Consider the following 57,331-nt stretch of genomic DNA (forward strand, 5'->3'; position numbering starts at 1 on the left):
ACTGGTCCTCCCAGCCGACAGAGAACTGTTACCAATCCATCAGGTCTACTTTGTTACCAATCTATCCGGGCTGAACAGCAAATCGACCTCTCCCCGCTGGGGAGAGGTGAAGCGAGGCCCGCGGACAAACGATTCAACCAAGCGCCATCGTGCTTTAGCGGACCTTCACAAGGTCTCTTGCTTGTGTCCGCATTGCTTGCAGGCGAACTTGACGCGCGTCTGGCCCTTGGGGGCCTGCACCCGGTTCGGCGCTCCGCACTTGCCGCAGACGGCCTCGATGCGGGTATCACCCTGCTTGACGACGATGGTCTTCTTTTCCATGGACTCGCGGATCAGGCGCTCGGCCTCCTCACGCATGGATTGTTTCGACAAGGCTGTTCTCCGCTGCAAAGGCGGGAGAGCCTTATCGCGCCTGCGTCCAAATCACAATCGGCAAAGTCGCCTCATCACACCTCGACAATCACGTCGCTGTCCTCGACAGGCACGGTTGTTCCAGCGCCATCAGATTTGATATACGCCCCTCGCTGCATCTGGCATTTGCGGGGACAGACAATGGAGCGAGGCGCGATATCCGTGGCCAAGGACAATCGCCTTCTTGAAGCGGCGTTCTTCCTCTGCGCGATCGGCGCCATCGCCGGCAGCCTTCTTGCGAGCGATCGTCAGGGAGCCTGGCAGTGGCTGCACTATCTGACCAAGCCGACCGCGACAGCGCTGCTGTTCGTTATGGTCTATCGAAACGCCGCAACTGATATCTACGGGCGGGCGATCGCCGTTGGCCTGGTGTTCGCACTTGCCGGGGACTTCTTCCTCATGCTCCCGGGCGATTATTTTCTCTGGGGGCTCGTCTGCTTTCTGCTGACGCATTGCGCCTACATCTATGCGCTGACCCGCGATGCGCGTCCTGCCGGCAGATGGCCGATCTTCGCCGGCTTTGCCGCCGTGGCGCTGTTGATGGTCGCCGGCCTGTGGAATGCAGTGCCTGTCGGCATGAGACTGCCGGTGACGCTCTACGCTGCGGCTCTTGCCTTCATGACGGCTCAAGCTGTGTCGCGGGCAAGCCAGATGCCGCAGGGAACGCCGGCCGCGGCAACGGCGCGTCTGGCGGCAATCGGCGGCGTCCTCTTCCTGATCAGCGATACGATCCTTGCTTATGGACGCTTCCGCCGGACCATTCCCGGTCAATCGCTTTGGGTGCTCGGCTCCTACTACATCGCGCAATTGCTGTTCGCGCGGTCGACCTGTGCGATCAGCGGCACTGAGACGAATTCAGAGGATCGCGTCGCCAACCGTCAACCCATCTGACGCCGGCAACCGCACGGTGATCAGTGCGTGGCTTCCCGTATCAGGGTCACGGGATAGACCGGCTTCGGGAGGAACGTGACACCGTCGGGCAGGACAGCTGCCGGATTCTGACCCGAGATGACGACGACGCGCATCACGGGATCATTCGTCCGCGCGAGATGGGCGAGCTCGACGCCGTTCATCTTGCCGGTCAGGTTGACGTCGGTGATCAGCAGCGCTGGATGACAAGCCTTGAGAGCCAGGGATGCCGTTTCGGCATCCTCGCATTGGATGACGCGGAAATTGCTCTCCTCGAGCAGCATCGCGATCATCTCGCGCTGAATATCATCATCCTCAACGACAACAGCGGTGCGGCGGAAAGGCTTTGATTGACCCATGGCGAACCTCCCTCGCTCTTAACGTATGTTAATGTTCTGGAACGGCGGTGGTTCGCTGCGCGCGGAAAAAATGCCCAGGGGTTCCTGACCGGGAACTGCACGCCGGCAAGGCTGATTCGGCTTCTAGACGCCCGCGCTCGTATCGTCCGTCATGATCAGGATCCGCTGCACCAGCGCGGTGGCGGGATCGTAGTCGGCGAGATCGGCCTCACGATAGCGCCGCGCGCTCTCGAACAGGGGATGGCGGATCAACTCGGCAACGAGCTGATCGCGCGTCCCCGCCGGCGAGATCGCGAGCGAGCTCAAAACACCCGGCGCGCGCTTCGAGGTAGGCACGGAGCGTATCGGTCATCAGCCCGATCGTCAGCACGCCCGAAACGGCGATGACGCAGAGGCGCGCGATCTGGGCCGCATCCGAGCGCGCGGCCTCTGACCCCACCTTGTTTCGGAGCAATTGATAGCTATTCGATTAGCCTATCTGAGCGAGCAACCAGGCCAGCGGGAAGTTCTAATCCCAGCTCCTTGGCTGCTTTGAGGTTGATCAACAACTCGAAATGGATTTCCTGGAAGAAGGGCATCTCTGCTGGATTGCCGCCGCTGAGGATTTCGACGATTTGAGCCGCGATACGTCGACACCCTGCCTTAAAATCATTTGCGTATGACATGAGTGCACCGGCTTCGACCGTTTCGCTATAGATGCCAATGGTTGGTAACCGGTACTCGCGCGCCAGCCTTCCCAGCAAAACGCGATTTGTATAGTTCTCAACCTCTGCGGAGATGATCACGCCGTCAACTTGATCATGCTGCATCGCATCGAACGCTCGGCGATATTCGGCCTCGTTGATGGGCGAATGCAATAGCTCCAACCGATAGGGTATTTTGAAGCGTTCGAAGGCTTCAATAATCATCCTTTTGGCGGGAGACCCGTCGACGCTTCCGGCACTCAGCAAGAGGCGCGCATTGGACAACTTGCCGACAGCTTGAGCAAGAAGCTCCACCTCCTTGCCGTATACTTCGGAACCTGCATCCGAACTAACCCCGGTTACGTTGCCGCCAGGACGAGCAAGCGTCTTCACAATCCCTATTGCGACAGGGTCGCCCGTATAGGCGACGATGGGAATTGTTTTTGTTTCGGCGCATAGTGCGAGAACGAGTTGGTTTGTTACTGCAAAAATAACGTCGGGATTTGTCGCAATGGCTTGACGGGAGATCTCGCCGAAGCGCTCGTATCGCCCTTCGGCGGAATATCGGTCAATGACGAGGTTGACGCCTTCGATGTAGCCGCGTCGGCGGATTTCTTGAAGAATGATCGAATACAGCGGATCGGCGCCGATCTTGAGGTCGTCGGGCTTGGACGCCGGATGAAGCATAGCGAGTCGCTTCATCCGCGTTGGCTGTTGCGCCCATGCAGCGAGAGGCCATGCCGCCGCAGCACCAACAAGACCGATGAAGTCTCGCCGCCTCATTCTGACTTCCCCAAGCTCCGGAACGAGTACTGTAACCGCACCTTTCAATGGTTGGAACCGGTGGACGTGTCCGTTGCGGGTCCAAAACCTGCAATATTTGGATTTCTGCCCGAGCTCCAAAAGCGGACAGCCACGCCCTTGAGACTAGCCACGCCAGAGCGGATCCACGCCGACCCCATCCGTCATGATCAGGATCCGCTGCACCAGCGCAATCGCGGTCTCTGTCGCGGGATCAGCCGAGATCACGGGCACTGCGAGCACGAGGAGGTCGATGGGGTCGTCGGAGAGAACGACGACATGGGTCGCGCTGTTGGCCGTCATCAGCGAGACCAGGCGCTCGATCGCCGGATCGGTCGGCGGATGCCCCCAGGGCGCATCCGACCGGCGCAGCACGCGATGCGTCGCCAGGCGATTGCGCAGCACGGCGGGATCATAATCGGCGAGATCGGCTTCGCGGTAGCGTCGCGCGCTCTCGAACAGGGGATGGCGCACCAACTCGGCGATGAGCTGATCGCGCGTGGCGGCCGGCGAGATCGCGAGCGAGCTCAGGACGCCAGGCGCGCGAGACTCCAGATAGGCACGGAGCGTATCGGTCATCAGGCCGATCGTCAGCACGCCGGAGACGGCGATGACGCAGAAGCGCGCGATCTGGGCCGCATTGGCATCGGGGGCAACGAAGGCCGCGGCCAGGCCGAGCAGCGCGGAGCTCGCCAGCCGCAACACGGTCAGCAGCACGCCGTGCCAGCGCGCCTCGCTGCTGGAGCCGGCGATCAGCACGGCGGTGACGACAAGCAATGCGCCGAGCGCTCCGAGACGCACCGGCAGATCCGGCATCAAGGCCTGGTAATCGGTGACGATGAAGGGCAGCACAATGACGGCGCCGACGATCATGCGATCGATGCTGCGGTTTTCCGATGCCATCAGCGCATGGCGGTCGCGACTGGCGAGCAACCAGGCACAGGCGATGAAGCCACCGAGCTGAAACAGCGCCAGCGCGACGGCGTAAGGCGTATCGAAATGGCCGAGACCCAGCGTGCCGCCAAGGCCAAGCACGATGGCGCCGCCGACCGCCGCCAGCTTGAGCACGCGCGGCGCGTGCCGCCGCAGCAGCCCTTCGGTCACGATCAACGCGCCAAAGGGAATCGCGGCCGCGGGAATGTCCGAGAGATCGTCGAGCACGGCATTTTGGGTCAGCCACGCCGTGGCGCGCACGAGAAACAGCAGCGCGACGATGCCGAGCGCGACCAGGAGGCGGCGGGTGAGCGGACTGCGCGCGTCGCGGCGGTAGAGCGCAAACATAGCGACCGCGAGCCCGATCGCGCCGCAAAGGTTGACGATCGCATCGGCAATGACGGCGGAGGTCATCGGCTATCCCCTTGCCGGGCACGCAAGGTGCCGAAGCTGCGGGTATCGTCCAGCCAATGCACCACCGGCAGCACCAGCCGTTGCAGCGTCAGAAGCACGGACGCCGCGAACAGGCCGGGCAAGGAGCGATGCGGCACCTGCTCCATCAGGTAGCTGCGCGCAGCCGCGAGATCTATGCGGCCGATCTGAAGGACATCGTCGCCCCTGTCATAGTCGAGCTCGCGCGCACAGAATTCAGCATATTGCGGATCGCGATGCTTTGGTGCCTCGTCAAAAGTCTTCTTCAGCGCGTCGGATCCCCCGGTATAGGCGTCGGTGATCACGAAGCGGGCTTCGTCAAAACCGGCGTCGTCACCGACGCCGAACACGGCGCGATGCTGCCGCATGATGCCGCGGGCGAGCTGGAGATGCGCAAAACTCTGCCGCGCGTCCGCGCGCGGCGACGGGTAGACGTCGGAAAAGGTCTCGCTGACCATGCCGACCACGGCCGGCACCTGCGTGACGTTGGAGATCCAGCGCGGGCGCAAGCCGTCGCGCGCGAACAGCACCAGCGTGGTCAGGCCGTAAAGCACCCAGGACAACCCCTGCCCCCGCGCATCGGGATCGACCATCACCAGGCCGAGATGGGTGACGTCGGTGGGCGCGCCGTCGAGCTTGACCTGCATCACCGACAGCGCGTTGAAGGCAATCGGGCGGCCGCTCTCCTCCTCCGAGATCAGCGTGACGATGGCGCGCGACAACCGCTCGCGCGCGCCTGAAAAGATGCCGTAGGTCAGTTGATCGGCCGGCAGGGTTTTGGCCGCGACCACACGAAGCTGCGCGATCAGCCGTTCGAGTTCTTGTTCGGATAGCGACAGCCCCGGGCTTTCGACGATTCGGGTGATGTGGCCCGCATGGGTGCGCAGGCTGAGATCGATGCTCGGCTGCGTAAACGCCTTCAGCCAGAACGCCGCGTAGCCGCGCAGCTTTCCGGCCGCCGATCTGGTCTGTATCCCGACAGATGCCATGCAACTTGCCCGTGATCCCAAGGGAAGTGAAGGGACGTGTGCATGGTCTATCTTAAGGAGCCCTGATTGGAACGGAATGGGTTGGTGCAGGGTAAACGATCGGTTGCCCCAGGATGCAGGTCCGGCCGCTCGGCCTCGCGGTCAGTTTCGAAGCAGGTCTTTCGCACCCGCCGCCGTTTCCCGCGATCCGTAGTCGTTCGCGAGCAGGGAGCATGTGCCCGCGCAGACCGCGCCGCCGATCGCGAAGCAAGACAGGAAAGCCGACGGCAGCCAGAAGCTACCGAACTGCATCCAGGCGAAGCCCGATGCGAGGCTTGGGGCAAGGACAGCCCCGGCGGCTGCGATCAGCGGCGCGCGCAACGGGATCGCGAAGCTGCGCGCAAGATAGGCATCGAGCCAGCAGGCAGGCGCGGCAACCAAAGCCGTGAAGAGGAACAGGAGAACCGCGACGAGTCTTTCGAAATCGTACGGCGGCGGGCTAATCGCCTGCGCGAGAGCCAACGCAACGGTCGCGATCAGCATGGGACCCAGCACCAGGAATACGAGAGCTCTCATCATCGAAGCACCTTTCATCATATCGCGGTTTCGCGGGGGCTCGCCTGCCGCAAGCGGCGGGCATTGCCGCCCGCCGCTTGCTGCTGCTCACCTCCCTTCGTTCTCACGCCGCGCGGGTGCCACGCTCGACTTCCATCAAGAGGCGCTCGGCCTTGGCATCCTCGATGCGGTTCACCAGGCGGCCGCTTTCGTGGTTGTCGCGCATCGTCTTGGTCATGGTGATGCAGGACTGCACCAGCATCAGAAAGCCCATGGCGAGGTAGCCCTTGATCGAGAGATCGAGCGGCAGGAAGAAGATGCCCATGCCCACCATGAAGGCGGATGCGGCGAACGAGGCGTAGGTGAAGGTGACCCAGGCGGGGCTGTGGGACGGGGTGGTCGGGTTCATGACAGTCTCCTGTTGCTTGACGTTGAGGTGGATGATCATCAGTTAGGTTCAGGCAGTCGGCGTGCGCTTGGCCTTCAACCGCGCGAGCACGTCATCGGCGGTCGTCTTGAGCCGAGGACCAAAGCCCTGTTCGGCGAGTTTCTCGGCGGTGGCGAGCGGACCGCTGGCCGCATCGAGCTCGACCAGCGCGTCATCGGCGGCTTGCGCTTCGATCTGCCGGTCGCGCAGGCGCTTCAGGGTCCTCTCGGCCTCGGGCAGCGTCGACTCGTAGGGACGGGCTGCTTCGATGCCGCCGCGACGCAGGCCACGGACGGCCTCCGCTGCACGCGCCACGCGCCGGCCACGGTCGAGCTCGGTGATGCCCGCCTCGGCATTCGCAACCTGCCGCTTAAGGCGGGCAATCTCGGTCGCGAAAAGCGTACGCGCGGTCATCGCGGCATCGCGATCGGCTTCCAGCCCGGCGATGGCCTGGGCTGCTTCCGTCGCGAGATCCTCACGGCCGCCATCGAGCGCCGCGGTCGCGCGCGTTTCGAGATCGGCGATGCGGGCATTGGTGGCTTCGAGACGGCGACCCTCCTGCTGGTCCTGGGCAATCGCCAGTGCCAGCGTCCGCTTGCTGCGCTCGACGGCTGTGGCCGCATCGCGCATCTGCTGATCGAGGATCAGAAGCGCCGTCCTGTCTTCCAGCTCTTCCCCGGCGGCGGCCACGCTGCCGCGGAAAAGGGTCACTACGGTCTTGAACATTTGCTGCTCCCTGCTATGAGCGTTGCTCACGGATGCTTTGTAGCACATCTTGAGCATTGCTCAAGATGTTTTTGAGCAACGCTCAAGATTGTGATTAAAAATGTCTAAAGCCTTGGAACGACGAGAGAAATTAAGGTCTGACCTGATTCTGGCGGCGGAGCGGATGATCGCCGAGCGGGGTCTCCCCGGCCTGAAAACCCGGGATCTGGCCCGAGAGATCGGCTGCGCCAATGGCGCGGTCTACAATCTGGTGGCCGACGTGGATGAGCTGATTCTGCGCGTCGGATCGCGCACGCTGGCGCGGCTGGACCAGGCCCTTACCGCGGCCGAGGCGGCTGATGATCCCTCCCCGCAAGCGACGCTGATCCGCATCGCGATCGCCTATTGCGACTTTGCCGCCAGCAATCTCGAACTCTGGCGCGCGCTGTTCGAGCATCGCATGGAGCGCGGCAAGGAGGTGCCGGATTGGGCGATCAGCGAGCAGATGGAGCTGTTCCGTCACATCTATCGCCCGCTCGCCGCACTGTTTCCAAAGCGCTCGGTGGAGGACCTGAGCATCACGGCGCGCAGCCTGTTCTCCGCCGTGCACGGCATGGTGGCGCTCGGGCTGGAGCAGAAGCTGGTCGCGGTGCCGCTGCCGGCATTGCGCAGGGAGATATCAGCGCTGGTGCGCGCGACGCTGGACGGGCTGGTGGCGGGCGCGCGTTGAAAATGGCGCCGTTCCGCCGATTTGCCTCGACATGTGAAATGGTTTGGCGCGATCGGCGTGGCATCACGCCGGATGACGCCTTCTACTGTGCATGGGGTTGTTTTCGATGTTTTGGTGTCGGGTCGCGAAAACCTCCGGCACCGGCTGACTAAATTTTCGCCTGTCGAAGCCGGCACGGCGACTCTAAGGTTTGCACGGCGGCGTCCGACCGCCGTCCTCGCAACCTCTCCCCGGAGCGTCCCATGCCCCTCCTCATCCGCGGCGGCACCGTCGTCAATCACGATCACTCGCGCCGCGCTGACGTGCTGGTCGATGGCGAGAGCATCGTCGCGGTGGGAACATCGATCGACGCGCCGACGGGCGTGGACATCATCGACGCCGGCGGCTGCTTCGTGATTCCGGGCGGCATCGATCCGCACACCCATCTCGAAATGCCGTTCATGGGCACCGTCACTGCGGATGATTTCGAATCCGGCACCAAGGCGGCGCTATCAGGCGGCACCACCATGGTGGTGGATTTCTGCCTGCCCGATCCCGGCCAGTCGATGCTCGCGGCCTATCAGGACTGGCGGCACAAGTCGGAGAAGGCGGCCTCCGACTACGGCTTCCACATGGCGGTGACCTCGTGGTCGAAGCAGATCTATGACGAGATGGAGACCGTGGTCAAAACCTACGGCATCAACACCTTCAAGCACTTCATGGCCTACAAGGGCGCGTTGATGGTTGATGATGACGAGCTCTACAACTCGTTCGCGCGCTGCGCCCATCTCGGCGCCATGCCGGTGGTGCATGCAGAAAATGGCGACGTCGTCGCCCTAATGCAGGAGGCGCTGATCGCGCGTGGCGTCACCGGTCCGGAAGGCCACGCCTATTCGCGGCCGCCGGAGGTCGAGGGCGAGGCCACCAACCGCGCCATCATGATCGCCGACATGACGGGCACGCCGGTCTATATCGTGCACACCAGCTGCCGCGAGGCGCATGAGGCGATCGCGCGGGCGCGCGCGGCGGGCAAGCGCGTCTATGGCGAGCCGCTGATCCAGCATCTGCTGCTCGATGCGCGAGAGTATGAGAGCAAGGATTGGGATCATTCCGCGCAGCGGGTGATGTCGCCGCCGTTCCGCGACAAGTCGCATCAGGACAGCCTGTGGGCCGGACTGCAGGCCGGCTCGCTCCAGGTGGTCGCGACCGACCATTGCGCCTTCACGACTGCGCAGAAGCGGTTCGGCCGCGACGACTTCCGAAAAATCCCGAACGGCACCGGCGGGCTCGAGGACCGCCTCGCGCTGCTATGGACCGCTGGTGTCGCCACCGGACGGCTGACGAAGGAGGAATTCGTCGCCGTCACCTCGGCGAACATCGCGCGCATCCTCAACATTTTTCCGCGCAAGGGCGCGGTCGCGGTGGGCTCGGATGCCGACCTCGTGGTGTGGGATCCCAAGGCAAGCAAAACCATCAGCGCCAAGCGCCAGATGAGCAAGATTGATTACAACGTGTTCGAAGGCTTCTCCTGCACCGGCGGACCGGCGGTCACGCTCTCGCGCGGCCGGATCGTGTGGAAAGACGGAAACTTGCGCGCCGAAGCCGGCGACGGCCGCTATGTCGAGCGACCGGCTTTTTCACCGGTGCATGTCGCGAACTCGACCTGGAAAGAGCTGACCGCCCCGCGCGCGGTCGCACGCGGGGCGGTGACGCCGTAGCTCGTTCGATAGCCACCGCTCGGGTTCACCTCTCCCGCAAGCGGGAGAGGAAGCTCACCGCCGGCCGGCGCTCATGATTCAATCCCCCGGAAACGTTCGCCCGGATGATGTGTCGTTCATCACGCGTCACCCTGATATCGCAGACCGAGACCGTCTTAGCGCTTCCACGAGGCCCCGCCCACATTGGGCCACTCGGCGCGCACGGCCTTGTCGCAGGTCTGCGACCGCCTGAATTCCTCCTCGGAGATCTTCAACATCCCGTAGCCGGCACGCCTGACATCTTTGATCGAAACCAGGTAGTATCCATACTGGTCTCTGATCGTAACGACGTCCTCGTTGCGCACCGAACTGATTCTTAGCGTAGGCTTTTGCGAATGGCTGAGTGCGGCGAAGCAGTGACCAGAGATTAACACGCTTCCCTCCGAGCCCTCACTCCATCGAACCAAAAACTCCGTCACCACCTCGTAGTCGGGAGGACCACCCTGCACAGTGCCCACGATCCCAAGCACCGGCCGATCCGGCGCGACCGCGGGCGAACACCAGGAATTCTCGCCACATCTTCGGGAGAGCCGGACGAAGCCGTTCGAAGATATGACAACCACGGCGTCAGGCAGTCTGACCTGGAACCGCTTGACTCCGAGGAACTTGCTCCAGAACAAGTTTCCAGCTTCGCCGGTCAGGTCTTCCCAATAATGAACCTCGGGCTTGAAGGAGGGATAATCAACTCCGAGAGCTCCGATGCCCGAATAGACATCCGGGTACTTGTAGCGGATTGCGACATCGATGAGCTCATCGTCGGACAAACGGCGCAGGCGCGTCCATGAAAACCCAGTCATGTTGGCGGCCTCGAAGCAGATGAACACGACAAGCAGCAGATACCGAACTTTCAAACTAAACCCTTCTCATCGCTGATCCGCGGATCGAGCAGACATGGCCAAGGCTGAATTGAAGGTGTGCCGGCCCAGCCGCATCTCACTTGCCCGCAACATCTCCGCATCGAGCCGGCCCTGCCGTGCCCCATCGAGCGCACATTTGAAGATGCGGTAGAACTGCGCGCCGTCATAGGCCACCAGCAGCAGGTCGACGCCGGCATTCATTGCCTCGACCACGGCCTTGCAGACGTCGTGCTGGTAAATCGCGCCCATCACGAGGTCGTCGGTCATTACGAGCCCCTGGTAATTCCATTTGTCGCGGAGGATGCCGTCGACGACGCGTTTCGAGTGTGACGCCGCGCGATCGGGATCGACCGCGGTCAGCGTCACATGCCCGACCATGAGCGCTGCGCGCGAATGCGTCAGCAGCTCGCGGAAGGGCTGCCAGTCGGATGCCTCGAGCTCCGCAACCGATGTATCGAGATTGGCGCTGAAATGATGGGTGTCGGTGCGCACGCGGCCGATGCCCGGAAAATGTTTGAGCGTGGCGCCGACACCCGAAGCCTCGAGGCCGCGCACATAGGCGCGCGCGATCGTGCTGACGACGACCGGATCGGTGGCAATCGCGCGCTGGCCGATCAGGGTGTGGAAGTCGAGGCTGTTGCGCCGGGCCGGCGGCTTGAGATCGAGCACCGGCGCCAGGTTGAGATTGACGCCGAGTTCGGCAAGCTCGCGCCCGTGGATGCGGCCGAACTCTTCCGCCTTGACTTGTTGTACGTCGGAGGCGAGCCCGACAAGCGTCGCCAGCGCCGGCACCTTCGTCAGCGGCGGTGAGAGATGGCCGACGATGCCGCCCTCCTGGTCAGCGGCAACGATCAGCGGCGGCAGGCCCGCGGTGCGACGCTTGTCCTGAAGCAACGCGATCTCGGCCCGCAACTCGTCGATCGTCTTGCGGCGGAGGTTGTGCCGGGTGACGTAGACGCCGCCGATCAGACCCTGCTCGGCAAGCCGCGCGACGTCGGCGAAGGACGAATAGCCGACCATGAAATGGGATCCGAGCTGCCGCGCCTCCTCGGAGCTGGCGTTGAGGACATCGCGCTTGCGCAGCTCGAAGGTGAGATGGGCCGCCGACATCAGCAGCGGCGGCAGGCACCACAGCACGATCAGCAGCTTTCCCATCCAGCGGCGCCAATGCCCGCGGCGGAGTAGGAGGACAACGATCCCGACGCACGCCAGCATCAGCGCGATGTTTCCCACCCCGCGCAGCGCAAGCAGATAGGGATCGTTCTTGTTTGCCGCGATGAACGCAGCAAGTGGAGCGGCAAGCCAGAGCAGGATCAGCGTGAGACGACGCGCGAATGTCATTGACATCAACATGTGCAAGTGACGAATGCTTCGCACCTATCAAAGCGCTTTGCGCCGCGCGAGTGGCGAAACAGCCTCTGCACGGAAACTGCACAAGACTCCTGAGATCGTGCAGAGGTCGATCCCGCCTTCTGCACGCGAGCCGTCCAAGCTCGGTTATGTCCCCATCCACGAAAGGCCCTTTGGACATGACAAGCCTGGCACCGGCGGAAGCGACCGAGATCCAGCCTGCGACGACATCGACCCTGCCGTTCAAGCTCGCGATCGTCCTGGCGCTCGCAGCGCTCGCCGACTTCCTGTTCTACGACGCACGGATCGGGCTGTCGCTCGCCGTATTCGCCATTGCGGTTGCCGGCGGATCGTGGCTCGTCAACCGCACGATACCTGACCGGCGGCGCGCATTGATCGGCGCCGTCGTTCTGTTCGTCGGCCTCGTGCCCGTCATCGAGGAGGTCAGCACCGTCTCGGTTCTGTTCGTCATCATGGCGCTTGCGCTCGGGCTGCTGCTCGCGACCAATCCGGATACGACGACTCTCGGCGACGGGGCGCGCGCGCTGCGCAACCTGTTCCTGTTCGGACCGTTCAGGTTCTTCCTCGAGGTGCTTCAGGTCTTCAACATGTCGTCGTTCACGCGGGGCATCGCCGCCTGGTTCTTGCCCGCCGTGCTCGGCATCGTCTTCATCGCGCTGTTCGCCGCCGCCAATCCCTTGATCGAGCAATGGGTCACGCTGCTCAATCCAAAGCTCATCCTCGACTATGTCAGCGTGGGACGGATCCTGTTCTGGGCGATGATGCTGGCAGTGATCTGGCCGTTCATCCATGTCCGCTGGCGCAAGCGCCGCGCCAAGGTGGCAGCTGAAGTCGCCGAACGGGAGCCCGCGCTCTCCGCCCGCGCCGAGTTCCTGGGCGCGCCGACCATCCTGCGCTCGCTGATCCTGTTCAATGTCCTGTTCGCCGCGCAGTCGGGGCTTGATGCGCTCTATCTCTGGGGTCACGCGGCGCTGCCCGCCGGCGTCACCTATGCGGCTTACGCCCATCGCGGCGCCTATCCGCTAATCGTGACCGCGCTGCTCGCCGCCGCCTTCGTGCTGGTGGCGATGCGCCCGGGCGGGCCAGCCGAGAAATCGCCGGTGATCCGCCTCCTGGTCTATATCTGGGTCGGACAGAACGTGCTGCTGGTCGCGTCCTCCATCCTGCGCCTCGATATCTATGTGGCGATCTATCTGCTGACCTATTGGCGGATCGCGGCCTTCATCTGGATGGGACTGGTGGCGCTCGGGCTGGTCCTGATCGTCGCGCGCATCATGCTCGACCGCTCGAACCAGTGGCTGATCGGCGCCAATCTGATCGCGCTGACGAGTGTGCTTTACATTGTTTCGCTGGTGAACTTCGATGCCATCATTGCCGACTACAATGTGACTCACAGCCGCGAAGTGTCGGGCAAAGGCGTGCAAATCGACGTTAACTATCTCTCGCAACTCGGGCCGCAGGCCTTGCCGGCGATCGAGAAAGTGATGCAGCTTCGCCCCGGCGAAACCTGCCTTGTCGGGCGCCGCGATCGGCTAGTAGAACTCCAGCGGCTGGACATGGCGTCCTGGCGGACCTGGGGTTTTCGGAGCTGGCGCCTGCAACGCAGGCTCGACGCCCAGGCCAAGAATCCGGCCAAGAGCCAGGGGGCCGGCTGAACGCGGAGAGAGTATTGGCGCATCGCATTCTCATCGTCGACGACGAAGGCCATATCCGCGAAGTCATCCGCGTCGCGCTCAGGAAGGCCGGGATGGACGTGATCGAGGCACGCGACGGCAAGGAGGCGCTCGCCCGCTTTGCTGCCGACAAGCCCGACCTGATCGTGCTCGACATCGGCATGCCGGAATTCGACGGGCTCGACGTCTGCCGCGAGATCCGCAAGAGCTCCGACGTGCCGATCCTGTTCCTCTCCGCGCGCGACGAGGAGATCGACCGCGTGCTCGGGCTAGAGATCGGCGGCGACGACTACGTGACAAAACCCTTCAGCCCGCGCGAGCTGGTGGCGCGGGTCAACGTTATCCTGCGCCGCCTCGGCCCGCGCAACGGCGAGGCCAAGCCTGCTTCCGTGCTGGCGCAGGGCGGCCTTTCGATCGATCCGGAGCAGCATGTGGCGTCCTTCGCGGGCACGGCACTGAAGCTCACCGCGATCGAGTTCGGCATCCTGCGCGCGTTCCTGACACGGCCGACATCCGTCTTCAATCGTGAGCAATTGATGCGCGCGGCGTATCAGCTCAACATCCAGGTCTCCGACCGCACCATCGACAGCCACATCCGCAATATCCGCGCCAAGCTTGCGGCGCAGAACTGCGACAATGTGATCGAGACCATTCACGGCGTAGGGTTCAAGCTCGGCCGCTGCGAGAAAGAGGCATGAGCCGCGCGCCCGACAAATGGCGGCCGTCGCTCGGGCTCGTTATCTTCGCGGTGCTGACGACGGTGGCCGTGCTGCCGCTGGTCGGGCTGTTCTTCTTCCGCCTCTATGACAACCAGTTGATCCGCCAGACCCAGGCCGAGCTGATCGCGCAGAGCCGCGTCGTCGCGACGATCTACGCCCAGGAGGTCGAGAAGCGGCTCGGCGGCGGCATCGAGCTGGGCGCCGAGGTGCCGCCGGGCGTGCTGCCCGATCCCGGCGACCAGTTCACGCCGATCCGCCCTGCCCTCGATCTCGCAGGCAATGACCTGTTGCGGCGGCGCCCCGATGCGCTGCCGACCAACCGGCCGGCGGATCCCGCCTATGTGGAAATCGGCGCAAGGCTGACGCCGATCATCCGCGAGACCCAGAAGGTGACGCTGGCCGGGTTTCGCATCCTCGATCCGCAGGGCGTGGTGATCGCAGGCCGCGCCGAGGTCGGGCAATCGCTCGCCCATATCGAAGAGGTCGCCGATGCGTTGCGCGGGCAATACCGCGCCACGCTGCGCAACCGCGTGCCGGACAAGGCGGTGCCGCCGATCTACTCCATCAGCCGCGGCGTCGGCGTGCACGTATTCTCGGCGATGCCCGTCATCGTCAACAACCGTGTCGCCGGCGTGATCTACACGACGCGCACGCCACGCAACATCTTTGACCATCTCTATCAGGAGCGCGGCAAGTTCATCCTCGCAGGCCTCGCCGTGATCCTCGGCACCGTCGCGATCGGTCTCGTCTTTTCCCGCACCATCACGTTGCCGATGCGCGAGTTGATCGAGCGCGCTGCAAGGATCGGCCGCGGTGACCGCGAGGCTTTCAAGCCGCTCCGGCACTACGGCACGAGCGAATTCGCCCAGCTCTCGCACAGCTTCCTCGGCATGGCCGAGCAACTCGCCCGCCGCTCCGACTACATCGCGACGTTCTCGGCGCACCTGACTCATGAGCTGAAATCGCCGCTGACCTCGATCAGGGGCGCCGCCGAGCTGTTGCAGGATTCACTCCAGGACAAGCCGGGCGGCCTGACGCCAGCCGAGCAGAAGACCTTCGTCGCCAACATCCTCAGCGATGCGGCGCGGCTCGAGGCAATGGCGCAGCGGCTGCGCGAGCTGGCGCGCGCGGAAAGCCTTCCGCAGAACGAGCGCACCGAGCTTGCGCCCGTGATCGGCGATCTCAAGAGCCGCTTTCCGGCCGGTCATATCGAGGCCACCGGCAGCCTCGACCGTCCGATCGGCATGTCCGGCGAGAAGGCGCTGATCGTGCTTTCGCACCTCGCCGACAATGCAATGCGGCACCGCGCCAAGACGATCCGGCTGGAGGCGGTCGACGAGCGCACGAGCGTCCGGCTGACCGTGCGCAATGACGGCGATCCGATCTCGCCGCCCAATCGGGACAGGATTTTTGATGCGTTCTTCACGACACGTCGCGACGCGGGCGGTACCGGGATGGGGCTGGCGATTGCGCGGGCGGTGATGGCGAGCCATGGTGGCTCGATCAGGCTATTGCCGACCGAGGACGGCGCGGCCTTCGAGCTTCAGTTTCCAGTCGCGTAGGCGCGATGAAGCCATCGCTCCCTAGATCTTTGTTTGAGCATGATCTTTCTCGGAAAACCGCTTCGCACTTTTCCGGATCATGCTTCTCAAATCGCAAAGACCCAGGCGGCGACGATGGCCCCGAGGGTGACGATGCCGGCGATGGTCCAGCCCGCGGCATATTCCAGTTCGGGGTGGCCGGTGGCCCGCATGATCTCGTTGGGGTCGGCGATGTGTTTCCAGTGCTGTGACATGGCAGCCTCGCACACTGATCGTCCTGGATATAAGTCGCGCCAGCCCGCTTTAGGTTCCATCACGGACGCGAGAGGACGACGGAGCGCATGCGCCTGAGGATCTGACAGGATTGCTTTCCTACGGCCGGTTGCGTGCTAGAGTTGCGCGCCATCCACGGCAGGGAGGGAACCATGGCGGACAACAAGGCCAAGCAGGGCGGCGCAGATCGCGCCCTGATCGCACTCACCGAGAAATACGAGGTCGCCTACTGGTCCAAGAAGTTCAAGGTGACGCCGGCCAAGCTGAAATACGCAGTCAAGAAGGTCGGCCACTCCGCCAAGAAGGTGGAAGCCTATATCAAGGAGCAGAAGCACCGTGCCTCCGACAAGGCCCGGATCGCGCTCAGCGAGCCCTATGAGGTCCGCTACTGGTCGAAGAAGTTCAAGATCACCCCGGCGAAGCTGAAGGCGGCGGTAGCGGCGGCCGGCCACTCCTCGAAGAAGGTCGAAGCCTATCTGACGGCGAGCAAGAAGGCGAAGAAGGCAACCAAGAAGAAGGCGGCCAAGAAGAAGGCCGCCTGAGCGGCCATGTCACGACAGCGCGGCGCCAGACGGGAGGCAAAGCATGAGATCGGGCAGATTGATCCTCGCACTGGCGCTCGCGTTCGGCGGCGCCGCCAGAGCCCAGGCCGCCTCGGGCTCGACCTCAGGTTCGACGGCGCTGGCATTGGCCGGTGTCGTCGCCTCGAAGTCACCGCTGCTGACCTCGGCCGAGAAGAAGGCGATGGCTATGCTGTTCGCCGCCAACAGCGATATTCCCTACAATAAGCTGATCCTGGTGACGGCGGACCGCATCGTCTGCCGTACCAGCAATGTCGACATCACCCTCCGCTCCTGCGAGCTCACCTTCGGCAAGAAGGTCAAGACCGTGAACGGATCGACCGCCAACGAGGTCTTTGCCACCGAAGCCCTTGCCGGCGTTCCACCCGACGGCGCCGCGGGGTCGAACTTCGAAAGCCTGTCCAAGCTCAGCTGCACGATCGATCCCAACGCGATCAGGCAGAAGGACGGGTCGGGCGCCAATTGCACGTTCGAGACCGGGAACTAGTCGCAGCGTTCCGGGTCGATCCGGGGTGCCGTCAAATCGCCCAAGACGAACGCGTAAGATAAGATGCCAGGACGAGCCGGCACGGCGTGCTGATGCTTGAACCCCGCAGGGGCGGCGTCACAACAATGAAAAACTGTCTTGCATTTGCCCTTCTTCTGATCGCGACGGTGGCCTCCGCGCATGGGCCGCTTCCTGCGCCGCCGCACCTGCCATCCGATCTGGTGCGGGCCGGCCTCACGGACACCGACACCGCCGCCGGTGGCACCGCGCGGCTCTGCGAGCAGGTGTCGTTCTCACGCGGCCTGCGCTATGGCGAGAGCGAGGCCAATGTGCTGGACGTCGCGACCAGCGAGACCAAGGCAGCCATGCCGCGGCCGATCCTGTTCTTCGTGGCCGGCGATACATTCACCGGCGACAGCGCCGCGCCCGATCTCGTCCGCGAACTGCAGGACCAGGCGATGTGCTTCGCCGCGCGCAACGGCATGGTCGGGGTGCGTGTGGACTACCGGCTTGCGCCGTCGGCGCAGTGGCCGTCAGGCGCGAGGGACGTCGCGGCCGCGTTGTCCTGGGTCCATCAGAACGCTGATCTGTTCAACGGCGATACCCGCGAGATCGTCGCGGTGGGCTATGCGGCCGGCGCCTTCCACGTCGCGAGCCTGCTCGCCCACCCGGAACTGCAAAGCTCCGACACCGACGTTGCCGGCATCGTGCTGGTATCTGGGATCTATCGGGCGGACAAGGATGCCAGCGACAGCGAGAAGGCCTATCTCGGGACCGACGCCGGTCAATATGACAAGCGCTCGGTGTTTCCCGGCATCCTGAGGGTCGACGATCCGGTTCTGCTGGCCTGGGCCGCCGGCGACCCCGCGAGCCTGGTGGCGCAAGGCGAGGCCCTGAAGAAGGAGCTCTGTGCCAGCGGCCATTGTCCGCGCACGACGATCCTGCACAGCCGCGACGGGCTCGCCTCGGTCTTCGGGCTCGACGGCTCCGCCGACAGCCTGGCCGAGCCGACGCTGCAACTCGTGCGGCAATTGGAAGCGCGCGGATTGCCTTAAGGCCGCAACGGGTCGGCGCGACTGCCGCACGGGGGCGGTCCTTTGACCTATATCAAGCGGCTCCGTCGCCGCTGACGACAACTCCGGATGGGGGCCAAACATCGGGGTGGACCATGACCGTCAACAGCCGCTTGCTGATCGCCCTGGCCGTCGCGTTGACGTCGCTGGGCGCCATGTCCACGCAACACACCGAGCAGGCCGCGAACGTGACGGAAATCCGCGTCGGCAATCTCATGCCGTATTCGGGACCGCTGGCGGAATTCGGCGCGATCGGACAGGCGGAGGCCGCCTATTTCGACATGATCAACGATCGCGGCGGGATCAACGGCCGCAAGATCCGCTTCATCACCCGCGACGACAATTCAGACCCCGCCAATGCGCTCGAGCAGACCCGCAAGCTGGTCGAGCAGGAAGACGTGCACCTGATGTTCGGATCGTTCGGCACGCCCGGCAATCTCGCTACGCGCTGGTATCTGAACGAAAAGAAGATCCCGCAGCTCTTCGTCGCCTCCGGCGACGCGGAGCTGAGCCAGGCCAAGGCGTTTCCCTGGACCATGGGGTGGCAGCCGTCGTTCCGCTCGGAGGGGCGCATCTACGCCAACTACATCCAGGCCTATTATCCGCACCGCAAGATCGTGGTGCTCTGGCAGAACGACCAGTTCGGGCGCATGCTCTACAAGGGCATCCAGGAAGGCCTCGGCGATCTCAATCGCCTCGTCCTCGTCGACATCGCCTTCGACATTGCCGACGAGCATCTCGACGGGCACGTCTCGGTCCTCAAGCGCGCCGGCGCCGACATCTTCGTCTTTCTCGGCGTGCCGTCGACGGCGGCCAAGGTGATCAAGCTGGCGGCGTCGCTCAAATGGCACCCGGTCTTCATCGTGAACGATGCCTCCGCCTCGATCGCCAATGCGATGGCGCCGGCCGGCCTGGAGAATTCGGCCGGCGTGATCTCGGCTGCCTTCCTCAAGGATCCGAGCGACCCCGCATGGAAAGACGATCCTGCCATGAAGGACTGGTTCGCCTTCATGGACAAGTACCATCATGTCGAAAGCACGAACAGCAGCGCCGCGCTCTATGGCTACGCCGCAGCCGAGGCGCTGACACAGGTGCTGAAGCAATGCGGCGACGACCTGTCGCGCGACAACATCATGCGGCAGGCGGCCTCGCTCAGGGACTACCAGCCCTCCGTTGCGCTGCCCGGCATCAGGATGAACACCTCGCCGGACGGCTATCTGCCGATCAAGCAAATGCGGCTTGTCCAGTTCGACGGCCGCTCCTGGCAGCCATTCGGCGAGGTCATCGAAACCGCATTCTCGGAAGCTTCGAAAAAGTGATCACGTACCTCCCGCAATGGCGGACGATGTGGCCATCAACAAGAACGGTGCCTGCGTCACGACGCTGCACGCGCAAATCCCGCTGCCGCTCTTACGCCGTCTTCAGCTAGGCCGGGCGCGTTGTCCAGGAGCGAGCCGACATGATCCGATGATCGGGCGTCAGCGAGGCTGGGTCGCGACCGGCCTGCCGCGAAATTGCTCGAGCGAGAACCCCGCTTCGCGTGCCTCATTCGCGACGTCGCCGAGACTTCGGTAGGTGTCCGCAATCCGAGCAAGCTCAACGGAAAGCTGCGACCTCAGTGACGCCAATTGATGCTCGATCGCCTGTCGCTCTTCCGACTCGAGAATCAGACCTTGCACTCGGTCGAGATTGTCGAGGCTTTGCTGAAGCAACGCCAGCGCATGCTGGAGCATCTTGCAGGTGCCTATCGCGACGTCGACCCTGTCTGCATTGGACCCGAGCCTCACCTCAAGATCGAGCAGCGAGATCGGACGAGATGCGCGCGCAGCTCCGGTCGCCATCCTTGCAAATTGAATGAGTTTTCCCACTGATGTCCCTTCGCATTCGCACGAAATCACTCGGGGCGGTCCTGAGCATCGGTGCGCACGCGGAGCTAAGGCCGGAAATATGAATCAGGGGTTGCGCGACAACGGCCGCGTGCAGAACCTGGACAGCCGCTTCGCAAATTGGATAGGTGGGCGACGATTTCGTCGCGATCGCGGTCAATTCGCGACGCGCCGTCCCCATGCTCAGGTAGCGGAGGTCGACGCCGCGATCAACGGCGCGCCCTGATCGCCAGCCGGCTGGTTTCCGAGGGCGACACGCCGAAGGCCGCGCGGTATTGGACGGCAAAGCGCCCCATATGGGTGAAGCCCCATTTCAACGCGACTTCATGAACCTGCAGAAAATTTTCGGGTCGCCTGAGCTCCATGTGAACCGCCTCGAGGCGCAGTTCGCGCAAATAGGCGAGTGGCGAAGTGTCGAGGAAGCGCCGAAATCCAGCCTGGAGGGAGCGCCCGCTGACACCCACGGCCTCGGCTATACCTCCCAAAGTCAACGGCTGGTGCAGGTTTGCGTACATGAAATCGACCGCATCCTTGACCTGTTTCGGCATGGCGGCTTCCGGTGTCCGTTCGAGCCGATGCGCGAAACTGTTGGGAAACCGCTCGAAGATCAACCTCAGCGTCGCTTCGCTGAGCACCGCCGTCGCCTTCGCGGAGCGCATCTGCTCGTCGCGCAAGCCGCTGCTCAGTGCCCGAGCCAGATGCTGAAGCGTCTGCCCTTGCGGACCGGAAAGATCGAGCTGCGGCCCAAGTCCGACGTTGCGCAGGCATGCTCCTTCGAAAATCTGGGACAGGATCTTGTTGGCCGCCGCCGCGTTCCACTTGAGAACCACCCGGGAATTATGGCCGTGCGACCACATCTGCGAGACCTTGTGAAGACCGGAGATCAAGGCCGACTGCGGCGTCGCTATCGTTCTCCTGCCGCCGATATCTACCTCGATTGCCCCTGCGGATGGGAAAACGACGCAGAACCGATCGGCTTCGCAGTGTGGTCGAAGCGCCCAGTCACCGTCGCACACCATACCCCACACCGAGAGATTCCCGTCACCGACGAACCTGCCCCGCCAATGAAACTCTTCGCGCGGGCGAATCAATTCGAGTTCGGCTTGCGGCAGAAACGATCGATACAGCTTCGCAAGGCCTTCGAAGCCTCCGGTACCATTCTCGATATCGGAAATCACGTCGCGAGTCCCCGAGCCATGCGGCAGCTTCCATCGTATTGCGCACAAGATAGCGAATCGATCGGCATGATAGCCGAACGGCTGGCGTCTCCATAGTTGCAGCGGCCGATCGCATGTCGATGGCCGCAGGTGAAACCGTTTCGAAGGCGCGCTCCACGCGACTGCGCAGGGCGCTAATGTCGCGCCATGCCAATGAGCACGTCGGAGCAGCTTTGGTGCTCGCCCATTGAGGACTCCGAAGAACTACGGAGTGCGGTCCTTTCGCTCTCATCAAGATCCAGATTTCCTGTCCAGAACGCGCAGACCTATCCGTGAAACGCCGTCACGGATTCGGATTTAGCTGTTGGTTAACTCGGCAGAATCAGGGTCCCGGACACTCGTTAGGCAACTCTTGGGGGAATTGGATGCCGTCATTCTTTCTGAACCTGAAGACCTCTCGTAAGATGGGACTTGTCTTCCTGTTGATCACCGCGGTCGCGCTGCTGATAAGCGGGTTCACTTGGCGCAACACCTCCATTCTGGAGCAGGCATCCGGCTGGACCACCCACACCTACCAGGTTCTTGAGCAGGCCAATAAGCTCACTGAGGCTATGGTCAATGCTGAAACGGGCGTGCGCGGGTACCTCGTTTCGACGGACGAACGGTTTCTTGACCCCTTCAACAACGCCAGCGGCAACTTCCGTTCTGCCTGGGAGACCGCGAAGAAGTTGACGTCGGACAATGCCGAACAGCAGCGGCGGCTCGACGAAATCAAGAAAGCGTCCGAGACGTGGTTCAACCAGGTCGCGCAAAAGGAAATTTCCCTCGTCAAGAGCGGTCAAGTCACGGAGGCCCGACAATTGGAAGCGTCAGGCGCCGGCAAGACATCGATGGATGGGCTAAGAGCGTTCGTCAATGAGATGGTGCAGGCCGAGTCTTCATTGCTGGCGACCCGCGCAACAATGAGCGCAAATGCACTCTCCTCGACTTACATGGCGATCACCATCGGCGGCATCTGCCTTGTCGTCCTGGTCATCATCGGTCTCCTTGCGGTCAACATGGGCTTGAGCAGACCAATGATCGACATGACCGCCGCGATGGGTAAGCTCGCAAACAACGATCTTGCCGTCGAAATCCCGAATGCAGACCGCCGCGACGAAATCGGCGACATGGCCAAGGCCGTGCAGGTGTTCAAGGACAATGCAATCCGGGTGCGGCAACTCGAAACGGAACAGAGGGATGCCGAGGCACGCACGGCGGCGCAACGAAAAGCGGACCTGCAAAACCTTGCCGGAGAATTCGAGGCTGCCGTCGGACAGATCGTTGATACCGTCTCCTCGGCTGCAACAGAACTGGAAGCGGCGGCCGGCACCCTGAGCCAGACCGCGAGCACGACCCAGGACCTCTCGCTCAAGGTCGCCTCCGCATCAAGCCAAGCCTCCGGCAGCGTGCAGTCCGTGGCATCCGCCACCGAGGAAATGGCTTCGTCCATCGGCGAGATCGGACGGCAGGTCGAGACGTCCACACGTATTGCGAGAGATGCGGTAGCCCAAGCGGAGGCGACAGATCAACGCATTGCCGAACTCATGTCGTCCGCTGGACGCATCGGCGACGTCGTCGCACTGATCAACGCAATCGCCGGTCAAACCAATCTGCTGGCCTTGAATGCGACGATCGAGGCAGCCCGGGCCGGCGAAGCCGGACGCGGATTTGCGGTCGTCGCGTCCGAAGTGAAAGAGCTCGCCGCGCAGACTGCGAAAGCAACGCACGAGATCTCCGAACACGTTGCGGCCATCCAGTCAGCCACGGAAGGATCCGTCACTGCTATCAAAGGCATCGCCAGCACGATCGACAACATCTCTCAGATCACGAGCACGATCGCGGCAGCCGTCGAGGAGCAGAACGCCGCCACTCACGAGATTTCCCGCAGCGTTCAGCAGGCTGCGGCCGGCACTTCGCAGGTGGCCGAGAACATCACCCACGTCAACAACGGAGCATCCGAGACCGGATCCGCGTCCAGCCAGGTTCTCTCATCCGCTCAGACGCTCTCGGCCGACAGCAACCGGCTCAAGGCCGAAGTCCGCAAGTTCCTCGACACGATCAGGGCGGCCTAAAGCTGACGGCGGCTCGCATCGTCGATCGACCTCGCATCGCGCGGAGCATGGCCCGCGCGATGCACCTCACACCGGCTTCAGCGCGGCCAGCGCGTTCTCCAGAAGCAAGCGTACCCGCGCCGCATCGCCTGACTTCACGACCGCGGGGTCCAGATAGAGCTCGAGACCCGGAATCCGCTCGGCGATGACGGCGCTCTTTTCGGCTACATCGTCGTTGAGCGCGTCGACCGAATAGGGAATGACCTCGCGGCTGATGCCCTTCATGGTGATCGCCGGCAGCGCATGCGCGCGAACGATGTCGCTCACCAGCGCAAAGGTCTCGTAGCTCAGCACGATGCCGCCGGGTTCGGCGATCGATTGCAGCCGCGCGGCGAGGTTCGCTTCCGCACCGATGATCGTATAGTCCATGCGATCGGCGCTGCCGAAATTGCCGACATTGCAATAGCCGGAATTGATGCCCATGCGCGACTTGAACGGCTGCTCGATGCCGGAGGCGCGCCATTTTGCGTTCAGCTCGGCGAGGCGATGCTGCATGCGCCAGGCCATCTGGAGGCAGGCCTGCGCATCGGCACGGTCGCCCTTGGTCTCGGGATCGCCGAAGAAGATCAGCATGGCGTCGCCGATAAACTTGTCGACGGTGCCGCCGTATTCGAGTGCGATCGCCGACATCTCGGTGAAATATTCGTTGAGGAGCTGGGTCAGCAGCTCCGGCTGCAGCCGCTCGGCGGTCGCCGTGAAGTTCTGGATGTCCGAGAAGAAGATCGTGAGCTTCTTGCGCTCGGTGTGGATGGTGACGTCCTTTTGCCCACTGAAGATGCTCTTGTAGACCTGAGGCGGGATGTAGCGCGAGATCTTCATCGACAGCGAGGCCAGGAAGTCGTTGGCGGATTCGAGTTCCTTGTTCATCGACTTGATGCGGTTGGCCTGGCGGCGCTGCATCGAGAGGAAGGACAGGCCGCTGCCGGCGGCAACAAGGAAATAGGCCAGCAGGAACTTGAACGAGAATATGTTCGCGGCAATCGGCTGCGCAATGATTACCTCCTGGATGCCTCTGACGTCGCCAACCTTCCAGTCCTTCTTCGGGCTCTCGGGGTGGCTGTTGTGGCAGCTCACGCAGGCCGGCCCCATCATCACCGGTGCCACCAGGCGGACCTTGTCGTTGAACAGCGAGGTCTCGGTCTCGACGATCTTGGCCTCGGGATCCCGACGCAGCGCATCGAACGCGTCCTTCTCGAACTTGTCGAGCTGGTGCGGCGCGCGGTTCTGGAACGGGAAGTCGGACACGAAGCGATAGGTGATGTTCTCCTGCTGCGCGCCGATGACGCGACCGAGCTCCAGCGACAGCGTCGCCGGGATCGGGATCGCGCCGGGCACGGACTCGTAGTTGTGCACCACCTTGGTCGACCCGCCCGGATTGGCGAGGATGCGCCCGACCACGTTGCTCGCATAATAGCTGCGTACGCTCGTGATCACCGAGTTGAGATCGGTCGCCTGCCGGCGCAGCGCCGCCTTGCTGAGCTCGGTCAGGTCGAGCCACACCGCGAGTGGCAGGGCGAGCAACAAGAAGGCGATCGCCACGCTGGTCAAAATGCCGTTCTTGCGCTCCTCCGCGGAGGAATGTTGTTTCACTACATGGCTCCATTGTGTACGAATTTGTCGCCAAGGCGCAGGGTTAGATTTGCGGCTGCACAGAGCCCACAAAGCCGGTGCAGCGCAACCCCATTTTATGGGGATGCGGCCTTCGGTTTCACTCTGATGCCGGTGATCGGTATCGCCTCGTTTCGGTCGCGCTGAATGAATGTCATCGTTAGGACGTCGCAACTGGTCCGCTGGCGAGACTGGTGGTTCTCAAAGCTGCCGCCGGCCCTGGCAATCCTCTATCTGGAGATGGGATGGCTGCGGCCGGACGGCACGCGCGGCCTCGTGCTGCTTGCATGCTATCTTGGTACCGTCGCTTCGATGGCCGCCTACGGACATGTCATCAACGACATTGCGGACGTGTCCGCAGATCGGCGCGCGGGCAAGCCGAACCGGATGGAGGGCGTGGACTCGCTGACGCGGATCTTGCTGTGCGGCCTCTTCATCCTGACCAGCTTCGCAGCAGTCGCGATCGCCAATTTGTCGGCGTGGACGTACCTGGTCGTCGCCCTGAACCTGCTCTGGCCGACGATCTACTCGCTGCCTCCCCTCAGATTGAAGGAGCGGCGCCTTGCCGGCGTCTGCTGCGACGTGCTCGGCTCGCACATCACGCCGACGTTGCTGGCAATCTTCATGGTCGGAGGGGCGGGCCAGTTTTCGGAAGGGGCCTGGTTTCCCTTCGCCTCCATTGCCTGGGCGGCCGCCCTCGGCACCAAGGGCATCCTGCATCACCAGATCGCCGATCGCGCCAACGACCTCCGCTCCGGCACCGAGACCTTCGCGACGTCGCTGCGCCCCGAAGGGCTCAACCGGTTCCTGCCTTGCCTGAACCTCGGCATGGAATTGCCGGTCAGCATCCTGCTCGCACTGCTGGTCTGGTCCCGGACGCCGTTCTTTGCGCTTGCGCTCGTGCTCTACTGCCTGGTCGAGACCACGAAATTCCTGCTCGGCTATCAATTCGCCCTGACATCCGATCCCTCGACATTTCGGAGCAGCACGCCATTCACGAATGAGTCCTTCTACGTGATATGGGCGCCTCTCGCGGCCGCAGTGCAACTGCCGACCATCCTTCCAGGACTGGTGACTGTCCCCCTGATCCATCTGGTGCTGTTTTATCCCGCTCTGATCCAGGAGGCGTGCGTCGTCCAGGCGGTGGTCCGAAACGCCGGCGCCGTGGCAAGCGCCGCTTGGCGCCATTAGCCGGCAAAGCTATGTCTAGAGGTCGAGGCCAATGATGGATCCGCCATGAATCGCGAACAGATCGTCCAGCTCTATGATCAAGCCTATGCCGCCGACTACGATCGAAAATTCCTGCTCGATCCCCTCGTCAAGCCGGACACCGAAGCGGAGCTGGCTCTCCTCGACGACCTCTTGAAGACGCACCGATCCTGGCTCGACGTTGCCTGTGGCACAGGATTCTTTCTGCGGCACTTCCCGCATGTGGAACGAGCCGGCATCGACCTGTCACCGGCCATGCTCGACCGCGCAAGGCAAGGAAACGACGGCGTCAGGTTCCGCGCGCACGACTATCGCGATCCTATTCCCGAATGGAACGATCGTTGGGAGCTGGTTTCGTGCATGTGGTATGCATACGGCCTGGTCGACACCATCCGCGACATGGAGCGGCTGATCGAGAACTTGTGGGCGTGGACATCGGCAAGCGGAACCTGCTTCGTGCCGCTGGCGGACCCCTCGCTCATCACCGGCGTCAACATTCCGTTCAAGCCCCCGACCCACAATGACGGCGAAGTCATCATTACCGGCATCATCTGGAGTTATGTCGAAGACGGCGGGCAGAAGACCCATGCCCATCAGCTCGCGCCCAATCTCGATTTCATGGTCGAGCAGTTCGGCCGCTATTTCACCGATGTGAAGCTGGTTCGTTATCCCCCCAGATTTCCCGGCTGGGCGGGGCGTCCGGCTATCCTCGCATCTCGCAAGAAGCCGCGCCCCGACAACGGGACGCGTTGAGAGAGCGAGACGGTTTCGCGTTCACCTGCCGAGGTCTAGTATCGGCCTCGAGTTACCCCCAATGTCGAGCAGCGCCCCATGACCGATCCCATCCGCATCGCACGTTTCGTGGCGCGCCCCGTCATCGTGCCGATGAACCTGCCGCTGAAGACCTCGACCGGCGCGGTCGCGAAAGCGCCGCTGGTGCTGATCGATTGCGAAACGGATCAGGGCCTGCGCGGCCATGCCTATCTGTTCTCGATTACGCCCGCAGCGCTCAAGCCGCTGACGAGCATGGTGAGCGAGATGGCCGACATGATAACGGGCGACGAGCTTTTGCCGTTCGAGATCGAGCGCAAGCTCGCCCAGCGTTTCACGCTGCTTGGCCTTGCCGGCCTGCAACGGCTGGCGCAATCCGGCATCGACATGGCGGTCTGGGATGCGCTGGCACGCGCCCACGGCCTGCCGCTGGCACGCCTGCTCGGCGGCGCGCCAAAACTGGTGCGCGCCTACAACTCAAAGGGTCTCGGCATCATGCCGGCCGGCGCTGCCGTGGAGGAAGCACAAAAACTGCTCGCTGAAGGTTTTCACGCCGCAAAGATCCGCGTCGGACGCAGCGATGCGCGGGAGGACCTCAACGTCGTCCGCGCGGTGCGAAAAGCCGTCGGCGACGAGGTGACGCTGATGTGCGACTACAACCAGGCGCTCTCGGTGACGGACGCGATCCACCGCGGCCGGATGCTCGACGACGAAGGCTTGCTCTGGATCGAGGAGCCGATCCGCCACGACGACTATGCGGGCTGCGCACGCATTGCGGCCGAGCTCCGCACGCCGATCCAGATCGGCGAGAATTTTGACAGCGCCTTCTCGATGCAAGCGGCGCTGTCAGCAAGATCTTGCGACTTCGTGATGCCCGACGTGCAGCGCATCGGCGGCGTCACCGGCTGGCTGCGCGCCGCGGCGCTCGCCCACGCCGCCGGCATCGAGATGTCGACGCACCTGTTCTCGGAGGTCAGCGCGCACCTGCTTTGCGTGACGCCGACCGCGCATTGGCTGGAATATGTCGACTGGGCCGACGCGGTGCTCGCCAAACGCCTCGCCATCAAGGACGGCTTTGCCCTGCCGAGCGAAGAGCCCGGCAACGGCATTGCATGGGACGAGGCGGCGGTGAAAAAATACCTCGTCGGCTAGTCGTTGAAGGCGATTCCCTGCGCGCCACTGCGGGCGTCACGGTTGGAAGATGTCCTGATCGCCCCTCCAAGCAAATTGGGCGCAAATGACAAGTGCAGTTTGTGCCAGACTCTCGCTTGACGTGATGCGTTGGCGGAACACGCCGTGTCGTCGGACGAACACCCCGCGAGGTGCATTCCCTATGATTTTCTACCATAATGTGTGCGGGCGGATGGGGAGTACCGATGGGCGGGACAGGGAACGATGGCGCGTTGGAAGCAGTCGTGGAGTGACGAGGACATCAAGAAGCTTAGAATGCTTGCAGGCACAATGCCGGTGACGATGATCGCGAAGGAGCTTGGCCGTACCACCGGCACCGTGCTCGCGAAGGCCGTCGAGCAAAAAATTCCCATCCTGCTCCGGACACGCGAGGTGACCTAAGACCGTTCAGTCCGCCTCGCTCTTTCGCCGGTAGCGAAAGTCGCAATGATCGGCGCCCTGCATGATGGTCTGCGTACGCGTCAGCTCGACGTCTCCGCCAAAACCATCGGCGATGGCAAAATCCGCCGTGCAGACGAGCAGAAAGCCGAGCTCCGGCTCACCCAGCGCCTTGTAGAATTCGGCATACCTGCATCGCGTCACGTTCAATCCGAATGCATCCGGCGACCGCTCGACGACGTCGTAATCGAGCGCGTCGTCGCGTGCATAGGTCGCGAAAGCCGACGCGACGGCCTTGCCGAGATTGTTCTCGTTCTTCGCCCGCCAAAATTCCTCGCCGTAGCGACGGTAGAGATTGCCAAGCGTCTTGCGGACCAGCGCGTTGGTGCGCGCCTCGCCGAGCTCGGCCTGCATCGCTTTCACCAGCGGGATGAGGACCTGCGCCTGGATCTTGGCTTGCTCGATGACGGAAACGCTCATGGCGGCCTCGTCTGAAGTGCGTAGCCCGAATGACGCCGAATGGTGAGATCGTGGCTTGCCGGGCCGAAGCTCGCGCCGGAAAGCCCGCCTGCGCCGGTTGGGCTTCGGCGTGGCATCCGCCTCTCGGCTCTCGCGAGCGGCGGATGGTGGGCACGACAGGGATCGAACCTGTGACCCCTACCATGTCAAGGTAGTGCTCTCCCGCTGAGCTACGTGCCCTAGAGGTCATTAACGTCGGGTGGGGTCCCTATAACGGCTCAGGGGACCCTGCGCAAGGACGCTCGACAGCCGATTTAGGCCGCCAGCATCTTATTCACTTCGCTCACCAATTCGCGCAGGTGGACGGGCTTGGACAGCACCTTGGCGTTCTTGGGGGCCTCCGAATCCGAGTTCAGGGCCACCGCGGCGAAGCCGGTGATGAACATGATCTTGATGTCGGGGTCGAGTTCCGAGGCGCGGCGGGCGAGCTCGATGCCGTCCATTTCCGGCATCACGATGTCGGTCAGCAGCATCTCGAACGGCTCCTCGCGCAGCCGCTGATAGGCCGACATCCCGTTATCATGGGAGGAGACCTGAAATCCGGCGTTTTCCAGCGCCTTGACCAGGAAGCGGCGCATGTCGTTGTCGTCTTCTGCGAGCAGGATCTTGTGCATGGCTGGAAACGTCGAATCCCCGGAAACTTTACTGGAGGTCACTAAGCCCGACAGAGGGTAAATTTCGGGTGAAAAATGCGCCTCTTGGCCGTGCGCGGCCGACCCTTTCTGAACCGGAACAGGACCCGAATCAATCGCACCGCGCGCGCAGGGTTAAGACATGTTCCAGGCCATTTTACGTTTTTTCGCTTGGCAGAATGGTTGCGATTCCTGACAATGAAAGCACATAAAAGCATCGCGCGGCCGGCCGAATCGCTTTTTGCCGGATCACGCGGAAGACCATGGGATGACGCCCCGAAGATGACCCGGTTTGACGGCGACCTGTCGCCACCGTTCGAGATCGTGGAGCCCAGGGAATGGCGGGCGCCGATCATCTTCAACTCGCCCCATTCAGGCTCGACCTATCCCGACGATTTCCTCGCCGCATCGCGCATCGACCTGCCGACGCTGCGCCGTTCCGAAGATTCGTTCATGGACGAGCTGGTCGGCCATTTGAGCGATCGCGGCTTCCCGGTCGTGCGCGTCAACTTCCCGCGCTCCTATGTCGACGTGAATCGCGAGCCCTACGAGCTCGATCCCAGAATGTTCTCCGGCCGCCTGCCGAGCTTTGCCAACACCCGCTCGATGCGGGTGGCCGGCGGTCTCGGCACCATTCCGCGCGTGGTCGGCGACGGCCAGGAGATCTACCGCGACCGTATCGCGGTCGACGACGCGCTGGAGCGGATCGAGGTGCTGTACAAGCCCTATCACCGCGCGCTGCGGCGGCTGATCAACAAGGTGCACCAGATGTTCGGCACCGTGGTGCTGGTCGACTGCCACTCCATGCCGTCGGTCGGCGTCAGCAGGGATGAGCCGCGCCGCCCCGACATCGTGATCGGCGACCGCTACGGCACGAGCTGCGTGCCGCTGTTGCCCGACAGGGTCGAGGAGACCATGAGCGGGCTCGGCTATTCGATCGGGCGCAACAAGCCCTATGCGGGCGGCTTCATCACCGAGCACTACGGCAATCCGGCGAGCGGACTGCACGCCGTGCAGCTCGAGCTCAACCGTGCCATCTACATGGACGAGCGGCGGCGCGAGCGCGGACCGCGCTTTGGCCAGGTCGCTTCCGACTTCGCCGTGCTCGCGGACGTGCTGGCTACGACCATCTCGTTCGGCGATCTCGGTCCCTTCCAGGCCGCCGCGGAGTAGATCCGCACCATCGGAGCTTCTCGGACGTGAGGCGCGAGCGATTTTCGCTTGGGCCGCGACGCGCGTCGGGATGTGAAAGCGGTGCTTTCGAAAATGCGGGCGAAGAAAAAAGGGCCGCTTGCAATGAGCAAGCGGCCCAAGTCTAGGGAGGAAACGCCCAAGGAGGGCAGCGGTAACGCGAGGCGCTACCGCACCGCAACAATATGCGACTGCGCTGCACAAAGTGCAAGAGCTTTTGAGCGATTTCCCATGCAAAAAACACAGAGCTCCTTTGCCTCCGGAGAAACCCGGATTCAGCGATAATGTTCAATAGTATCAATGGCTTAATGATCGTTTGCATACCAACGAGGCATGTCCGGAACTAAGCTCTCAACACCGTGATCGATATTTGATCAGCGGATGGCTCAGCACGCAGCACGTTTTGCGGCATGCAAAATACCAGGGCGCAAATCAACACAGCGCTGCACGTCACAGGCGATTTGAGCTAGGCAATAGCGAGCATTCGCTCCGCTTTCGCTTTCCAATATCCAGGTGCTCTTGCCTGCCTGAGTTGAAGGACCCGCAGTGACGGTGATCGATTTCTCAGCCTTCATCGGACGGCTCGCCACCGCCTCCGGCGAAACCATTTTGCCGTTCTTCCGCACGTCGCTGTCCATCGATGACAAGAGCAAGACCAAGGATTTTGACCCCGTCACCGAGGCCGACCGCGCGGCGGAAGCCGTGATGCGGCGGCTGATCAAGGCCAACTTCCCCCAGCACGGCATCGTCGGCGAGGAATTTGGCAACGAGCGCGAGGACGCCGACTATGTCTGGGTGCTCGATCCGATCGACGGCACAAAATCCTTCATCGGCGGCTTTCCGATCTGGGGCACGCTGATCGCGCTCCTGCACAAGGGCGCGCCGGTATTCGGCATGATGCACCAGCCCTTCATCGGCGAACGCTTTTCCGGCGACAACGGCTCGGCCAATTATAAAGGCCCGTCCGGCGAGCGCCGGCTCCAGGTCCGCCGCTGCGCCTCGCTCAGCGAGGCGACCACCTACACGACCAGCCCGCTGCTGATGAACGAGCGCGACCGCGCGATCTTCGGCCGGATCGAGAAGGGCGCGCGGCTGTCGCGCTACGGCGGCGACTGCTACTCCTATTGCATGCTGGCCGCCGGCCATGTCGACCTCGTGGTCGAGACCGAACTGAAACCCTATGACATCGCGGCGCTGATCCCCATCGTCACCGGCGCCGGCGGCGTCGTCACGACCTGGGAAGGCAAGCCTGCGCAGGGCGGCGGCCGCATCATTGCCGCGGGCGATCCACGCGTGCATGAAGAAGCATTGAAGCTGCTCAACGGATAGGCCGCGGGAGGGCCTGCATGAAAAACTTGCACAAGCTGCTCACCGCGCTGTTGCTGCTGGCCCCGTCACTCGCGCTCGCGCAGGATTTTCCGACAAAGCCGATCAAGCTGATCGTGCCGTTTCCGGCCGGCGGCCCCAACGACATCATCGCCCGCGTGGTCGGCCAGCGCATGTCGGAACTCGCCGGGCAACCGGTCCTGATCGACAATCGCGGCGGCCAGGGCGGCGTGCTCGGCACCGACGTCGTCGCCAAGGCCAGTCCCGATGGCTACACCATCGCGATCACCAGTGCCGGCGCGCTCGCGATCAGCCCGAGCCTGGAAAAGGTCGCCTACGACACCCTGCGCGATCTCGCCCCGGTGACGCTGGTCGCCACTGTGCCGGAAATCCTGGTGGTTCCCAACAGCGTGCCGGCACAAAACCTCGGCGACCTGATCGCGCTCGCCAAGGCGCAGCCGGGCAAACTCAACTTTGCCTCCACCGGGCCAGGCGGCCTGCCGCACCTTGCCGGCGAACTGCTCAAATCCGCCGCGAAGATCGATATCGTGCACATCCCCTATCGTGGGGCAGCGCCCGCCGTGAACGACATGCTGGGCCAGCAGCAGGTGCAGATGGCGTTCTTCGACATGCCGATCCTCCTGCCGCAGATCCAGGCCAAGACGCTGCGCCCGATCGCGATCGGCTCGCTGACACGCGCCCCCACCGCGCCTGAAATCCCGACCCTGGCGGAAGCCGGTTATCCCGGCATGCATATCGAGAACTGGTACGGCATGGTGGCGCCGAAGGGCACGCCGCCGCAGGTGGTGGCCGCGCTCCACCGCATCACGACGCAGGCGATGGCCGATGCGGCCGTGAAGGAAAAACTCGCCGCGCAAGGCGCAACGCTGGTCGGCGACACGCCCGAGCATTTTCGCCAGTTCATCGCCGACGAGACCAGCCGCTGGGCCAAGGTGATCAAGGACGCCGGAATCGAGACGACGAAGTAGGCGCTTCGTCGGATCCGTCATCCCCGCGCAACGGCGAAGCCGTTGTCGCTGGAGGTGCGAGCCGCGCGACGCAACGAGTCGCGCGGGGAGCCTCGAAGGATGAACGGCCCCGATGCAGCCGGGCCGTCGCCCTTCGAGGCCTCCGCTACGCTCCGGCACCTCAGGGTGACGGTGACGAAGCGGAGTTTGCGGAAACATTCAAATCGCACTTCAAACAACGCTCTCACATCGCCGCCGCGCGCAAATGCTCCACCAGCATCTTCGCCGGGCGCGGCAGCGACTTGAAGCTCCTCGCGCAGATCACGAGTCTCCGGTTGGCCCAGGCATCGCGCAGGCGCACCATCGCGAGCGGCATCGTGCGCGAACAGCGGCGGGCGGCGGCTTCCGGAACGAGGGCGACGCCGACGTCGGCGGCGACCATCTGGCAGATTGCATCGAAGTCGCGCAGGCGCGCCCGGACATGCAAGCGCATGCCGAGCCGCGCGGCGTGTTTTGAGATGTGGACCTGGAGCGCGGTGGCGCTGGTCAGCCCGACGAAATCGCAGCCGCCGGCCTCCTGGAAGTCGATCTGGCGGCGCCCGGAAAACTGGCCGCGCCGCGACGTCACCAGCGTCAGGCGATCCTCGTTGAAGGTGAAGCGCTCGATATGGTCGGGAAGCGCATGTTCGGCGGCAAAGCCGAGATCGGCCGAGCCGGCCGTGATTGCGGCGGCGATGTCGGTGCTCTCGCGTTCCTCGATGTCGACAGCGACGTCGCGATGCTCGCGCAGGAAGCCGGCGAGCGCCTTGGGCAGATGCTCCGACAGGCCGGAGGTGTTGGCGAGCAGGTGCACGCTGGTCCTGACACCGCTGGCAAAGCCCGCGAGATCGCCGCGCATGGCCTCGACCTGGTGGATGACGAGGCGGGCATGATCCAGCAGGCTCTCGCCGGCCGCGGTCAGTTCCACGCCGCGCCGGCCACGCTTGAGCAGCGCCACGCCCAACGCTTCCTCCAGGCCCTTGATCCTGGCGCTCGCCGAGGCGAGCGCCAAATGCGCGCGATCGGCGCCGCGGGTGATGCTACGCTGGTCGGCGACCGCGATGAAGAGCTGGAGGTCGACGAGGTCGAAACGCAAGGCTGCCTCCTCTTGCCGCTAGATAGCCTTCGTCTTGCACGAAGGCTATCTCCGTAACCTCCAGATTGTGCCCGTGCGCGCGATCGGTCAATGTGGGGCCATGCTCGACCCGCTCCTCTTTGCCATTGCTGCCGTGTTCCTGCTCGCCGGATTCGTCAAGGGCGTGATCGGGCTCGGGCTGCCGACCGTGTCGATGGGCCTGCTCGCGGTCGCCATGGCACCGAGCCGGGCGATCGCCATCGTCATCGTGCCCGCGATCATCACAAACATCTGGCAAACCTTTGCCGGGCCCTATCTGCTCGACATCGTGCGACGGCTGTGGCCGTTGATGATCGGTACGGTGATCGGCTGCTGGCTGAATGCCGGCGCACTGACCGGCCCGCATGCGGCGTATGGCACCGTGGTGCTCGGCCTTTTGCTCGTGATCTACGCCGTCATCGGGCTCAACAAGTTCCACTTCAGCGTGGCGCCGCACAACGAAAAGTGGGTGGGCGGCGCGGTCGGCGTCGTCACCGGGGTGATCTCCGCTTCGACCGGCGTGCAGGTGATCCCGTCGATGCCATTCATGCAGGCGATCGGCATGGAGAAGGACGAACTGGTGCAGGCACTCGGCGTGTTCTTCACGGTCGCAACCATGGCGCTCGCCTTCAACCTCACCGCCGGCGGCTTGCTCAATACGGCAACCGCGGTGCCCGGCGCCGTCGCCATGGCCTGCGCCTTTGCCGGCATGTTCATCGGCCAGTCCGTGCGCGCACGGATGCCGGCGGAAACCTTTCGCCGCTGGTTCCTGATCGCGATGGTGCTGCTCGGGCTCTATTTGATGGGCAGCGCGGTGCTGAAAGGGTTCGGCTAACGGCAGCGGGAGCGCGACCTCAGTCGCGCTTCCCACGGAAAAGCCGCTTCGAAAACGTCCACGCAGGAGCGATCACAAACCCGATCACGGGAATCGATAGTCCGCCGATCAACAGGCCGACGATTCCTGACAGGACGGTTTCAACCGTCCATTTCATCGCGCCGGCAACGGGCGGCAAGGCGTGAGCTGCCGCTTCAGCAACGGCTTCGATGGCATGAGCGACGGAATTTAGACCATAGGCCTCGAGCCCATGGACGATGATGCTGCCGCCAACCCAGATCATGGCCGCAGTCCCGACCGCGCCGAGGAACGTCAGGAAACCGGGCATGCCGAGCACAAGCCCTCGTCCCACCGTGCGGCGCGCGACACCGACGAATGAGCTTCCATCATGCCTTGCAAGAGCGACACCGATGTCGTCGGCCTTCACGATCAACGCGACCACGCCATAAACCGCGACGGTGATGACGATCCCCACAATCGCCAGCACCAGCGCCTGCATCGAAAAGCTCGCATCGGGAACGGCCGCCAGGGTAATCGCCATGATTTCCGCGGAGAGGATGAAGTCGGTCTTGACGGCGCTGGCGACCTTCTCGTCCTCGAATGCCTGCGGATTGATCGCGACCGTCCCGATGTCGGCTTCGTGATCGTGCGCCTTGTGGGGCGCGATAGCCTCCAGAACCTTTTCTGCTCCTTCGTAACAGAGATAGATACCTCCCAGCACGAGAAGCGGCGTCAGCATCCGGGGAAGGAAGTAGGTGATGACCAGGGTCGCAGGCAGCAGGATGAAAAGCTTGTTCCGCAGCGAGCCGGCGGCGATCCTGCCCACAATCGGCAATTCCCGCTCGGCCGAGAAACCAAATACGTAACGCGGCGTAACGGCTGCGTCATCGATCACGACAGCGGCGGCTTTGGCTCCCGCCTTGACGGACTGAGCCGCCACGTCGTCAAGCGACGCCGCCGCGACCTTTGCGATCGCAGCCACATCATCGAGCAGCCCGAGCAGCCCGATACTCATCGCAAACTCGCTTGATTTTCAGGAAGCAACTTGCAGTCCGCCTTCCACCTGTCCGACACCGTCGCCGCCGTCCTGTAGCGAAGAGATAGCGCAAGCTGCGAATCCCTTGGGTGCGTCTCCGATGCTCGTCAGGGAGCGCTTTGGCACCGCTTGGAGGCCGAAGAATAAGCCGCCGGTGAGGAAAATGTAAGCCGCCCGTTAAGCGCACTCGCTCGGGCCGAGGCATCTTGCCTGTGTGGAAAGTACGTAGCCTGGAGGCTGCAATGAGCACGACCTACAGTCCAACGCCCTTAGGCCAGACATCGGCGCCGCGAATCCCCAGCGCCGTCAAGAGTTTTTGGAGTGCGTTTCAAGAATGGCGCAAATGGGAGCGGGTGCGCGCGAATCTTTGCGATCTGAGCGATCGGGAGCTCCTGGATATCGGGATTGGGCGCGGCGAGATCGACTACGTCGCCTCGAACCGGGATACGGACCCACGCGGCGCGCGATCCGCCGGATGATGTCGATATCCGGCAGCGCCGCAGTTGGACACGCCCTACCGGGCCTCCAGCATGGCGACGCGAACGCCGAGATAGATGAAGAACCCGCCGAGCGCGCGGTTGATCCAGGCCATCACACCTTCGGATCGCCGCAAGCGGTGCGCGGCCCTGGCCGCGAACGCCGCCACGAGCAGGCACCACAGCGTGCCGGTGCAGATGAAGATCAGGCCGAGCGTCAGGAAGGCGAGCGGCTTGTGCGGCGCATCGGCCGCGACGAATTGCGGCAGGAAGGCGAGAAAGAACAGCGCCACCTTGGGATTGAGCGCGTTGGTCAGGACGCCCTGCAGGAAGACCCGCCGCAGCGAGGCCTTGTCGTCGCTCGCCGCCACGGCCGCGATCGCCGGCTTCGACCACAGCATTTGCAACCCGGTGAACAGGAGGTAGCCGGCGCCGACCAGCTTCAGGATCGAAAACGCGGTGGACGAGGCCATTAGCAGCGCCGACAGCCCGATCGCTGCGCCCGTGACGTGGAATAAGCAGCCAAAGCTGATGCCGAGTGCGGCCGCCGCGCCGCCCCGCCATCCCAATTGCAGGCTGCGGCCGATGATGTAGACGGTATCGGGGCCCGGCGTGATGTTAAGCAACAGGCCTGAGAGAACGAACAGCCAGAGTTCGTGAATGCCGAGCATGCCTGATGTCCGAAGCTCTGCGAGGAGAAGGCGATAGCATCCCGGCTTAGTCGGTTCCTACGCCGCCGTCCACCTCCGGTCTTGCGTTGATTTGCACCGAAATTGCATTGCCGATCACACTTCCGCTCCGCGTCTTGTGCTCTATAAAGACCGTGTTCTTGAAATGCCGGATTCGAGGAGACTGCCACGCGGTGGCCGGTCCGGGGTCCACTGGAGCCTTTACGGATATGGAAAGACGCCTGGCTGCCATCGTTTGCGCCGACGTCGCCGGCTATTCGCGCATGATGGGCGCGGACGAGGCCGGCACCCATGCCGCGTTCAAGGCCCATCGCACCGCGATCCACCCGATCATCCTCAATCACGGCGGCCGCGTCGTGAAGAACACCGGCGACGGCTTCTTGCTGGAGTTTCCCAGCATCGTCGGCGCCACCGAGGCAGCGATCGCGATCCAGACCATGATGGCTGAACGCAATCATCAACTGCCAGCCGACCGGGCCATGCAGTTCCGGCTCGGCATCCACATGGGCGACGTGATCTCGGACGAGGACGAGGTGTTCGGCGACGACGTCAACATCGCCGTCCGCCTCGAATCGGTGGCGGCGCCCGGCGGCATCGCGATTTCGGCCAAGGCCTATGGCGAGGCCGCCAAGCATCTCAGCGTGCCCCTGACTGACGCCGGCACGCACCGGTTCAAGAACATCAACCAGCCGGTCGGCGTCTGGACCTGGACGCCGGAAGGCGCCGCGCCACGGCGAGCGGACGCGGTCGCCACGCTTGGGCAGCAATACCGCACCGCCATCGTCGGGGTGCTGCCCTTTGCCAATCTCTCCGGCGAGCACGACGAGTATTTTTCCGACGGCCTCACCGAGGATTTGATCCACGCGCTGTCGCTGCAATCCTTCTATCGCGTGCTGAGCCGCAACTCGACGTTTCCGTTCAAGGGCAAGAACGTCTCGACCCGCCTGATCGCGCGCGAGATCGACGCGACCTATCTGATCGAGGGCTCGGTGCGACGTGCCGGGACCAAGGTTCGGGTCACCGCCGAGCTGATCGCGCCGGAGAGCGGCGAGCAGATCTGGACCGGCCGCTATGACCGCGACATCGGCGATCTCTTTGCGATGCAGGACGAGATCACGACCAATTTGTCGGCGGCGCTTGCGACCGAGATTTTTCGCGCAGAAGCTTCCGCGCCGGCACGCCTGACCACCGACGTAACGGCCTGGGACCGCTTTCTCAAAGGGCTCTCGCACTACTACCGGCAGACCAAGGAGGATTTCGACGCCTCCATCGCCCTGTTCAGGGAGGCGATCGCGCTCGACCCGAAACTGTCGATCGCGTACGCCTATCTCGTCACGATCCAGATCCAGAGCATCCAGTTCGGCTGGATCAAGGGCACGCGGGAATTGTGGGCCGAGGCGCGAATGCTGGCGGAGACCAGTGTCAGGCTGGATCCGCGCTCGTCATTCGCTTTTCAGGTCCTGTCCTGGGTGGACGTGATCGACGGGCGTTACGAGGCGGGCCAGGACGCCGCCAATCGCGCCGTTGCGCTCAACCCTTACGACATGGGCGCGCGCGGGGTGCTCGGGATCTGCCACTTCATCGTCGGCGAGCATCGCAAGGCGATCGAGCTATTTTCGATGGCAGCGCAGCGCGGCAACAGCGATCCCCGCTACCAATGGGCGGCGTTGAACGCGTTCAGCCATTACCTGCTGGGGCAATATGACGCGACGCTGTCATGGGCGCGCGAGCAGCTCTACCTCAATTCGAACCACCTTCAGGCGCTCGCGATCCGCGCTGCGGCACTGGCGCAATTGGGGCGGGCCGACGAGGCCGCCGAGGCGACCGGGGTGCTCCTGAGCAACTACCCCACCCTGACGGTGGAGCGGCATCTGAAGAACTTCCACTGGAAACAGGCTTCCGACCTCGCACATTACCGCGAGGGGCTGCTGAAGGCTGGCGTCCCGCTCGGCAAATTGACCCTGGTCCAGACCGACGTGAAGCGGGCGGCCGATTCCTGACGGCCGGGCTCTGCAAGGCCGCCGCCGCGGTTGACGCGGCTGTGAATTGGGCAACACTTTGCTGCACGCTGAAGTAGTATAGTCTCCCGGCCAGCGCTTTCCGTTTGTTAGGAATTTCTCCGGTTCTATCCCCGCGTCTCGTTTTCTCGATTCGTTGCTTTTCAGGATCCAGGGCCATGCCAGACCCCCGCCTCCCCCTCGACCCGCCGATCGAGGTCTCCAAGGACAATCCCTGCCCGTTCCTGCGCGGCCTCGTCGGCGAGGGTTTTGTCAAGGGCGGCACCGTGCCGCTCGGCGAACTCGCACAGACCATTGGCGACGCCAGCGGCAAGACCGGGTTGAGCAAGGTCAAGGCGCGCGTCGAGATTCGCGGAGTCGCGCTGATCGCCAACGGCTTCCGCCACATATGGAAGAGCGTGAGGTCGGGCGCGCAGCTCAACGAGCTGCGCAACGGCCCGCTGGACAAGCATGGCGCCGGCTCGCGCATCCTCAGCGTCGAAGGGCTCGTGAACGAGGACGAAATCGTACGCCTCGCGACCTTCGGCCGGGACTATCCCGATCCCTTCGGCGGCACCGAGCGCGGCCTCAACGCCGGCGAAATCCAGACCTTCATGCGCGAGAACATCAAGCGCGCCGGCGACGAGGCGCGCTGGTACTACTACCCGGTGCTGATGCAGGCCGAATGGCCGGTCCTGCTCGACATCATGGGCAAGGGTGAAGGCGACAACCGCTATCTCAGCGTGGCCGAGGTCCGCACGCTGTTCACCGAGCGCAAGCTTCCGCCACGGATCGAGCAGCGGATCTTGACCAAACCTGTGATCACGCGCCGGCAGCGGATCCTGCGCTATGTGGGCGCGGCTCTCGCCGCGCTGGTCGTGCTGCTGCTGGCGAGCCTGCGCTTCCCCGACCAGCTCCAGCCCATGCTGCCAAAATTCGTCGGGCAGTTCATCGCGCCGTCATTGCCGGCGCATGTCGAAGCCAGGGAGGCCTATTGGCTCGACCAGAACTGGGCTCTGGAAGACCGGCACTGGTTCCATCACGTGAGCCAGGGCACCGCGACGTTCCCGGTGCCCTACTCCTGGTTCATGGCGCTGGAGCAGCCGCGCCTCTACTTCTTCGCGCGACCGGGATTGCTGAGCGACAGCGCCCATCTCGAGCGCTTCGGCTTCATCCCAAGCCCGAGGACGATCAACACCGACGAGACCACGCTGCGCCGCTTCGGCTATGCCAACGTCTACGAATCGACGACGCCGGTCCCTGCGCGGCAGTGGAATCCGCCGGTCAAATGGGATACCCCGGTCGACAATGTCGGCGGCCTTCCGGTCGGTTTTGCGCGCCTGACCGGCGTGCGCGATCCGGCGACGGGGCGCCAGGAGGAAGACAAGATCGGCCTGACCTGCGCCGCCTGTCATACCGGTCAGATCCGCTACAAGGGCGTCGACATCCGTTTCGACGGCGGTCCGGCCATGACCGACTTGAAGAAGCTCGAGATCACGACCGGCCTGTCCATCGCCTACACGCTGTACGTGCCGGGCCGCTTCACACGCTTTGCCGATCGCGTGCTCGGCGCCTCCGCAAGCGATGCCGACCGGCAGGCGCTGAAGCAGAAGCTCGGCGCCATCGGCTCGTTCCTGCTCAACTGGCAGAAGAACTACGACAAGACCATCGCAAGCAAGACGACCTGGGACGGCAAGCAGCAGCAGGATACGGAAGAAGGTTTTGGTCGCCTCGACGCGCTCAACCGGATCGGCAACCAGGTGTTCGCCCAGGACCTGACGCTCAGCGGCATCGAAGGGTTTGAAAAGAACCTGCATGCCCAGGATGCGCCGGTCAGCTTCCCGCCGATCTGGACCGTGCCCTGGCTGAAATATGCGCAGTACGATGCCTCGATCGAGCAACCGCTGATCCGCAATGCCGGCGAAGCACTGGGCGTGACCGCGCTGCTCAATTTGTCCGACGCCTATCCTGACGGCACGATGTTCCGCTCCTCGATCGAGATCAAGAATCTGCATTGGATCGAGGAGATGCTGCGGGGCTCCCCGCCGAAGCCGAAGGGTGAGTTCAGCGGGCTGACGTCACCAAAATGGCCGTCGCAAATCTTCGGCGATGACGCCTGGAAGATCGATCCCGCACGCGTCGAACGCGGCCGCAAGCTCTATGCTGATATCTGCGTCGAATGCCATCTGGGCCCGGTCAACGATCGCGAGTTCGACAAGAAGTACGATGACAAGAGCGTGTGGAAGTCGGATCGGTGGAAATTGATCGGCGGCGAGGACGTCCTGGACCCGGTCCAGAAGAGCGTGAAAGGCATGGGCACCGACTCTGCACAGGCTTACGTTCTGGCGAAACGAACGGTCCAGGTGCCGGGCTTCCTCGATATGGATCCGAACAAGGAGCTCTTGAAGTGGTGGCCTTGCAAAGACCTGCCCGCGGCAACGTCGACCGAAATGCCTTATTCGACTGGCTTGATGGCTCTAGTCGATAAGGTCAGCCGCAAGGCTATGGACGACGCCAAGATCCCGCAGGACGAACAGGCGAAATGGTGGGGCGGCCGAAAGAACTGCCCCGACGAGGGTCCGGCTGATAGGGCCAAGGAGCCGCCCCCCTGGTACCGTGCGCGGCCCTTGAACGGCGTGTGGGCCACAGCCCCTTATCTGCACAACGGCTCGGTCCCCTCGCTGTACTGGATGCTCAGTCCCGCGCGCGACCGGCCAAAGTCGTTCTGCATGGGCAATCGCGACTACGATCCGAAGCAAGTCGGCTTCGCGGTCGAGGACGGCGAGAGCTGCGAGACGGGCCAGACGCGGTTTTCGACCACGACGTGGGGCGGGACCGAGATCAACGGCAACAGCAATGCCGGCCATTCCTTCGAAGGAACGCCGGGACCGAACAATCCGGGCGTTATCGGCAGGCTCTTGAAGGAAGACGAGCGCTACGACCTGATCGAGTATCTGAAGACGCTGTAGTCGCGTCGCGCGGATAGGACGCGAGCCGGGTGCGTCAGGCGAACAGCGGCGTGCCCGGCACGAAGGCGTCGAACGCGGCCCAGAACTGGGAGCGGTAGCGATCCTGCTCCTGCAGGATCTCGTGCTTGGCGCCGGCGATCACGAGGTGCGAGCCCGCGCGCAAATGGTAGGCGAACTCCTCGATCGCCGCCGTCGAGACGACGGTGTCGTTGGAGGCCGCCAGCATCAAAATCGGCTGACGGATCTCCGAGGGGTAGTTCATGCCCTTGAAGGTCGTCATGGCGCGGAACGCGGTATCGGCCCAGGCAACGGTCGGCGAAGCCAGGCCCAGCGTTGGATCCTCCTCCAGCACCGCGGCATTGCGGGCATAGCGCACGGGATCGCTGGTCAGGGGATTGTTGATGAAGGGATCCATGCCGGTGAGGCGATCGTTGCCGCCTGGCACGTAACGGCCGCCCTGTCCCATCAGGCGCAACGTCTTGAGCAGCGCCCGCGTCGGCAACGAGGTGGTGCGGCCCGGCAGGTCGATCATCGGCGCCGACAGCACCATGCGGTCGAACCAGCGCTTGCCGGAATGGGCGACACGCAGCATCACCGCGCCACCCATGGAATGGGCGAGCGCGAAGAACGGCGGCGGGCAATCCGGCAGCACCACCTGCTGCACGAAGGTTTCGACGTCGACCTCGAAGTCGGCGAAGTCGCGCACATAGCCCTTGCGCGGATCGCGCAAGCGGCGCGAGGAATGGCCCTGCCCGCGCCAGTCGATCATCGCCACCGCAAAGCCGCGGTCGCGCAGGTCGCGCACCGTCTCAAAGTATTTTTCGATGTATTCGGTGCGTCCGGCGAAGACGCAGACCGTGCCCTTGCGCCCCGCGGGCGGGGCCCAGCGCGCAAAGCGCAACTCGGCGCCGTCAGGCGTCTTGATGGTGCCGCTGACGACGTTTTCGGGAACGGGATTGGCGGGGATCGAGACCAGCGTCATGGGCGGGAAATGCTAGAAATCAAGGGGTGGGAGCGCCGAAAAGGCGCCGATGCCGCCCTCTTGAACGCTGTCTCGGTTCACCCATATCACCTTCGTGCAGGCCGCTACCAGTGTTTCGGAACCCGGAACATCAGGCTGCACACAACATGCCCGGCCCGATTGGCGGGCGGGTTCTTTAGATAGTCGCTCAATGGAGGACTTTTGACATGCGTAGCTACGACCTCACCCCGTTTTATCGTTCCACCGTCGGCTTCGACCGCCTCTTCTCCCTGCTCGACCAGGCGACCTCGGACGGCAGCCCCGGTTATCCCCCCTACAATATCGAGCGCACCGGCGAGAACGCCTACCGCATAACGGTCGCGGTCTCCGGTTTCGCCAAGGACGAGCTCTCGATCGTCGCGAAGGAAAACACGCTGACGATCAAGGGCGAGAAAGTCGCCAACGAGAACAGCAAGAGCGAAGTGCTCTACCGCGGCATCGCCGCACGCGCCTTCGAGCGCGCCTTCCAGCTTGCCGACTTCGTGCAGGTGAAGGATGCCTCGCTCGAGAACGGCCTGCTCCACGTCGATCTCGTGCGCGAGATTCCCGAGGCCAAGAAACCGCGCCAGATCGCGATCAACACGGCCGCGCAAAGCACGCCGGTGATCGAGGGCTCGGCCGAGAAGGCCGCCGCGTAAAGCGAGCTTCACTCATCCAGGTTGCGAAAGCGCCCCGGTGCCCCGGGGCGTTTTTGTTGTGCCCAAGTCGTCCCGGCCTTCGCCGGGACGACGTTGTCGTTTTCGCATCGCATCACAGGGCGGTGAACGCGTAACGCCGCCGCCTCACGTTCCGTCCTTTGGGGTACCTGGCCCAAAAAATGACGGAGAACGATCGTGAAACTTTGGCGCACCCTTTTTGTCGCCGCGAGCCTGTTGGCCGCTCCCCTTACCCTCGCTCACGCGCAATCGGCACCGCCGGTGAAGGCGAAGAACGTCGTGCTGGTGCATGGCGCCTGGGCCGACGGATCGAGCTGGTCCGAGGTGATCCCGATCCTCCAAGCCGCCGGATTGCACGTGACCGCCGTGCAAAATCCGCTGTCGTCACTGTCCGATTCAGTCGATGCGACCAGGCGCGCGCTCGCCGAGCAGGATGGACCAACCGTGCTGGTCGCGCATTCCTGGGGCGGCACCGTGATCAGCCAGGTCGGCACCGACCCGAAGGTCACCGGCCTCGTCTACATCGCCGCGCGTGCGCCCGACACCAATGAGGATTTTGTCGCGCTGTCCAAGCAATTCCCGACCGGCCCGGTGCGCGCCGGCATCGTCGAGCGCGACGGCTACACAAAGCTCTCGGAGGATGCCTTCCTGAAGTATTTTGCCAACGGCGTCGCGCCCGAGAAGGCGAAGGAGCTCTACGCGGTGCAGTGGCCGACGGCCGCCTCGATCTTCGCCGGCCGCACCACGGAAGCGGCGTGGCACACGAAGCCGAGCTGGTACGCGGTGTCGAAGAACGACGACACCATCAACCCCGACCTCGAACGCTTCCTCGCCAAGCGGATGAAGGCGACCACGGTCGAGCTCGATGCCGGCCACCTCTCCCTGGTGTCGCATCCCAAGGCGGTCGCGAACTTGATCCTGGAGGCGGCGGGGTACGGGCACAGCTGACGCGGCAAGCGCCCGAATGCAAGAAACGCCCGGAGCGATCCGGGCGCCTTTGTTTTGCTCAGCTCCCTCCCCGCGGTCGTCCTGGCGTTCGCCAGGACGACTCCACGCCGTCGCCGCCAACGACCGCTAATCCAGCCCCTGCGCCGCCGGCATGTCCTGCGTCGGCAAGATCGTCGGCGCGGGCTTGGCCTGGCCGACGGTTGGTGCGGTGGGCTGCGGCGCAGCCTCAGCGGGCTTGGCTTGCACCGCGGCTGCCTGCTGTGCGGGCTGAGCCTGCACGGGTTGGGCCTGCGGCGCGGGCTCGGATACGACCGGCTTTGCGGCCGCGACCGGGGTCTCGGCGCGGTGGGGGGCGGCCTTCGGCAGCGGCACGCTGCGGCTTGCGACATGCGGCACCGAGGCCGGCGGCCGCGGCGCGGCGCTGCGGATGGTGGTCGGCGGCGGCAGCGCGCCTTGCGACCCGTAAGGCGCGACCGCGCCCTCCTCATAGGCCGGTCCTGCGCCATAGGCGGGCACGAAACGGAGGATGCGGCCGTCGCGGGCGTCGATCACCAGCCGCCCGTCGTCGCCGCGCCGGTCGATGACGGCGATCGTGTAGAAAGTGCCCCGAAGACGCGGGATACCGAGCGGCGAAAAGCCGTTTTCGCGCAACACCGCATAGACCTCGGTCGCCGGCAGCAGGCCCGGCGCCTGCTCGTAGCCGTAGGGGGAACCGTAGCCATAGCCGTAACCTGGCCGTAGCGGAGGCGGCGGCCGGTCCGGCGGACCATAGGGACCGTCGAAATCCGACGCCGCCACATAGGGCGAACGCACCATCACCTGGGCATCGGCAGCAGATACCGCCAGAACCAGCGTGGCCGCAGCCACACATCCTGTGAAAAACTTCATGGTCGAAACGCTCCTGTCAGGCCTCCCGATGGTCGCGCTCTTTCGCGTCCTGGCGCGTGGCGCGGCTTATCGAAGGCTGATCCGAAGCATCTGCGGGGATTCCGGCCTCCCTTCGACCTCCCTTGGGCCGGATCGCGGCACGTTTGCTTCAAATCCGGGGCGGACGCGCTGGAAAGCAGTGATTGACACGTTCGGAATCGGCGACTTCCGCGCGCTTGTGTGATAGACAAAAGTTTGGCAGAGTGATCGTTAGGACAGGAAGACTGTCTCAATTTTGCCTGCAAATCCGGCATGGGGCTTGCAGCGAAAAACGGCGCTTTCGCGCGCCGAAAAGGTACAGGCAAAGCCGTTCGTCGGGGACGTTGAACGCCTTGGCCTGAATTTAGAAAAATGCGGCTCGCAACGGACGAGCGGTGGCCCACCAGAGGGTGCCGCGGAACGCCCAAGGTGCGCCGATGACGGCGGTGAGGCGTCTCGCCGCATGGAGAGGACGAGGACAATGAACGGGTCGCAATTCGAGCGCGCAAACATCGTGGCAGAAGCGCTGTCGGCGACGGTCGCCTCGAAAACGACCGATCGTCCGCTCGAAAAGCACACCTACCGCCCGCCCGCCGAAGGTCTCTACGATCCGAGCCTGGAAAAAGACTCCTGCGGCGTCGGCTTCATCGCCAACATCAAGGGCAAGAGGTCGCACGAGATCGTCTCCGACGCGCTCAGCATCCTCTGCAACCTCGAGCATCGCGGCGCCGTCGGCGCCGACCCGCGCTTCGGTGATGGCGCCGGCATTTTGGTGCAGATCCCGCACGCCTTCTTCGCCCGCAAGGCGAAGGAGCTCGGCTTCACGCTGCCCAAGCCCGGCGAGTACGCGATCGGCGCGCTGTTCATGCCGCGCGACACCGCCTGGCGCAACGTCATCAAGAGCATCATCGCCGACCAGATCAAGGCCGAAGGCCTGAAGCTGCTCGGCTGGCGCGACGTACCGACCGACAATTCCTCGCTCGGTGAAACCGTCAAGCCGACCGAGCCCGCCTGCATGCAGGTCTTCATCGGCCGCAACGGCGCCGCCAAGACCGACGAGGAGTTCGAGCGGAAGCTCTACATCCTACGCAAATCGATCTCGCAGGCGATCTACCAGCGCCGCGACCGCGGCCTTGCCGGCTATTACCCCTGCTCGATGTCCTGCCGCACCGTGATCTACAAGGGCATGTTCCTCGCCGACCAGCTCGGTAAGTACTATCCCGACCTGCACGAGGCGGACTTCGAGAGTGCGCTCGCGCTCGTGCACCAGCGCTTCTCGACCAACACCTTCCCGACCTGGTCGCTGGCGCATCCCTACCGGATGATCGCGCATAACGGCGAGATCAACACGCTGCGCGGCAACGTCAACTGGATGGCGGCGCGCCAGGCCTCCGTGAGCTCGGAGCTCTACGGCAAGGACATCAGCCGGCTCTGGCCGATCTCCTATGAAGGCCAGAGCGACACCGCCTGCTTCGACAACGCGCTCGAATTCCTGGTGCAGGGCGGCTACTCGCTGCCGCACGCCGTCATGATGATGATTCCGGAGGCGTGGGCCGGCAATCCGCTGATGGATGAGAAGCGCCGCGCCTTCTACGAATATCACGCAGCCCTGATGGAGCCGTGGGACGGCCCCGCCGCGATCGCGTTCACCGATGGCCGCCAGATCGGCGCCACGCTCGACCGCAACGGCCTGCGGCCGGCGCGCTATCTCGTCACCAAGGACGACCGCATTGTGATGGCGTCCGAAATGGGCGTGCTGAAGATCCCCGAGGACCAGATCGTCACCAAGTGGCGGCTGCAGCCCGGCAAAATGCTGCTCGTCGACCTCGAGCAGGGCCGCCTCATTCCCGACGACGAGATCAAGGCCGAGCTCGCCAAGAGCCATCCCTATTCGGACTGGCTCGAGCGCACCCAGATCGTGCTGGAAGAGCTCCCCGAAGCGACGGCCACCGGCGTACGCTCCAACCTGCCGCTCCTGGATCGGCAGCAGGCGTTCGGCTACAGCCAGGAAGACATTACCATCCTGATGACGCCGATGGCCTCCACCGGCGAGGAAGCAACGGGTTCGATGGGTAACGACACGCCGGTCTCGGCGCTGTCGAACAAGCCGAAGCCGCTGTTCACCTATTTCAAGCAGAACTTTGCGCAGGTCACCAACCCGCCGATCGACCCGATCCGCGAAGAGCTTGTCATGAGCCTGGTCTCGATCATCGGACCGCGGCCGAACCTGTTCGACCTGCAGGGCCTGGCCTCGACCAAGCGCCTCGAAGTGCGCCAGCCGATCCTGACCGACGCGGACCTCGAAAAGATCCGCTCGATCTCCGAGGTCGGCGATTCCCACTTCAAGTCGCGCACGCTCGACACCACCTTCCATGCTGGTCTCGGCGCGGCGGGCATGGACCAGGTGCTCGACGAGCTCTGCGCGCGCGCTGAAGCCGCGGTGCGCGAGGGCGTCAACATCATCATCCTGTCCGACCGCATGGTCGGCACCGACCGGATCCCGATCCCGTCGCTGCTCGCCTGCGCGGCCGTGCATCACCATTTGATCCGCACCGGACTGCGCACCTCGGTCGGCATCGTCGTCGAATCCGGCGAGCCGCGCGAAGTGCATCACTTCGCTTGCCTCGCCGGCTATGGCGCCGAAGCGATCAACCCCTACCTCGCGTTCGAGACCATCATCGCGATGAAGGATCGCCTACCCGGCTCGCTCAGCGATTACGAGGTCGTCAAGCGCTACATCAAGTCGATCGGCAAGGGCCTGTTGAAGGTGATGTCCAAGATGGGCATCTCGACCTATCAGTCCTATTGCGGCGCGCAGATCTTTGACGCGGTCGGCCTGAAGGCGGACTTCGTGTCCAAGTTCTTCGCCGGCACCCACACCCGCATCGAGGGCGTGGGCCTTGGCGAGATCGCGGAAGAGGCCGTGCGGCGCCATGCCGACGCCTTCGGCGATGCGCAGGTCTACAAGAGCGCGCTCGACGTCGGCGGCGAATATGCCTACCGCACCCGCGGCGAGGACCATGCCTGGACGGCCGAGTCGGTGTCGCTGCTCCAGCACGCCGCGCGCGGCAATTCGCAGGAGCGCTACCGCGCCTTCGCAAAGATCCTCAACGAGCAGTCCGAGCGCCTGCTGACGCTGCGCGGCCTGTTCCGGATCAAGAGCGCGGAGGAAGACAAGCGCAAGCCTGTCCCCCTCGATCAGGTCGAGCCGGCCAAGGACATCGTCAGGCGTTTCGCCACCGGCGCAATGAGCTTCGGCTCGATCTCGCGCGAGGCGCACACCACGCTCGCGATCGCCATGAACCGGATCGGCGGCAAGTCGAACACCGGTGAAGGCGGCGAAGAGAGCGACCGCTTCAAGCCGATGCCGAACGGCGACAGCATGCGCTCGGCGATCAAGCAGGTCGCTTCCGGCCGCTTCGGCGTCACCACGGAGTATCTCGTCAACTCCGACATGATGCAGATCAAGATGGCGCAGGGCGCCAAGCCCGGCGAAGGCGGCCAGTTGCCCGGCCACAAGGTCGACGCGACCATCGCCAAGGTCCGGCATTCGACGCCGGGCGTCGGCCTGATCTCGCCGCCGCCGCATCACGACATCTACTCGATCGAGGACCTGGCGCAGCTCATCTACGACCTCAAGAACGTCAACCCGACCGGTGACGTCTCGGTGAAGCTCGTCTCCGAGATCGGAGTCGGCACGGTGGCCGCGGGCGTCGCCAAGGCGCGCGCCGACCACGTCACCATCGCGGGCTTCGAGGGCGGCACCGGCGCTTCGCCGCTGACCTCGATCAAGCATGCCGGCTCGCCCTGGGAGATCGGCCTCGCCGAAACCCACCAGACGCTGGTGCGCGAGCGGCTGCGCAGCCGCATCGCGGTCCAGGTCGACGGCGGCTTCCGCACCGGCCGCGACGTCGTCATCGGCGCGCTGCTCGGGGCCGACGAGTTCGGCTTCGCCACCGCGCCGCTGATCGCGGCGGGCTGCATCATGATGCGCAAGTGCCATCTCAACACCTGCCCGGTCGGCGTCGCGACGCAGGACCCCGTCCTGCGCAAGCGCTTCACAGGCCAGCCCGAGCACGTGATCAACTACTTCTTCTTCGTTGCCGAGGAAGTGCGCGAGATCATGGCCTCGCTCGGCTTCCGCAAGTTCACCGATATGGTCGGCCAGACCCAGTTGCTCGACCAGACCAGGCTGGTCGCGCATTGGAAGGCCAAGGGCCTCGACTTCTCGAAGCTGTTCGTAAAGCAGAAGGAAGAGAAGGGCCAGAAGATCTATCACTCGGAGCTCCAGAACCATCATCTGGAAGCCGTGCTCGACCGCAAGCTGATCGAGAAAGCGCAAGCCACGCTCGACCGCGGCGCACCGGTCAAGATCGAGGCCGAGATCAACAGCACCAACCGCTCCGCCGGCGCGATGCTGTCGGGCGCGGTCGCCAAGATCTACGGCCATGCCGGCCTGCCGCATGACACGATCCAGGTCAGCCTCAAGGGCACCGCGGGCCAGGCGTTCGGCGCGTGGCTGGCGCATGGCGTCACCTTCGAGCTCGAAGGCGAAGCCAACGACTATGTCGGCAAGGGCCTGTCGGGCGGCAAGATCATCGTCAAGCCGCCGAAGAACAGCGCCATCGTGCCGGAAGAGTCGATCATCGTCGGCAACACCGTGATGTACGGCGCGATCGAGGGCGAGTGCTACTTCCGCGGCGTCGCCGGCGAACGCTTTGCCGTGCGCAACTCCGGCGCGGTTGCCGTGGTCGAGGGCGCGGGCGATCATTGCTGCGAGTATATGACCGGCGGCATCGTGGTCGTGCTCGGCAAGACCGGGCGCAATTTTGCGGCCGGCATGTCCGGCGGCATCGCCTATGTGCTGGATGAGACCGGCGACTTCGACAAACTGTGCAACCTCGCAATGGTCGAGCTGGAGCCGGTGCTGTCGGAGGAACTGATCAACGCCGGCACCTACAACCACTCCGGTGACCTCGAGGCGCATGGCCGGGTCGACGTGTTCAAGAACCTGCTCGACTCCGACGTCGAGCGGCTGCACGTCCTGATCTCGCGCCACGCCAAGGCGACCGGCTCCAAGCGCGCCGCCGAAATCCTTGCCAACTGGAAGGATTGGCTGCCCAAATTCCGCAAGGTGATGCCGGTCGAGTACCGGCGCGCGCTGCGCGAAATGGCCGCCCACGCGGACGCCGAGCCGAAAATCGCGATCGGGGCGTAATTCTCACATCGCGTCATTCCGGGACGCGCAAAGCGCGACCCCGGAATTTCGCAAAACAACCTCCAGGTTCCAGGTCTGCGCGCGGCGCGCGCATCCCGGAACGACGGAACGAAAACTGAGCGGCAGGGACTTCGGGTTAAATGGGCAAGATCACGGGCTTTCTCGAAATCGAACGGTATGATCGCAAGTACACCCCGGTCGCCGATCGTCTGAAGCACTTCAAGGAATTCGTCGTTCCCTTGAGCGAGAAGGAAACGCGCGACCAGGCCGCGCGCTGCATGAATTGCGGCATTCCCTATTGCCACGGCACCGGCTCGGTGGCGCCCGGCACGCCCGGCTGCCCCGTCAACAATCAGATTCCGGACTGGAACGATCTCGTCTACCAGGGCAACTGGGAAGAGGCCTCGCGTAACCTGCACTCGACCAACAACTTCCCGGAGTTCACGGGTCGCATCTGTCCGGCGCCGTGCGAGGCGTCCTGCACGCTCAACATCGACGACAACCCGGTCACCATCAAGACGATCGAATGCGCGATCGTCGACCGCGCCTGGGACAATGGCTGGCTGAAGCCGGAGATCGCAGCCGAAAAGACCGGCAAGAAGGTCGCCGTGATCGGCTCGGGCCCGGCCGGCATGGCCTGCGCGCAGCAGCTCGCGCGCGCCGGCCACGACGTGCATGTCTACGAGAAGTACGCCAAGGCCGGCGGCCTGCTTCGCTACGGTATTCCCGACTTCAAGATGGAGAAGGGCATCATCGACCGCCGCGTCGCGCAGATGGAGGCGGAGGGCGTCACCTTCCACTACAACAGCCATGTCGGCGCCAGCGGCAGCGTCGATCCGCGCGAGATGCTGAACGAGTATGACGCCATCGCGCTCACCGGCGGCGCGGAAGCGCCGCGCGATCTGCCGATCCCCGGCCGCGAGCTGGACGGCATCCACTACGCGATGGATTTCCTGCCGCAGCAGAACCGCCGCGTCTCGGAGGAGCCGCTGAACGGCGTCACCGAGATCCTCGCCGGCGGCAGGCATGTCGTCGTGATCGGCGGCGGCGACACCGGTTCGGACTGCATCGGCACCTCGCTGCGCCAGGGTGCGAAGTCGGTCACCCAGCTCGAGATCATGCCGGCCCCGCCCGAGCACGAGAACAAGGCCCTGACCTGGCCGAACTGGCCCTTGAAGATGCGGACCTCCTCCAGCCAGGCCGAAGGCGCAGTACGCGAATTCGCCGTGCTGACGCAAAAGTTCACCGGCGAGAACGGCAAGGTCAAGAAGCTGCACTGCGTCCGCGTCGACGACAAGTTCAAGCCGATCGCCGGCACCGAGTTCGAGCTCGATGCCGAGCTCGTCCTGCTCGCGATGGGCTTTGTCCATCCCGTGCACGAGGGTCTTTTGAAGCTCCTCGCGGTTGACCTCGACCCGCGCGGCAACGTTAAGGCCAACTTGCTGGACTACCAGACCTCGCGCCCGAACGTGTTTTCGGCCGGCGACATGCGCCGCGGCCAGTCGCTGGTGGTGTGGGCGATCCGCGAGGGCCGGCTGTGCGCCCGGTCGATCGATACGTTTTTGATGGGGAAGACGGATCTGCCGCGCTGAGTTTGGCGCGAGCTGCTACGAACTCTAAGTCAGCCAAGTAATCCGCTGTCGTCCTGGCGAAACAGGCTGTGCAAAAACTCAAGATTCGGAGAGCTCGATAGAACAGGATGCTACACGCCCCTGCTTTCAAGCTCTTTACTGACTACTTGGCTCTCTCTTCTGTCACGCAATAGAATCAGATTCTACGTCGAAACGAGTGCGCTGAGTTTTTTTACGGCCTGGTTCGCCAGGACGACACCTAGAGATTGGCGCCGCCAGTGCTCACCAGCAGCGCCTTTCTAGTTCTGCAACCTTACCCCCAGTATCACCACCGTCCCCTGCGAGCTCGCGCCCACGACATTCGACTCCAGAATGTCATGCCGCAGCGTGCCCTTGACCCAGAGGTTGCGGTTGAGCTTGTAGATCAGATCGCCCTGCAGCGAGTAGGTCCTGTCGTTGCGGTTCAGGCCCTGGTAGTCGAGCGTGCCGTAGGTGAACTTGCCGATGGCCGTCAGCCAGCGGCGGAAGTCGTGGTCGACCTCGGCGGTGTAGGTGCGCACCAGGACGCCCGAGCCGCCGGGGACGGCGGTTTCGGAGATTTGCGTGTCGGTGATGAATTTCACCGTGGTCAGCCCGCTCGCGTTCCACACCAGTGAGCCGGTGGTCAAAAAGCCCTTCAACTGGCTGAGCCGCGGATCGACATAGTTGCGCGCGGTGTAGCCGATCGAGAGTTCGCCGGTGAGGATGCGCGAGAATTCGAAGGACGTGCCGGCCTTGACGTAGCCGCCGTTGGAATCGCGGAAGTAGCCGTTGCGGTCGGCGGGCTGGTCGTGCACGCGGGTATCGCCCTCGATTTCAAGGAACGGCTTCAGGCCAGGCTTGAGGTCATAGGAGACGCGGCCGACGCCGCCATACTGATTGTAGTTGCGATCGTCGTTGCTGGAGGTCGTGCCGTCGGTGAGCTTGGAGTCGGTATAGGCGGTGCGATCGACCGTGCCGGCGGCGTTGAGCTGGAGGCGGTTAAAGGTCTGGTCGACGCCGACGGTGGTGCCGAAGGTGGCGTAGACGGGATATCTGGCGAGGCCGGCCTGGATGTTCGGGCTGCCGGGATTGTCAGTGGCAAGCCTTAAGCGCAGCTGCGAGGTCAGCTTGAGGTCGCGGTTGACGTCGAGGCGGCCGTCGATATGGCCGGTGAAATCCGGACGATCGATGTCAACAGGCGCGGGCGAGGCGGCGCCGTCGATCTGCGCGGGCAGCGTGTTGGTGTAGCCGGTGAAGGAGCCGCGGAGGTCGGCGACCAGCGCGTGCCGCTCCCAGTCGGACACCGCCAAAAACTCCGGCGCGATGAGATAGAACGGCGAGCCGATCGGCTTGTTGAGGCGCGCCGGGTTGGTGTCGTAGCCGGCGGAGAGCTCGACCGCTCCCTTGAGCAGGAACGAGCCGGCGTAGTCGCCGACCGCGCCGAACGGATCGTCATCGGGCTTGAGGCGGCGGCGCGCCGGCTGGCCCGGCACGTTGCCGGCCATCGCCGGCGGCACCGGCGTCCTGGCGGCGTTGACCGAGGGCGGCGGCGCGATCGGCGGCGGCTGGCCGGTGCTCGAGCGCACCGGTGTCGGCGGAGGCGGCGTGCCCGGACCCGGCGAGCGTTTTGGCCGCGCCTGCCCCGGATAATACTTTGGCGGCGTGCGCTTGCGGTTCAGCGAGTCGTAGCCCGAGGCCGCGGCACCGCTGGCGGGCTTCAGATCGTAGCTCGGAAGCTGGCCGATCCGCGTCGGCGCGGGCGGCGGCTCCTTCAGCTTGTTGAGTTCGCTGCCGGGGACCGAGGGCTGGTCGATCGTGCCGGCCGCATCAGTCGTCGTCTTGCGGGTCGGCAGCGTCTCGCGCGCGACGAAGCCACCCCGGTTGGGATTGAAGAGGTCCGGCGTCGTCATGGTCTGCGCCGCCGCCGGCGCACCATGAAGGGCGGTCAGCGCAAGGCATGGCAAGGCGGCGCGAAAGACGAACGCGCGTTTGCTCCGGCCCGTGCCTGGAGGCGACCCCACGATGAAAAAAACTCCAACGAATTCATACGCTTCGATGACGGGTTCCGCGCCGGCACGGAAAACGTCGTTAATGGAGTTAAAACAATTATGGTTAATGAGCCGTTGAGGGCGGATGGGTGCCCCGGATGGCAACGCCATCCGGGTCTCATGTTTTTGTTTGAGCATGATCCGTTCGGAAAACCGGTTCCCACTTTTCCGGATCATGCTCTCGTCGCCTCCCCGATCGGGGCATGCTAAGGAGGCGGCAACGGGCGAACGCCCACCTCCCTGGACAGAAAAATGCCGAGTTCGAAACCGCTGATGACCTCATCATCCGGCCCTGCCTCCTCAGCCGTCGAATCCGCGCTCCGCACGCTGGAAACGGAAGCAAGCGGCATCAGCGCACTCTCCGCGGCCTTGAAGGGACCGCTGGGCGCGACGTTCTCCGCCGCGGTCGAGATGATCCGGCAGGCCAAGGGCCGCGTCATCGTCACCGGGCTGGGCAAGTCCGGCCACATGGCGCGCAAGATCGCGGCGACGCTGGCCTCGACCGGCACACCCGCCTTCTTCGTGCATGCCGCCGAAGCCGGCCATGGCGACCTCGGCATGATCACCGCCGACGACGTGATCCTCGCGCTGTCCTGGTCGGGCGAGCAGCCGGAGATGAAGAACCTCGTCAACTATTCGGCGCGCTTCGCGATCCCGATGATCGCGGTGACATCGAATGCAGCGTCCTCGCTGGGCCAGGCCGCTGACCTCGTGGTGGAACTGCCGAAGGCGCGCGAAGCCTGCCCGCACAATCTCGCGCCGACCACCTCGACCTTGATGCAGGCCGCGATCGGCGACGCCATAGCGATTGCCTTGCTGGAAGGCCGCGGCTTCACCGCGCTGGAGTTCGCGCACTTCCACCCCGGCGGCAAGCTCGGCGCCATGCTGAAATTCGTGCGCGACTACATGCGCACCGGCGCGGAGATCCCGGTCAAGCCGATGGGCACGAAGATGTCGGACGCGGTGGTGGAGATGTCGGCCAAGGGCCTCGGCTGCGTCTGCATCGTCAGCGCGGCCGGCGAAGTCGCGGGCATCATCACCGACGGGGATCTGCGCCGCCACATGCGCCCCGATCTGCTCACGGTCCCGGTCGACGAGATCATGACAAAGCAACCCAAGACCGTGCCGCCCTCGATGCTCGCAACCGAGATGATCGAGGTCTTGAACTCGCGCAAGATCACGACGCTGATCGTGACGGAAGCGAACAAGCCGGTCGGCATCGTGCATCTGCACGACCTGCTGCGCGCGGGCGTGGCGTAGCTACAATCCGTCGTTCCGGGGCGCCCGAAGGGCGAACCCGGAACCTCGAGATTCCGGGTTCGATGCTTCGCATCGCCCCGGAATGACGGCAACTACTGCGTCGGAAACCGCGCCGCCGTCTCCTCCAGCGGCAACCTCAACCCGTTCGCGAGATACGACACGGTGCGATAGAAGCCGCACAAAAGCATGATCTCCAGAATCTGCGCATCGTCGTATTGCGCCGACAACGCGGCGAACTCGGCGTCATCGAGCGTTGCGCGGTGATGCAGCGCGTCGACGGCCGCGATCAGGGCCTGCTCGGCCGGCGACCAGCACGACGATTTTGCATCGCCCAGCACGGTCGCGCGGACCTCGTCCTCGGTAAGGCGCGCCGGACCGGCAAAGATCGTCACATGCACGCCCCACTCGTACTCGCACCCATTCAGCGCCGTGGTGCGATCGATGACGATCTCGCGCGCGCGCAAGGAGAGCGGGCCGGGGTCGAGCAGGCTGCCGGCGCGAGACTTCTCCCAGGCCCGCGGCTGGCCCGCCATCACCCGGAACAGCATCAAGGGCGGCGCGCCGCGCATGATGCGGTCGAACTGGCTCTGAACTTCCGGTGGATATGGCGGCTCCAGCGGGGCAATGCGCGACGCGACGGGTGACATGGCCGGCCTCTTTGCTACAATTATCGTAGCAATACGCTACACTATTTGTAGCGACCCGCAAGAGGGTTGGATGACAAAACAGCCGATGCCGAAACAGCGTGGCGTGCGCGGCTCGCGCACCGGGCGGCCGATCATGGCGCTGCTCGATCTGCTCGGCCGGCGCTGGTCCTTGCGAATCCTGTGGGAGCTGCGCGAAGCGCCCCTCACCTCGCGCGGCTTGCGCGCCGCCTGCGACGAGGCCTCTCCGACGGTGCTGCAGACGCGGCTCGACGAATTGCGCGAGGCGGGGTTCGTCGAGTTGGGTGAAGCGAGCGGCTACGCGCTGACGCCGCTCGGACGCGAACTGTGCGAGACCTTTATGCCGCTGCATCGCTTTGCGGAGAGGTGGCGGAAGTAGGATTGAGGTATGCAGACGCGCGCTCTGATCTTCCTTCTCCCCTTGTGGGAGAAGGTGGCGCGGACGAAGTTCGCGACGGATGAGGGGTCTGTCTCCGCGGAGAGAAACCCCTCACCCAGCTTCGCGTGCCGCGAAGCCACCCTCTCCCACAAGGGGCTAAGGGATGCCCGAAAGTGATTCCCGAGAATTTGGAAATGTGATTCAAGGCCTTTCGACCTGTTTGGGACGGGAGGCATGGGATGTCTTTTGGCGATATTCGGGTTGCTGAGC

Annotated in this window: 52 protein-coding genes and 1 tRNA gene; 28 read left to right on the plus strand and 25 right to left on the minus strand. The window is 63.9% G+C overall.

The features are described from left to right. Positions 1-165: 165 nt before the first annotated feature. Positions 166-372, minus strand: coding sequence for a hypothetical protein (locus JQ632_RS27700; protein WP_212405815.1), 207 nt, complete (start codon positions 370-372; stop codon positions 166-168). 180 nt (positions 373-552) lie between these two features. On the opposite strand from JQ632_RS27700, the gene JQ632_RS27705 reads away from it, so the two are divergent. Further along, entirely contained in the window at positions 553-1,302 is a 750-nt protein-coding gene (locus tag JQ632_RS27705) for a lysoplasmalogenase (RefSeq protein WP_212405816.1), read from the plus strand. A gap of 20 nt (positions 1,303-1,322) precedes the next feature. Here JQ632_RS27705 and JQ632_RS27710 read toward each other — a convergent pair whose 3' ends face one another. From JQ632_RS27710 to JQ632_RS27745, 8 genes are all read right to left on the minus strand, one after another. Next, positions 1,323-1,679: a response regulator gene (locus JQ632_RS27710; protein ID WP_212405817.1), complete on the minus strand. Its 357-nt coding sequence runs from the start codon at positions 1,677-1,679 to the stop codon at positions 1,323-1,325. Positions 1,680-1,802: 123 nt separating this feature from the next. Then, entirely contained in the window at positions 1,803-2,015 is a 213-nt protein-coding gene (locus tag JQ632_RS40345; protein ID WP_212405818.1) for a hypothetical protein, read from the minus strand. Between the two features lie 125 nt (positions 2,016-2,140). Then, positions 2,141-3,145: an ABC transporter substrate-binding protein gene (locus JQ632_RS27720; protein WP_212405819.1), complete on the minus strand. Its 1,005-nt coding sequence runs from the start codon at positions 3,143-3,145 to the stop codon at positions 2,141-2,143. Between the two features lie 144 nt (positions 3,146-3,289). Then, the gene (locus JQ632_RS27725; RefSeq protein ID WP_212405820.1) at positions 3,290-4,510 is read right to left on the minus strand and encodes a hypothetical protein; all 1,221 of its coding nucleotides are present in this window, start codon (positions 4,508-4,510) and stop codon (positions 3,290-3,292) included. Continuing rightward, positions 4,507-5,517, minus strand: a complete 1,011-nt coding sequence (locus JQ632_RS27730) for a hypothetical protein (RefSeq protein WP_249152574.1) — start codon at positions 5,515-5,517, stop codon at positions 4,507-4,509. The genes JQ632_RS27725 and JQ632_RS27730 overlap by 4 nt, the downstream gene beginning before the upstream one ends. A gap of 141 nt (positions 5,518-5,658) precedes the next feature. Beyond that, positions 5,659-6,039, minus strand: a complete 381-nt coding sequence (locus JQ632_RS27735) for a hypothetical protein (RefSeq protein ID WP_212405821.1) — start codon at positions 6,037-6,039, stop codon at positions 5,659-5,661. A gap of 136 nt (positions 6,040-6,175) precedes the next feature. After that, entirely contained in the window at positions 6,176-6,460 is a 285-nt protein-coding gene (locus tag JQ632_RS27740; RefSeq protein WP_212405822.1) for a YiaA/YiaB family inner membrane protein, read from the minus strand. Between the two features lie 48 nt (positions 6,461-6,508). After that, positions 6,509-7,204 carry a PspA/IM30 family protein gene (locus tag JQ632_RS27745; protein WP_212405823.1) on the minus strand — a complete coding sequence of 232 codons (696 nt, stop codon included), beginning with the start codon at positions 7,202-7,204 and terminating at the stop codon, positions 6,509-6,511. Positions 7,205-7,304: 100 nt separating this feature from the next. Between JQ632_RS27745 and JQ632_RS27750 the strand changes: the two genes are divergently transcribed. Then, positions 7,305-7,913 (plus strand): TetR/AcrR family transcriptional regulator, encoded by a 609-nt coding sequence (locus tag JQ632_RS27750; protein WP_212405824.1) that lies wholly within the window; start codon positions 7,305-7,307, stop codon positions 7,911-7,913. Positions 7,914-8,155: 242 nt separating this feature from the next. Then, on the plus strand, positions 8,156-9,610 hold the full coding sequence (gene hydA / locus JQ632_RS27755) for a dihydropyrimidinase (protein WP_212405825.1): 1,455 nt from the start codon (positions 8,156-8,158) through the stop codon (positions 9,608-9,610). Positions 9,611-9,765: 155 nt separating this feature from the next. Here hydA and JQ632_RS27760 read toward each other — a convergent pair whose 3' ends face one another. Both JQ632_RS27760 and JQ632_RS27765 read right to left on the minus strand, forming a co-directional pair. Next, positions 9,766-10,500 (minus strand): hypothetical protein, encoded by a 735-nt coding sequence (locus JQ632_RS27760; RefSeq protein ID WP_212405826.1) that lies wholly within the window; start codon positions 10,498-10,500, stop codon positions 9,766-9,768. A gap of 12 nt (positions 10,501-10,512) precedes the next feature. Next, positions 10,513-11,847 carry a glycoside hydrolase family 3 protein gene (locus tag JQ632_RS27765; protein WP_212405865.1) on the minus strand — a complete coding sequence of 445 codons (1,335 nt, stop codon included), beginning with the start codon at positions 11,845-11,847 and terminating at the stop codon, positions 10,513-10,515. 188 nt (positions 11,848-12,035) lie between these two features. Here JQ632_RS27765 and JQ632_RS27770 point away from each other — a divergent pair, with 188 nt between their 5' ends. From JQ632_RS27770 to JQ632_RS27780, 3 genes are read left to right on the plus strand one after another with little or no spacing between them, the layout of a single operon-like run. Further along, positions 12,036-13,532, plus strand: coding sequence for a DUF4173 domain-containing protein (locus tag JQ632_RS27770; RefSeq protein ID WP_212405827.1), 1,497 nt, complete (start codon positions 12,036-12,038; stop codon positions 13,530-13,532). Positions 13,533-13,546: 14 nt separating this feature from the next. Then, positions 13,547-14,248 (plus strand): response regulator transcription factor, encoded by a 702-nt coding sequence (locus JQ632_RS27775; protein ID WP_212405828.1) that lies wholly within the window; start codon positions 13,547-13,549, stop codon positions 14,246-14,248. After that, positions 14,245-15,831, plus strand: a complete 1,587-nt coding sequence (locus tag JQ632_RS27780; RefSeq protein WP_212405829.1) for an ATP-binding protein — start codon at positions 14,245-14,247, stop codon at positions 15,829-15,831. The genes JQ632_RS27775 and JQ632_RS27780 overlap by 4 nt, the downstream gene beginning before the upstream one ends. Positions 15,832-15,917: 86 nt before the next feature. Here the strand turns inward: JQ632_RS27780 and JQ632_RS27785 are convergent, their stop codons facing one another. Next, positions 15,918-16,064 (minus strand): hypothetical protein, encoded by a 147-nt coding sequence (locus JQ632_RS27785; protein ID WP_212405830.1) that lies wholly within the window; start codon positions 16,062-16,064, stop codon positions 15,918-15,920. Positions 16,065-16,235: 171 nt separating this feature from the next. Here JQ632_RS27785 and JQ632_RS27790 point away from each other — a divergent pair, with 171 nt between their 5' ends. The 4 genes from JQ632_RS27790 to JQ632_RS27805 all read left to right on the plus strand — a co-directional run bounded on the left by JQ632_RS27790 (position 16,236) and on the right by JQ632_RS27805 (position 19,543). After that, complete coding sequence (locus JQ632_RS27790; protein WP_212405831.1) at positions 16,236-16,625, plus strand: DUF3606 domain-containing protein; 390 nt, start codon at positions 16,236-16,238, stop codon at positions 16,623-16,625. 43 nt (positions 16,626-16,668) lie between these two features. Next, positions 16,669-17,151, plus strand: a complete 483-nt coding sequence (locus tag JQ632_RS27795; protein WP_212405832.1) for a hypothetical protein — start codon at positions 16,669-16,671, stop codon at positions 17,149-17,151. Positions 17,152-17,276: 125 nt separating this feature from the next. After that, positions 17,277-18,206, plus strand: a complete 930-nt coding sequence (locus tag JQ632_RS27800) for an alpha/beta hydrolase (protein ID WP_212405833.1) — start codon at positions 17,277-17,279, stop codon at positions 18,204-18,206. A gap of 113 nt (positions 18,207-18,319) precedes the next feature. Further along, on the plus strand, positions 18,320-19,543 hold the full coding sequence (locus tag JQ632_RS27805; RefSeq protein WP_212405834.1) for an ABC transporter substrate-binding protein: 1,224 nt from the start codon (positions 18,320-18,322) through the stop codon (positions 19,541-19,543). Between the two features lie 159 nt (positions 19,544-19,702). Here the strand turns inward: JQ632_RS27805 and JQ632_RS27810 are convergent, their stop codons facing one another. Beyond that, positions 19,703-20,092, minus strand: coding sequence for a hypothetical protein (locus tag JQ632_RS27810; protein WP_212405835.1), 390 nt, complete (start codon positions 20,090-20,092; stop codon positions 19,703-19,705). 227 nt (positions 20,093-20,319) lie between these two features. Then, on the minus strand, positions 20,320-21,288 hold the full coding sequence (locus JQ632_RS27815) for an AraC family transcriptional regulator (RefSeq protein ID WP_212405836.1): 969 nt from the start codon (positions 21,286-21,288) through the stop codon (positions 20,320-20,322). 404 nt (positions 21,289-21,692) lie between these two features. Here JQ632_RS27815 and JQ632_RS27820 point away from each other — a divergent pair, with 404 nt between their 5' ends. Next, positions 21,693-23,381 carry a methyl-accepting chemotaxis protein gene (locus JQ632_RS27820; RefSeq protein ID WP_212405837.1) on the plus strand — a complete coding sequence of 563 codons (1,689 nt, stop codon included), beginning with the start codon at positions 21,693-21,695 and terminating at the stop codon, positions 23,379-23,381. Between the two features lie 66 nt (positions 23,382-23,447). Here the strand turns inward: JQ632_RS27820 and JQ632_RS27825 are convergent, their stop codons facing one another. After that, positions 23,448-25,010 carry an adenylate/guanylate cyclase domain-containing protein gene (locus JQ632_RS27825; protein WP_212405838.1) on the minus strand — a complete coding sequence of 521 codons (1,563 nt, stop codon included), beginning with the start codon at positions 25,008-25,010 and terminating at the stop codon, positions 23,448-23,450. Positions 25,011-25,175: 165 nt separating this feature from the next. Between JQ632_RS27825 and JQ632_RS27830 the strand changes: the two genes are divergently transcribed. From JQ632_RS27830 to JQ632_RS27845, 4 genes are all read left to right on the plus strand, one after another. Then, positions 25,176-26,219: a UbiA family prenyltransferase gene (locus JQ632_RS27830; RefSeq protein WP_212405839.1), complete on the plus strand. Its 1,044-nt coding sequence runs from the start codon at positions 25,176-25,178 to the stop codon at positions 26,217-26,219. 45 nt (positions 26,220-26,264) lie between these two features. Further along, a complete protein-coding gene (locus JQ632_RS27835; protein WP_212405840.1) occupies positions 26,265-26,990 on the plus strand; it encodes a trans-aconitate 2-methyltransferase in 726 nt (241 codons plus the stop codon). Between the two features lie 78 nt (positions 26,991-27,068). After that, positions 27,069-28,160 (plus strand): enolase C-terminal domain-like protein, encoded by a 1,092-nt coding sequence (locus tag JQ632_RS27840; protein ID WP_212405841.1) that lies wholly within the window; start codon positions 27,069-27,071, stop codon positions 28,158-28,160. Positions 28,161-28,403: 243 nt separating this feature from the next. Further along, a complete protein-coding gene (locus JQ632_RS27845; RefSeq protein ID WP_212405842.1) occupies positions 28,404-28,580 on the plus strand; it encodes a hypothetical protein in 177 nt (58 codons plus the stop codon). Between the two features lie 6 nt (positions 28,581-28,586). Here the strand turns inward: JQ632_RS27845 and JQ632_RS27850 are convergent, their stop codons facing one another. The 3 genes from JQ632_RS27850 to cpdR form a co-directional block, all read right to left on the minus strand. Beyond that, positions 28,587-29,057, minus strand: coding sequence for an L-2-amino-thiazoline-4-carboxylic acid hydrolase (locus JQ632_RS27850; RefSeq protein WP_212405843.1), 471 nt, complete (start codon positions 29,055-29,057; stop codon positions 28,587-28,589). Between the two features lie 144 nt (positions 29,058-29,201). Beyond that, positions 29,202-29,276 (minus strand) — tRNA-Val (locus JQ632_RS27855). 74 nt (positions 29,277-29,350) lie between these two features. After that, on the minus strand, positions 29,351-29,710 hold the full coding sequence (gene cpdR / locus JQ632_RS27860) for a cell cycle two-component system response regulator CpdR (protein ID WP_140976363.1): 360 nt from the start codon (positions 29,708-29,710) through the stop codon (positions 29,351-29,353). A 300-nt stretch (positions 29,711-30,010) separates the two neighbouring features. Here cpdR and JQ632_RS27865 point away from each other — a divergent pair, with 300 nt between their 5' ends. The 3 genes from JQ632_RS27865 to JQ632_RS27875 all read left to right on the plus strand — a co-directional run bounded on the left by JQ632_RS27865 (position 30,011) and on the right by JQ632_RS27875 (position 33,234). After that, the gene (locus JQ632_RS27865) at positions 30,011-30,901 is read left to right on the plus strand and encodes an N-formylglutamate amidohydrolase (RefSeq protein WP_212405844.1); all 891 of its coding nucleotides are present in this window, start codon (positions 30,011-30,013) and stop codon (positions 30,899-30,901) included. 564 nt (positions 30,902-31,465) lie between these two features. Beyond that, positions 31,466-32,248 carry a histidinol-phosphatase gene (gene hisN / locus JQ632_RS27870; protein ID WP_212405845.1) on the plus strand — a complete coding sequence of 261 codons (783 nt, stop codon included), beginning with the start codon at positions 31,466-31,468 and terminating at the stop codon, positions 32,246-32,248. A 17-nt stretch (positions 32,249-32,265) separates the two neighbouring features. After that, on the plus strand, positions 32,266-33,234 hold the full coding sequence (locus JQ632_RS27875; protein ID WP_212405846.1) for a tripartite tricarboxylate transporter substrate binding protein: 969 nt from the start codon (positions 32,266-32,268) through the stop codon (positions 33,232-33,234). A gap of 223 nt (positions 33,235-33,457) precedes the next feature. Here the strand turns inward: JQ632_RS27875 and JQ632_RS27880 are convergent, their stop codons facing one another. Beyond that, a complete protein-coding gene (locus JQ632_RS27880) occupies positions 33,458-34,348 on the minus strand; it encodes a LysR substrate-binding domain-containing protein (RefSeq protein WP_212405847.1) in 891 nt (296 codons plus the stop codon). 100 nt (positions 34,349-34,448) lie between these two features. Between JQ632_RS27880 and JQ632_RS27885 the strand changes: the two genes are divergently transcribed. Next, entirely contained in the window at positions 34,449-35,201 is a 753-nt protein-coding gene (locus JQ632_RS27885; protein ID WP_212405848.1) for a sulfite exporter TauE/SafE family protein, read from the plus strand. Between the two features lie 19 nt (positions 35,202-35,220). Here the strand turns inward: JQ632_RS27885 and JQ632_RS27890 are convergent, their stop codons facing one another. Further along, entirely contained in the window at positions 35,221-36,216 is a 996-nt protein-coding gene (locus JQ632_RS27890) for a DUF808 domain-containing protein (RefSeq protein ID WP_212405849.1), read from the minus strand. 263 nt (positions 36,217-36,479) lie between these two features. Here JQ632_RS27890 and JQ632_RS27895 point away from each other — a divergent pair, with 263 nt between their 5' ends. Next, positions 36,480-36,716: a DUF1127 domain-containing protein gene (locus JQ632_RS27895; protein WP_212405850.1), complete on the plus strand. Its 237-nt coding sequence runs from the start codon at positions 36,480-36,482 to the stop codon at positions 36,714-36,716. A gap of 35 nt (positions 36,717-36,751) precedes the next feature. Here JQ632_RS27895 and JQ632_RS27900 read toward each other — a convergent pair whose 3' ends face one another. Further along, positions 36,752-37,384 carry a LysE family translocator gene (locus tag JQ632_RS27900; protein ID WP_212405851.1) on the minus strand — a complete coding sequence of 211 codons (633 nt, stop codon included), beginning with the start codon at positions 37,382-37,384 and terminating at the stop codon, positions 36,752-36,754. A 227-nt stretch (positions 37,385-37,611) separates the two neighbouring features. Here JQ632_RS27900 and JQ632_RS27905 point away from each other — a divergent pair, with 227 nt between their 5' ends. Together JQ632_RS27905 and JQ632_RS27910 are read left to right on the plus strand one after the other, a co-directional pair. After that, on the plus strand, positions 37,612-39,402 hold the full coding sequence (locus JQ632_RS27905) for an adenylate/guanylate cyclase domain-containing protein (protein WP_212405852.1): 1,791 nt from the start codon (positions 37,612-37,614) through the stop codon (positions 39,400-39,402). A 176-nt stretch (positions 39,403-39,578) separates the two neighbouring features. Further along, positions 39,579-42,368 carry a di-heme-cytochrome C peroxidase gene (locus JQ632_RS27910; protein ID WP_212405853.1) on the plus strand — a complete coding sequence of 930 codons (2,790 nt, stop codon included), beginning with the start codon at positions 39,579-39,581 and terminating at the stop codon, positions 42,366-42,368. A gap of 34 nt (positions 42,369-42,402) precedes the next feature. Here JQ632_RS27910 and JQ632_RS27915 read toward each other — a convergent pair whose 3' ends face one another. After that, positions 42,403-43,350 (minus strand): alpha/beta fold hydrolase, encoded by a 948-nt coding sequence (locus JQ632_RS27915; RefSeq protein WP_212405854.1) that lies wholly within the window; start codon positions 43,348-43,350, stop codon positions 42,403-42,405. Positions 43,351-43,556: 206 nt separating this feature from the next. Between JQ632_RS27915 and JQ632_RS27920 the strand changes: the two genes are divergently transcribed. Next, positions 43,557-44,027, plus strand: coding sequence for an Hsp20 family protein (locus JQ632_RS27920; protein WP_212405855.1), 471 nt, complete (start codon positions 43,557-43,559; stop codon positions 44,025-44,027). A 195-nt stretch (positions 44,028-44,222) separates the two neighbouring features. Beyond that, positions 44,223-44,993, plus strand: coding sequence for an alpha/beta fold hydrolase (locus JQ632_RS27925; RefSeq protein ID WP_212405856.1), 771 nt, complete (start codon positions 44,223-44,225; stop codon positions 44,991-44,993). 126 nt (positions 44,994-45,119) lie between these two features. Here JQ632_RS27925 and JQ632_RS27930 read toward each other — a convergent pair whose 3' ends face one another. Then, positions 45,120-45,881, minus strand: a complete 762-nt coding sequence (locus tag JQ632_RS27930) for a hypothetical protein (RefSeq protein WP_212405857.1) — start codon at positions 45,879-45,881, stop codon at positions 45,120-45,122. 499 nt (positions 45,882-46,380) lie between these two features. On the opposite strand from JQ632_RS27930, the gene gltB reads away from it, so the two are divergent. Together gltB and JQ632_RS27940 are read left to right on the plus strand one after the other, a co-directional pair. After that, positions 46,381-51,117 carry a glutamate synthase large subunit gene (gene gltB / locus JQ632_RS27935; protein WP_212405858.1) on the plus strand — a complete coding sequence of 1,579 codons (4,737 nt, stop codon included), beginning with the start codon at positions 46,381-46,383 and terminating at the stop codon, positions 51,115-51,117. Positions 51,118-51,257: 140 nt separating this feature from the next. After that, the gene (locus tag JQ632_RS27940; protein WP_212405859.1) at positions 51,258-52,709 is read left to right on the plus strand and encodes a glutamate synthase subunit beta; all 1,452 of its coding nucleotides are present in this window, start codon (positions 51,258-51,260) and stop codon (positions 52,707-52,709) included. A gap of 278 nt (positions 52,710-52,987) precedes the next feature. Here JQ632_RS27940 and JQ632_RS27945 read toward each other — a convergent pair whose 3' ends face one another. Beyond that, positions 52,988-54,730, minus strand: a complete 1,743-nt coding sequence (locus JQ632_RS27945) for an outer membrane beta-barrel protein (protein WP_212405860.1) — start codon at positions 54,728-54,730, stop codon at positions 52,988-52,990. Between the two features lie 279 nt (positions 54,731-55,009). Between JQ632_RS27945 and JQ632_RS27950 the strand changes: the two genes are divergently transcribed. After that, a complete protein-coding gene (locus JQ632_RS27950) occupies positions 55,010-56,017 on the plus strand; it encodes an SIS domain-containing protein (protein ID WP_212405861.1) in 1,008 nt (335 codons plus the stop codon). A gap of 92 nt (positions 56,018-56,109) precedes the next feature. On the opposite strand, the gene JQ632_RS27955 is transcribed toward JQ632_RS27950, so the two are convergent. Next, positions 56,110-56,664: a carboxymuconolactone decarboxylase family protein gene (locus JQ632_RS27955; RefSeq protein ID WP_212405862.1), complete on the minus strand. Its 555-nt coding sequence runs from the start codon at positions 56,662-56,664 to the stop codon at positions 56,110-56,112. 70 nt (positions 56,665-56,734) lie between these two features. Between JQ632_RS27955 and JQ632_RS27960 the strand changes: the two genes are divergently transcribed. Further along, on the plus strand, positions 56,735-57,061 hold the full coding sequence (locus JQ632_RS27960) for a helix-turn-helix domain-containing protein (protein ID WP_212405863.1): 327 nt from the start codon (positions 56,735-56,737) through the stop codon (positions 57,059-57,061). Positions 57,062-57,331 lie beyond the last annotated feature (270 nt).

Source organism: Bradyrhizobium liaoningense (genome assembly GCF_018130955.1).
GTDB lineage: Bacteria > Pseudomonadota > Alphaproteobacteria > Rhizobiales > Xanthobacteraceae > Bradyrhizobium > Bradyrhizobium liaoningense_C.

Excerpts from the sequence above, each read along its gene's own strand:
- JQ632_RS27705 (WP_212405816.1), top strand. The coding sequence starts at position 553 with ATGGAGCGAGGCGCGATATCCGTGGCCAAGGACAATCGCCTTCTTGAA.
- JQ632_RS27710 (WP_212405817.1), bottom strand. The coding sequence starts at position 1,679 with ATGGGTCAATCAAAGCCTTTCCGCCGCACCGCTGTTGTCGTTGAGGAT.
- JQ632_RS27720 (WP_212405819.1), bottom strand. The coding sequence starts at position 3,145 with ATGAGGCGGCGAGACTTCATCGGTCTTGTTGGTGCTGCGGCGGCATGG.
- JQ632_RS27725 (WP_212405820.1), bottom strand. The coding sequence starts at position 4,510 with ATGACCTCCGCCGTCATTGCCGATGCGATCGTCAACCTTTGCGGCGCG.
- JQ632_RS27730 (WP_249152574.1), bottom strand. The coding sequence starts at position 5,517 with ATGGCATCTGTCGGGATACAGACCAGATCGGCGGCCGGAAAGCTGCGC.
- JQ632_RS27735 (WP_212405821.1), bottom strand. The coding sequence starts at position 6,039 with ATGCTGATCGCGACCGTTGCGTTGGCTCTCGCGCAGGCGATTAGCCCG.
- JQ632_RS27740 (WP_212405822.1), bottom strand. The coding sequence starts at position 6,460 with ATGAACCCGACCACCCCGTCCCACAGCCCCGCCTGGGTCACCTTCACC.
- JQ632_RS27745 (WP_212405823.1), bottom strand. The coding sequence starts at position 7,204 with ATGTTCAAGACCGTAGTGACCCTTTTCCGCGGCAGCGTGGCCGCCGCC.
- JQ632_RS27750 (WP_212405824.1), top strand. The coding sequence starts at position 7,305 with ATGTCTAAAGCCTTGGAACGACGAGAGAAATTAAGGTCTGACCTGATT.
- hydA (WP_212405825.1), top strand. The coding sequence starts at position 8,156 with ATGCCCCTCCTCATCCGCGGCGGCACCGTCGTCAATCACGATCACTCG.
- JQ632_RS27765 (WP_212405865.1), bottom strand. The coding sequence starts at position 11,847 with ATGACATTCGCGCGTCGTCTCACGCTGATCCTGCTCTGGCTTGCCGCT.
- JQ632_RS27770 (WP_212405827.1), top strand. The coding sequence starts at position 12,036 with ATGACAAGCCTGGCACCGGCGGAAGCGACCGAGATCCAGCCTGCGACG.
- JQ632_RS27780 (WP_212405829.1), top strand. The coding sequence starts at position 14,245 with ATGAGCCGCGCGCCCGACAAATGGCGGCCGTCGCTCGGGCTCGTTATC.
- JQ632_RS27785 (WP_212405830.1), bottom strand. The coding sequence starts at position 16,064 with ATGTCACAGCACTGGAAACACATCGCCGACCCCAACGAGATCATGCGG.
- JQ632_RS27790 (WP_212405831.1), top strand. The coding sequence starts at position 16,236 with ATGGCGGACAACAAGGCCAAGCAGGGCGGCGCAGATCGCGCCCTGATC.
- JQ632_RS27795 (WP_212405832.1), top strand. The coding sequence starts at position 16,669 with ATGAGATCGGGCAGATTGATCCTCGCACTGGCGCTCGCGTTCGGCGGC.
- JQ632_RS27800 (WP_212405833.1), top strand. The coding sequence starts at position 17,277 with ATGAAAAACTGTCTTGCATTTGCCCTTCTTCTGATCGCGACGGTGGCC.
- JQ632_RS27805 (WP_212405834.1), top strand. The coding sequence starts at position 18,320 with ATGACCGTCAACAGCCGCTTGCTGATCGCCCTGGCCGTCGCGTTGACG.
- JQ632_RS27820 (WP_212405837.1), top strand. The coding sequence starts at position 21,693 with ATGCCGTCATTCTTTCTGAACCTGAAGACCTCTCGTAAGATGGGACTT.
- JQ632_RS27830 (WP_212405839.1), top strand. The coding sequence starts at position 25,176 with ATGAATGTCATCGTTAGGACGTCGCAACTGGTCCGCTGGCGAGACTGG.
- JQ632_RS27835 (WP_212405840.1), top strand. The coding sequence starts at position 26,265 with ATGAATCGCGAACAGATCGTCCAGCTCTATGATCAAGCCTATGCCGCC.
- JQ632_RS27840 (WP_212405841.1), top strand. The coding sequence starts at position 27,069 with ATGACCGATCCCATCCGCATCGCACGTTTCGTGGCGCGCCCCGTCATC.
- JQ632_RS27845 (WP_212405842.1), top strand. The coding sequence starts at position 28,404 with ATGGCGCGTTGGAAGCAGTCGTGGAGTGACGAGGACATCAAGAAGCTT.
- JQ632_RS27850 (WP_212405843.1), bottom strand. The coding sequence starts at position 29,057 with ATGAGCGTTTCCGTCATCGAGCAAGCCAAGATCCAGGCGCAGGTCCTC.
- cpdR (WP_140976363.1), bottom strand. The coding sequence starts at position 29,710 with ATGCACAAGATCCTGCTCGCAGAAGACGACAACGACATGCGCCGCTTC.
- JQ632_RS27865 (WP_212405844.1), top strand. The coding sequence starts at position 30,011 with ATGACCCGGTTTGACGGCGACCTGTCGCCACCGTTCGAGATCGTGGAG.
- JQ632_RS27875 (WP_212405846.1), top strand. The coding sequence starts at position 32,266 with ATGAAAAACTTGCACAAGCTGCTCACCGCGCTGTTGCTGCTGGCCCCG.
- JQ632_RS27885 (WP_212405848.1), top strand. The coding sequence starts at position 34,449 with ATGCTCGACCCGCTCCTCTTTGCCATTGCTGCCGTGTTCCTGCTCGCC.
- JQ632_RS27890 (WP_212405849.1), bottom strand. The coding sequence starts at position 36,216 with ATGAGTATCGGGCTGCTCGGGCTGCTCGATGATGTGGCTGCGATCGCA.
- JQ632_RS27895 (WP_212405850.1), top strand. The coding sequence starts at position 36,480 with ATGAGCACGACCTACAGTCCAACGCCCTTAGGCCAGACATCGGCGCCG.
- JQ632_RS27900 (WP_212405851.1), bottom strand. The coding sequence starts at position 37,384 with ATGCTCGGCATTCACGAACTCTGGCTGTTCGTTCTCTCAGGCCTGTTG.
- JQ632_RS27905 (WP_212405852.1), top strand. The coding sequence starts at position 37,612 with ATGGAAAGACGCCTGGCTGCCATCGTTTGCGCCGACGTCGCCGGCTAT.
- JQ632_RS27910 (WP_212405853.1), top strand. The coding sequence starts at position 39,579 with ATGCCAGACCCCCGCCTCCCCCTCGACCCGCCGATCGAGGTCTCCAAG.
- JQ632_RS27915 (WP_212405854.1), bottom strand. The coding sequence starts at position 43,350 with ATGACGCTGGTCTCGATCCCCGCCAATCCCGTTCCCGAAAACGTCGTC.
- JQ632_RS27920 (WP_212405855.1), top strand. The coding sequence starts at position 43,557 with ATGCGTAGCTACGACCTCACCCCGTTTTATCGTTCCACCGTCGGCTTC.
- JQ632_RS27930 (WP_212405857.1), bottom strand. The coding sequence starts at position 45,881 with ATGAAGTTTTTCACAGGATGTGTGGCTGCGGCCACGCTGGTTCTGGCG.
- gltB (WP_212405858.1), top strand. The coding sequence starts at position 46,381 with ATGAACGGGTCGCAATTCGAGCGCGCAAACATCGTGGCAGAAGCGCTG.
- JQ632_RS27940 (WP_212405859.1), top strand. The coding sequence starts at position 51,258 with ATGGGCAAGATCACGGGCTTTCTCGAAATCGAACGGTATGATCGCAAG.
- JQ632_RS27950 (WP_212405861.1), top strand. The coding sequence starts at position 55,010 with ATGCCGAGTTCGAAACCGCTGATGACCTCATCATCCGGCCCTGCCTCC.
- JQ632_RS27955 (WP_212405862.1), bottom strand. The coding sequence starts at position 56,664 with ATGTCACCCGTCGCGTCGCGCATTGCCCCGCTGGAGCCGCCATATCCA.
- JQ632_RS27960 (WP_212405863.1), top strand. The coding sequence starts at position 56,735 with ATGACAAAACAGCCGATGCCGAAACAGCGTGGCGTGCGCGGCTCGCGC.